General features: G+C 63.7%; 50 protein-coding genes, 4 tRNA genes, 1 other RNA gene and 1 riboswitch. Of the genes, 23 read left to right on the top strand and 32 right to left on the bottom strand.

Annotated features, from left to right (window positions below; genetic code table 11):
- Positions 1–179: 179 nt before the first annotated feature.
- A complete protein-coding gene (gene thiD, locus ABEA18_RS15445; RefSeq protein ID WP_345450450.1) occupies positions 180–1,700 on the bottom strand; it encodes a bifunctional hydroxymethylpyrimidine kinase/phosphomethylpyrimidine kinase in 1,521 nt (506 codons plus the stop codon).
- Positions 1,692–1,788: riboswitch (TPP riboswitch) on the bottom strand. (Overlaps the previous gene by 9 nt.)
- A 148-nt stretch (positions 1,789–1,936) precedes the next feature.
- Positions 1,937–5,089, bottom strand: a complete 3,153-nt coding sequence (locus ABEA18_RS15440) for an Rne/Rng family ribonuclease (protein WP_345450448.1) — start codon at positions 5,087–5,089, stop codon at positions 1,937–1,939.
- A 469-nt stretch (positions 5,090–5,558) separates the two neighbouring features.
- Between ABEA18_RS15440 and ABEA18_RS15435 the strand changes: the two genes are divergently transcribed.
- Positions 5,559–6,239 (top strand): vitamin K epoxide reductase family protein, encoded by a 681-nt coding sequence (locus ABEA18_RS15435; protein WP_345450446.1) that lies wholly within the window; start codon positions 5,559–5,561, stop codon positions 6,237–6,239.
- A gap of 78 nt (positions 6,240–6,317) precedes the next feature.
- On the opposite strand, the gene ndk is transcribed toward ABEA18_RS15435, so the two are convergent.
- From ndk to ABEA18_RS15400, 7 genes are all read right to left on the bottom strand, one after another.
- Positions 6,318–6,737 carry a nucleoside-diphosphate kinase gene (ndk, locus tag ABEA18_RS15430; RefSeq protein ID WP_345450441.1) on the bottom strand — a complete coding sequence of 140 codons (420 nt, stop codon included), beginning with the start codon at positions 6,735–6,737 and terminating at the stop codon, positions 6,318–6,320.
- 53 nt (positions 6,738–6,790) lie between these two features.
- Positions 6,791–7,243 (bottom strand): DUF4233 domain-containing protein, encoded by a 453-nt coding sequence (locus tag ABEA18_RS15425; protein WP_345450439.1) that lies wholly within the window; start codon positions 7,241–7,243, stop codon positions 6,791–6,793.
- 2 nt (positions 7,244–7,245) lie between these two features.
- Positions 7,246–8,607, bottom strand: coding sequence for a bifunctional folylpolyglutamate synthase/dihydrofolate synthase (locus ABEA18_RS15420; protein WP_345450437.1), 1,362 nt, complete (start codon positions 8,605–8,607; stop codon positions 7,246–7,248).
- 3 nt (positions 8,608–8,610) lie between these two features.
- Positions 8,611–11,955, bottom strand: coding sequence for an isoleucine--tRNA ligase (gene ileS, locus ABEA18_RS15415; protein ID WP_345450510.1), 3,345 nt, complete (start codon positions 11,953–11,955; stop codon positions 8,611–8,613).
- A gap of 330 nt (positions 11,956–12,285) precedes the next feature.
- Positions 12,286–13,044 carry an SDR family oxidoreductase gene (locus ABEA18_RS15410; protein ID WP_345450435.1) on the bottom strand — a complete coding sequence of 253 codons (759 nt, stop codon included), beginning with the start codon at positions 13,042–13,044 and terminating at the stop codon, positions 12,286–12,288.
- A gap of 9 nt (positions 13,045–13,053) precedes the next feature.
- Positions 13,054–13,695, bottom strand: coding sequence for a class I SAM-dependent methyltransferase (locus ABEA18_RS15405; RefSeq protein WP_345450433.1), 642 nt, complete (start codon positions 13,693–13,695; stop codon positions 13,054–13,056).
- The gene (locus ABEA18_RS15400; protein WP_345450431.1) at positions 13,692–14,069 is read right to left on the bottom strand and encodes a DUF488 domain-containing protein; all 378 of its coding nucleotides are present in this window, start codon (positions 14,067–14,069) and stop codon (positions 13,692–13,694) included. The genes ABEA18_RS15405 and ABEA18_RS15400 overlap by 4 nt, the downstream gene beginning before the upstream one ends.
- Positions 14,070–14,132: 63 nt before the next feature.
- Here ABEA18_RS15400 and valS point away from each other — a divergent pair, with 63 nt between their 5' ends.
- Complete coding sequence (gene valS, locus ABEA18_RS15395) at positions 14,133–16,811, top strand: valine--tRNA ligase (protein ID WP_345450430.1); 2,679 nt, start codon at positions 14,133–14,135, stop codon at positions 16,809–16,811.
- A 389-nt stretch (positions 16,812–17,200) separates the two neighbouring features.
- Entirely contained in the window at positions 17,201–18,076 is an 876-nt protein-coding gene (locus ABEA18_RS15390; protein WP_345450428.1) for an Fpg/Nei family DNA glycosylase, read from the top strand.
- A 66-nt stretch (positions 18,077–18,142) separates the two neighbouring features.
- On the opposite strand, the gene ABEA18_RS15385 is transcribed toward ABEA18_RS15390, so the two are convergent.
- The 6 genes from ABEA18_RS15385 to ABEA18_RS15360 form a co-directional block, all read right to left on the bottom strand.
- Positions 18,143–18,712 carry a mycothiol-dependent nitroreductase Rv2466c family protein gene (locus tag ABEA18_RS15385; protein ID WP_345450508.1) on the bottom strand — a complete coding sequence of 190 codons (570 nt, stop codon included), beginning with the start codon at positions 18,710–18,712 and terminating at the stop codon, positions 18,143–18,145.
- Between the two features lie 126 nt (positions 18,713–18,838).
- Positions 18,839–20,125: an ATP-dependent Clp protease ATP-binding subunit ClpX gene (gene clpX / locus ABEA18_RS15380; protein WP_059389365.1), complete on the bottom strand. Its 1,287-nt coding sequence runs from the start codon at positions 20,123–20,125 to the stop codon at positions 18,839–18,841.
- Positions 20,126–20,309: 184 nt separating this feature from the next.
- Entirely contained in the window at positions 20,310–20,969 is a 660-nt protein-coding gene (locus ABEA18_RS15375) for an ATP-dependent Clp protease proteolytic subunit (protein WP_345450425.1), read from the bottom strand.
- Between the two features lie 37 nt (positions 20,970–21,006).
- Positions 21,007–21,621, bottom strand: coding sequence for an ATP-dependent Clp protease proteolytic subunit (locus ABEA18_RS15370; protein WP_345450506.1), 615 nt, complete (start codon positions 21,619–21,621; stop codon positions 21,007–21,009).
- 242 nt (positions 21,622–21,863) lie between these two features.
- Positions 21,864–23,231, bottom strand: a complete 1,368-nt coding sequence (tig, locus tag ABEA18_RS15365) for a trigger factor (protein ID WP_345450423.1) — start codon at positions 23,229–23,231, stop codon at positions 21,864–21,866.
- Between the two features lie 68 nt (positions 23,232–23,299).
- Positions 23,300–23,374 (bottom strand) — tRNA-Pro (locus ABEA18_RS15360).
- A 154-nt stretch (positions 23,375–23,528) separates the two neighbouring features.
- Between ABEA18_RS15360 and ABEA18_RS15355 the strand changes: the two genes are divergently transcribed.
- Positions 23,529–23,602 (top strand) — tRNA-Gly (locus tag ABEA18_RS15355).
- A 69-nt stretch (positions 23,603–23,671) separates the two neighbouring features.
- Here the strand turns inward: ABEA18_RS15355 and ABEA18_RS15350 are convergent.
- The 3 genes from ABEA18_RS15350 to ABEA18_RS15340 all read right to left on the bottom strand — a co-directional run bounded on the left by ABEA18_RS15350 (position 23,672) and on the right by ABEA18_RS15340 (position 26,194).
- Positions 23,672–24,574: an Fpg/Nei family DNA glycosylase gene (locus tag ABEA18_RS15350; protein ID WP_345450421.1), complete on the bottom strand. Its 903-nt coding sequence runs from the start codon at positions 24,572–24,574 to the stop codon at positions 23,672–23,674.
- On the bottom strand, positions 24,574–25,056 hold the full coding sequence (locus ABEA18_RS15345; RefSeq protein ID WP_345450419.1) for a ribose-5-phosphate isomerase: 483 nt from the start codon (positions 25,054–25,056) through the stop codon (positions 24,574–24,576). Before ABEA18_RS15345 ends, ABEA18_RS15350 begins: the two co-directional genes overlap by 1 nt.
- A gap of 136 nt (positions 25,057–25,192) precedes the next feature.
- The gene (locus ABEA18_RS15340) at positions 25,193–26,194 is read right to left on the bottom strand and encodes a hypothetical protein (protein WP_345450417.1); all 1,002 of its coding nucleotides are present in this window, start codon (positions 26,192–26,194) and stop codon (positions 25,193–25,195) included.
- Between the two features lie 137 nt (positions 26,195–26,331).
- Between ABEA18_RS15340 and pepN the strand changes: the two genes are divergently transcribed.
- The 4 genes from pepN to ABEA18_RS15320 all read left to right on the top strand — a co-directional run bounded on the left by pepN (position 26,332) and on the right by ABEA18_RS15320 (position 30,823).
- Positions 26,332–28,893 (top strand): aminopeptidase N, encoded by a 2,562-nt coding sequence (gene pepN / locus ABEA18_RS15335; RefSeq protein WP_345450415.1) that lies wholly within the window; start codon positions 26,332–26,334, stop codon positions 28,891–28,893.
- A gap of 99 nt (positions 28,894–28,992) precedes the next feature.
- Positions 28,993–29,472 carry an OsmC family protein gene (locus ABEA18_RS15330; protein ID WP_345450413.1) on the top strand — a complete coding sequence of 160 codons (480 nt, stop codon included), beginning with the start codon at positions 28,993–28,995 and terminating at the stop codon, positions 29,470–29,472.
- A 147-nt stretch (positions 29,473–29,619) separates the two neighbouring features.
- Entirely contained in the window at positions 29,620–30,348 is a 729-nt protein-coding gene (locus tag ABEA18_RS15325; RefSeq protein WP_345450412.1) for a mechanosensitive ion channel family protein, read from the top strand.
- Between the two features lies 1 nt (position 30,349).
- A complete protein-coding gene (locus tag ABEA18_RS15320) occupies positions 30,350–30,823 on the top strand; it encodes a globin (protein ID WP_345450411.1) in 474 nt (157 codons plus the stop codon).
- 75 nt (positions 30,824–30,898) lie between these two features.
- Here the strand turns inward: ABEA18_RS15320 and ABEA18_RS15315 are convergent, their stop codons facing one another.
- On the bottom strand, positions 30,899–31,573 hold the full coding sequence (locus ABEA18_RS15315; RefSeq protein ID WP_345450409.1) for a DUF8185 domain-containing protein: 675 nt from the start codon (positions 31,571–31,573) through the stop codon (positions 30,899–30,901).
- 63 nt (positions 31,574–31,636) lie between these two features.
- Between ABEA18_RS15315 and tesB the strand changes: the two genes are divergently transcribed.
- Complete coding sequence (gene tesB, locus ABEA18_RS15310; RefSeq protein WP_345450407.1) at positions 31,637–32,545, top strand: acyl-CoA thioesterase II; 909 nt, start codon at positions 31,637–31,639, stop codon at positions 32,543–32,545.
- Positions 32,546–32,647: 102 nt separating this feature from the next.
- Here the strand turns inward: tesB and ettA are convergent, their stop codons facing one another.
- Together ettA and ABEA18_RS15300 are read right to left on the bottom strand one after the other, a co-directional pair.
- Positions 32,648–34,330 carry an energy-dependent translational throttle protein EttA gene (ettA, locus tag ABEA18_RS15305; protein ID WP_236811427.1) on the bottom strand — a complete coding sequence of 561 codons (1,683 nt, stop codon included), beginning with the start codon at positions 34,328–34,330 and terminating at the stop codon, positions 32,648–32,650.
- Positions 34,331–34,377: 47 nt separating this feature from the next.
- The gene (locus tag ABEA18_RS15300) at positions 34,378–34,647 is read right to left on the bottom strand and encodes a DUF6993 domain-containing protein (RefSeq protein ID WP_345450404.1); all 270 of its coding nucleotides are present in this window, start codon (positions 34,645–34,647) and stop codon (positions 34,378–34,380) included.
- A 19-nt stretch (positions 34,648–34,666) separates the two neighbouring features.
- Here ABEA18_RS15300 and ABEA18_RS15295 point away from each other — a divergent pair, with 19 nt between their 5' ends.
- A complete protein-coding gene (locus tag ABEA18_RS15295) occupies positions 34,667–35,095 on the top strand; it encodes a hypothetical protein (protein ID WP_345450402.1) in 429 nt (142 codons plus the stop codon).
- On the opposite strand, the gene ABEA18_RS15290 is transcribed toward ABEA18_RS15295, so the two are convergent.
- Positions 35,062–35,628, bottom strand: coding sequence for a single-stranded DNA-binding protein (locus ABEA18_RS15290; protein ID WP_345450401.1), 567 nt, complete (start codon positions 35,626–35,628; stop codon positions 35,062–35,064). The two genes, ABEA18_RS15295 and ABEA18_RS15290, sit on opposite strands and share 34 nt — an antisense overlap.
- 218 nt (positions 35,629–35,846) lie before the next feature.
- On the opposite strand from ABEA18_RS15290, the gene ABEA18_RS15285 reads away from it, so the two are divergent.
- Positions 35,847–35,919 (top strand) — tRNA-Arg (locus ABEA18_RS15285).
- A gap of 132 nt (positions 35,920–36,051) precedes the next feature.
- Positions 36,052–36,645 (top strand): GNAT family N-acetyltransferase, encoded by a 594-nt coding sequence (locus ABEA18_RS15280; RefSeq protein WP_345450400.1) that lies wholly within the window; start codon positions 36,052–36,054, stop codon positions 36,643–36,645.
- Positions 36,646–36,677: 32 nt separating this feature from the next.
- On the opposite strand, the gene map is transcribed toward ABEA18_RS15280, so the two are convergent.
- On the bottom strand, positions 36,678–37,445 hold the full coding sequence (gene map, locus ABEA18_RS15275) for a type I methionyl aminopeptidase (RefSeq protein WP_345450398.1): 768 nt from the start codon (positions 37,443–37,445) through the stop codon (positions 36,678–36,680).
- A 137-nt stretch (positions 37,446–37,582) separates the two neighbouring features.
- Here map and ABEA18_RS15270 point away from each other — a divergent pair, with 137 nt between their 5' ends.
- The gene (locus ABEA18_RS15270; RefSeq protein WP_345450396.1) at positions 37,583–38,260 is read left to right on the top strand and encodes a DNA alkylation repair protein; all 678 of its coding nucleotides are present in this window, start codon (positions 37,583–37,585) and stop codon (positions 38,258–38,260) included.
- Positions 38,261–38,265: 5 nt separating this feature from the next.
- On the opposite strand, the gene mptB (ABEA18_RS15265) is transcribed toward ABEA18_RS15270, so the two are convergent.
- Positions 38,266–39,888, bottom strand: a complete 1,623-nt coding sequence (gene mptB, locus ABEA18_RS15265) for a polyprenol phosphomannose-dependent alpha 1,6 mannosyltransferase MptB (protein WP_345450394.1) — start codon at positions 39,886–39,888, stop codon at positions 38,266–38,268.
- A gap of 295 nt (positions 39,889–40,183) precedes the next feature.
- Between mptB (ABEA18_RS15265) and ABEA18_RS15260 the strand changes: the two genes are divergently transcribed.
- Complete coding sequence (locus tag ABEA18_RS15260) at positions 40,184–41,497, top strand: glycosyltransferase 87 family protein (RefSeq protein ID WP_345450504.1); 1,314 nt, start codon at positions 40,184–40,186, stop codon at positions 41,495–41,497.
- Between the two features lie 34 nt (positions 41,498–41,531).
- Positions 41,532–42,785: a glycosyltransferase 87 family protein gene (locus tag ABEA18_RS15255; RefSeq protein WP_345450392.1), complete on the top strand. Its 1,254-nt coding sequence runs from the start codon at positions 41,532–41,534 to the stop codon at positions 42,783–42,785.
- On the opposite strand, the gene mptB (ABEA18_RS15250) is transcribed toward ABEA18_RS15255, so the two are convergent.
- Positions 42,769–44,394 (bottom strand): polyprenol phosphomannose-dependent alpha 1,6 mannosyltransferase MptB, encoded by a 1,626-nt coding sequence (mptB, locus tag ABEA18_RS15250; RefSeq protein WP_425550542.1) that lies wholly within the window; start codon positions 44,392–44,394, stop codon positions 42,769–42,771. The genes ABEA18_RS15255 and mptB (ABEA18_RS15250) overlap by 17 nt on opposite strands.
- 151 nt (positions 44,395–44,545) lie before the next feature.
- On the opposite strand from mptB (ABEA18_RS15250), the gene orn reads away from it, so the two are divergent.
- The 4 genes from orn (at position 44,546) to ABEA18_RS15230 (ending at position 46,927) form a co-directional block, all read left to right on the top strand.
- Complete coding sequence (orn, locus tag ABEA18_RS15245; RefSeq protein ID WP_345450388.1) at positions 44,546–45,172, top strand: oligoribonuclease; 627 nt, start codon at positions 44,546–44,548, stop codon at positions 45,170–45,172.
- Between the two features lie 130 nt (positions 45,173–45,302).
- Positions 45,303–45,375: transfer RNA gene (locus tag ABEA18_RS15240), tRNA-His, on the top strand.
- A gap of 124 nt (positions 45,376–45,499) precedes the next feature.
- Positions 45,500–46,072 (top strand): peptide deformylase, encoded by a 573-nt coding sequence (gene def / locus ABEA18_RS15235; protein ID WP_345450386.1) that lies wholly within the window; start codon positions 45,500–45,502, stop codon positions 46,070–46,072.
- A gap of 3 nt (positions 46,073–46,075) precedes the next feature.
- Positions 46,076–46,927, top strand: a complete 852-nt coding sequence (locus ABEA18_RS15230; RefSeq protein ID WP_345450384.1) for an acyltransferase domain-containing protein — start codon at positions 46,076–46,078, stop codon at positions 46,925–46,927.
- A gap of 26 nt (positions 46,928–46,953) precedes the next feature.
- On the opposite strand, the gene ABEA18_RS15225 is transcribed toward ABEA18_RS15230, so the two are convergent.
- From ABEA18_RS15225 to rnpB, 4 genes are all read right to left on the bottom strand, one after another.
- Positions 46,954–47,751, bottom strand: coding sequence for an HNH endonuclease family protein (locus tag ABEA18_RS15225; protein ID WP_345450383.1), 798 nt, complete (start codon positions 47,749–47,751; stop codon positions 46,954–46,956).
- 132 nt (positions 47,752–47,883) lie between these two features.
- Positions 47,884–48,093 carry a hypothetical protein gene (locus tag ABEA18_RS15220; protein ID WP_345450382.1) on the bottom strand — a complete coding sequence of 70 codons (210 nt, stop codon included), beginning with the start codon at positions 48,091–48,093 and terminating at the stop codon, positions 47,884–47,886.
- Positions 48,094–48,179: 86 nt separating this feature from the next.
- Positions 48,180–49,676 (bottom strand): glyceraldehyde-3-phosphate dehydrogenase, encoded by a 1,497-nt coding sequence (locus ABEA18_RS15215; RefSeq protein ID WP_345450380.1) that lies wholly within the window; start codon positions 49,674–49,676, stop codon positions 48,180–48,182.
- Between the two features lie 245 nt (positions 49,677–49,921).
- Positions 49,922–50,313, bottom strand: an RNA gene (gene rnpB / locus ABEA18_RS15210) — RNase P RNA component class A.
- 104 nt (positions 50,314–50,417) lie between these two features.
- Here rnpB and ABEA18_RS15205 point away from each other — a divergent pair.
- A complete protein-coding gene (locus ABEA18_RS15205) occupies positions 50,418–51,182 on the top strand; it encodes a YaaA family protein (RefSeq protein WP_345450378.1) in 765 nt (254 codons plus the stop codon).
- A 71-nt stretch (positions 51,183–51,253) separates the two neighbouring features.
- On the opposite strand, the gene ABEA18_RS15200 is transcribed toward ABEA18_RS15205, so the two are convergent.
- Both ABEA18_RS15200 and ABEA18_RS15195 read right to left on the bottom strand, forming a co-directional pair.
- Positions 51,254–51,991, bottom strand: coding sequence for a zinc ribbon domain-containing protein (locus tag ABEA18_RS15200; RefSeq protein ID WP_345450376.1), 738 nt, complete (start codon positions 51,989–51,991; stop codon positions 51,254–51,256).
- Positions 51,992–52,101: 110 nt separating this feature from the next.
- The gene (locus ABEA18_RS15195; RefSeq protein WP_345450374.1) at positions 52,102–53,019 is read right to left on the bottom strand and encodes a Nif3-like dinuclear metal center hexameric protein; all 918 of its coding nucleotides are present in this window, start codon (positions 53,017–53,019) and stop codon (positions 52,102–52,104) included.
- Between the two features lie 146 nt (positions 53,020–53,165).
- Here ABEA18_RS15195 and msrA point away from each other — a divergent pair, with 146 nt between their 5' ends.
- From msrA to epsC, 3 genes are all read left to right on the top strand, one after another.
- Entirely contained in the window at positions 53,166–53,690 is a 525-nt protein-coding gene (gene msrA, locus ABEA18_RS15190; protein WP_059387765.1) for a peptide-methionine (S)-S-oxide reductase MsrA, read from the top strand.
- A 75-nt stretch (positions 53,691–53,765) separates the two neighbouring features.
- Entirely contained in the window at positions 53,766–54,701 is a 936-nt protein-coding gene (cysK, locus tag ABEA18_RS15185; protein WP_234749924.1) for a cysteine synthase A, read from the top strand.
- A 50-nt stretch (positions 54,702–54,751) separates the two neighbouring features.
- Positions 54,752–55,336, top strand: coding sequence for a serine O-acetyltransferase EpsC (gene epsC / locus ABEA18_RS15180; RefSeq protein WP_059387763.1), 585 nt, complete (start codon positions 54,752–54,754; stop codon positions 55,334–55,336).
- Here the strand turns inward: epsC and ABEA18_RS15175 are convergent.
- Positions 55,333–56,166 carry an oxidoreductase gene (locus ABEA18_RS15175; protein ID WP_345450371.1) on the bottom strand — a complete coding sequence of 278 codons (834 nt, stop codon included), beginning with the start codon at positions 56,164–56,166 and terminating at the stop codon, positions 55,333–55,335. The two genes, epsC and ABEA18_RS15175, sit on opposite strands and share 4 nt — an antisense overlap.
- Between the last annotated feature and the right edge of the window lie 296 nt (positions 56,167–56,462).

The raw sequence follows: 56,462 nt of genomic DNA, 5'->3' as shown, positions 1-56,462 counted from the left end.
TGAGGCCAGGTCCGGAGGCTGCCACGTGATGGCTGCCACACACTGGCTATGTCGCCATCCGGTACCGTGCCCGTCCACCTTACCCTGCCGGCCGGGAAAAGCTCGGATCCTCACGCCGACACGCTGCAGCGCCCGCGGAAATAGGCCTGGCTACCGTGCCTCCGCCCCAGAAAACGGGCTCAGGCGTGCAATCTTGGAGCATCGAAGAACGCCGTTTCATAACGGCAGGATTGGGCAAACGCCTCCATCATAGCGGCGCGCTCCGTTGGCGACGCGGCCTGCGCGGCGGCATCCGTGATGTCGATCGCCGTGCGGGTGGCCGCTGCGAACGCCTCGTCTGCGTAAGTGCGCAGCCAGTCCGCGTAAGGGTGCTCGTCCGACGCTCCCGCCTGAACATAGCCAAGGTGGAGCTGCTGTCCCACTTCGGCGTACAACCAGTAGCAGGGAAGCACGGCAGCCAGCAGCACGGCATAGCTGCCCGATACCGAAGCCGCCAGCAAGTGGTCCACGTAGGCCTTGGTGACTGGGCCAAGCTCTCCGCTCACCTGGCGTCCGCTGAGCCAATTCCGGTGCAGCTCGGACTCGACCTCAAGGCACATCTGCGAGCCGCGGGCCCAGAACAGCTGTTCGGTTTCCCTCGGGGCGAGGGCGCTTGCCCGTGCCAGGACCCGGGAATAGCCGTTGAGATAGATGGCATCCTGCGACAGGTAATAGCTGAACTGCGCTTCGCTGAGGCCACCGGTTTGCAAGTGCTGGATGAAGTCCAGGCCATAAATGGCCGCAAGTTCCGCTTGGGCGGTGTCCCACATCCGGACGGCAAAGTCCCCCGGTTGAAGGTCCTGCTGGAGCGCGTGGAAATGATGGATCGGCCCGTTGCCCTTCCCGACTTCCAGCACCTCGGACCGGGTCAGCGCCTCCTGAAGCCAGGGCTTGACTACACGCAGGGCGGACTCCCAATCACCGAGCCGCGCCTTGGCCGTCGCCATCGCCGAGGATAGGGAGCATCCCGTGCCATGGCTGTTGCGGGTCTCCACGCGTTGACCGGCAAATTCCACCACGTCCTGGCTGAGGACTCCTTCGGTGTTGACCAGGGCGTCGGGGCAGGCCTCTCCCTGCAGATGGCCGCCCTTCACCAGGACGGTGTTTCCGCAGGCGGCAGCCAGGCGTTTGCCTTGCTCCAACGCCGATGCCCAGTCAATGGCAACAGGCTCGCCAAGCAGCATGGCCAATTCAGGAAGGTTGGGGGTCACCAAGTCAGCGAGGGGCAGGAGTTCCCGCAGCGCGGTTTCAGCGGACTCCGCCAGGAGCCGGTCGCCACTGGTCGCGATCATCACCGGATCCAGCACGACGACGGCGGGACGCGCCTCGCCGAGCCAGCGACGGACCTCGTGGATGACGGCCGCGTCCCCGAGCATGCCGATTTTGACAGCATCGACGGTGATGTCGTCGCTAATGGCATCCAATTGCTGGCGCAGGAATTCGACGGGAGGCACATGGACGGCAGTGACGCCCTGCGTGTTTTGTACCGTGAGCGCCGTAATCACGGCCATGCCATAGCCTCCGTTGGCCGCAATGCTCTTGAGGTCTGCCTGGATCCCGGCACCACCCGAAGGATCCGAGCCGGCAATGCTGAGGACCCTCGGGATAGCTCGCTGGATGGCCTTAAGCGGGTAGACGGCTGATTGCGCTGAAACAGTCATGCAAGACATCCCTTCGCCGGTGCTAACCGGACAGGTTCAACGGGTCTGGTCTCAGCCGGCTTGGTGCGCGGCACCCCGTGTCAGTCCCCTAGCTTAACCCGGATCACACCCCACCCGCTGAAATCGCCCTTTGCAACCGCGCTGAGCGGTGGTCCGGTGAATTGGCTGGCAACGCCGAAGCCCCGGTGGTTTCCACAAGAGCGGAAACGGCCGGGGCTTCGGACAGGGTACTGCGTCTAAAGTTCGGACTTGGGCACGCCGACCCCGAGGATGATCGGTTCCGCTGCCGCCGTCGACTTGGCTGGAGCAGCGTCCGCCGCCTTGGCCTCGTGCGCGGCCCCACCGGAGGCGGCCACGGCAACCTCGTGGTGCTCCACGTTGGTGGCGTTGGCGGCACCCTGGGCCCGGCTGGCGCTGCGGTTGCGGCGGCCTCGGCGTCCACGCGAACCCGCTTCCGGGGATTCTCCGCTTGCAACGGCGGCGGGGGTCCCTGCGGGCGCTTCCTCGGCCTCAGTTGCCGTCGTCGCGGTGTCCGGAGCTTCTCCGAGGCCTGCGAATGCTTGTGCCAACAGGTCCAGGCTCATGGCAGGTGCACCACTCGCTGGCTCCTCTTCGTGGTGGACGAAGGGCAACGCAACTTCCTCACCGCCGAATCGCAGCACAGGCTTCGAACGTTCCTCGCCACTCGAAGCAGCGGCAGGAGCCTGGACCGGGGCCGCGGGAGGCTGGGCCGGGGCCGCGGGGGCCTGGGCCGGGGTTGCTTCCGCTACGTGCCCGTCGGCGAGCAATTCCGCCGCGTGGTGGAGCTCGTCGTCGTGCAGGTGGGCTGCGTGGGCAGCAGCCGCGATGGTGGCAAGGGCTGCGCGCGTGGCTGCCTGGCGATTCGGATCAGTGGATTCCACGCTGTGGACCGGCACTGGAGGAGTGATCGGGAGCTCGGTGGTCCCCGGACCGGTGCCCCTGCCGCGGCGACGCTTGCGCTGCTCGGGGCGGACGGCCGGCTGTGACTCCGTGCGCGGGTGGTGGTGTTCAGCGGCCACCACGTTGGCCCGACGGTGCTCCACAGGCTCATCGTGCGTGACGATTCCGCGACCGGCGCACGTTTCGCACTGCTCGCCGAAGACCTCCAGCAGTCCGGTGCCCATGCGCTTGCGGGTCATCTGGACCAATCCAAGCGACGTCACCTCGGCTACCTGGTGCTTGGTACGGTCCCGGCCGAGGCACTCGACCAAGCGGCGCAGCACGAGATCGCGGTTGGATTCCAGGACCATGTCGATGAAGTCGATGACGATGATTCCGCCGATGTCGCGCAAGCGCAGCTGGCGGACCACTTCCTCGGCAGCCTCAAGGTTGTTCTTGGTGACGGTTTCCTCGAGGTTGCCACCGCTGCCGGTGAACTTCCCGGTGTTGACGTCAACAACCGTCATGGCCTCGGTGCGGTCGATCACGAGCGAACCACCGGAGGGCAGGAAGACCTTGCGCTCCAATGCCTTGTGGATCTGTTCGTCCACACGCCATGCCGAGAAAATGTCCTGATCCGAGGTCCACTTCTCGAGGCGTCCCACCAGGTCCGGCGCCACGTACGTGACGTAGGCCTCGATGGTGTCCCATGCTTCATCGCCGGAGACGATGAGCTTGGAGAAGTCCTCGTTGAAGACGTCGCGGACTACCTTGATGGTCAGGTCCGGTTCGCCGTACAGCAGTTCCGGCGCCAGGATCTTGGTGGACGTGGACTGGCTTTCGATGCCTTCCCACTGGGCCCGCAGGCGGTTGATGTCGTGTGTCAGCTCTTCCTCGGAAGCACCTTCGGCGGCGGTGCGGACAATGACGCCCGCGTTCTCCGGGAGGCGGTCCTTGAGGATCTTCTTCAGGCGGTTGCGCTCGACGTCGGGCAGCTTGCGGGAGATACCGGTCATTGACCCGCCCGGTACGTACACAAGGTAGCGGCCTGGGAGCGAAATCTGGCTCGTCAGGCGTGCGCCCTTGTGACCCACGGGGTCCTTGGTGACCTGGACCAATACGGAATCGCCTGATTTCAGGGCGTTTTCGATCCGGCGCGGCTTGCCTTCCAAAGTGACGGCATCCCAGTTGACTTCACCGGCGTACAGCACGGCGTTGCGGCCGCGTCCAATGTCGACGAACGCGGCTTCCATCGACGGCAACACGTTCTGGACCTTGCCCAGGTAGACGTTGCCGATCAGGGAATCCTGCTGTGTCTTGGACACGAAGTGCTCTGCGAGCACGCCGTCTTCCAGGACACCGATCTGGATCCTGTCGTCGCGCTGCCGAACGATCATCTGGCGGTCGACGGACTCACGGCGGGCCAGGAATTCGGCCTCGGTGATGACCTGGCGGCGGCGGCCGGTCTCGCGGGACTCGCGGCGGCGCTGCTTCTTGGCTTCAAGGCGAGTGGAGCCCTTGACGCTCGTGACTCGGTCGGAGCTGCTGGTGGACTCAACGTGTGCGCGCGGGGCACGGACACGGGTGACAGTGTTGGGGGGATCGTCGTCTCCGCCACCCGTCAGCTCCAGGTCCTGATCGCCACGACGACGGCGCCGACGACGGCGGGAGGTTACGCCTTCTTCGAGGACTTCCTCGGTACCGGCTTCTGGCTCGTCCTCGGATTCCGCGGACGTTTCTTCTCCCGTGGCTTCATCGCGCTCGTTGCCCCGGCGTCCACGACGCCCACGGCTGCGACGGCGACGGCGGCTGCCGGCTTCATCCAGTTCGTTGTCCTCGGAAACTTCTTCGGCGTCAGCCTGCGGTTCCTCTTCGACGACGGCCGGCCTGGCAACGGCGCTCAAGTCCGGCGCCTGGAAGATCATGGACGTGACGGAGCCAGGTTCCATGAACAACGAAGCGATCGGGCTTGCGGCTTCCGCCTCGACGGCCGGTTCCTCAGTGGTTTCCTCCGGCGCAATCTCCGCGACCACAGCGATTTCTTCGGGCTGCGCAACCTCGGCAGCCGGTGTTTGAACCGGGGCTTCTTCGGCGACGGGTTCGGGACTCTTTGCCCTCGTAGTACGACGGCGGCGGACCGGCTTCTCGGGGGCAGCTTCGGCTTCTGCCGCTAGTTCAGGCTCGACGACGGCGGCAGCCTTCGGAGCCTCGCCACCTTCCGTGGAAGCTTCTTCGGCGAAACCTGGCAGCGGTTCGGAAGTTTCGACCTTCTTTCGAGCCCTTGTGCGCCGGACGGGAGCCTTGGGCGCTTCGGTGTCCGTCGCTTCGGTGAGCGGCGCCGCGGCGGCAGCTCCGGCGTCGGGGGCTTCATCCGCGGTAACCGTCTTCGGTGCAGCCTTGCGGCGGGTGCGGGTGACCTTTTTGGGTGCTTCGGTGGTCTCGGTGGACGCCGCATCTTCGGCGGCGGCTACAACTTGCTCGTTATCCATATGTGGCAACACTCCTGCCCTTGCGCAACCGCCACATCCGGTGCCCAGAGAGGCAATATTGTCAAAACCCGCAGGCGTTGACAGAAGTCAGTAGTAGTCTTTCCGGTTCGCACCAGCATGGGGGTGCGGCATCCACGGAAAGCCGGCTTCGCTCCAAACCCGTTGTTCTAATGCCACAACCAGGTGCCGTCCATTGTCACTGCGGCGCTACCGGGGATCATTGGATCCTGGGCATGCCCTGCATATGACTGGCGGTCTTGGGAACAAGATACCGGACCGGATTCCGCATGTGGATCGGCTTCCGGCCATGTTCATTCTCTCACACGCCCGCACTCCCGGCAGGAAGCACGCCCTGAAAGCTTCCGTGCCGCCGCGTTCGCTGGACGCGTCCTCCAGCCTCCGCGGCTAGAATCCTCCCAAGAGCAGTCCCCGGTCCTGCGCCGGGCCATCCAGAAAAGGACAGCCAACCATGCCGAGCCCCGCCAGCCCGAACCTGGCCAATAACGATGCCCGCTCCCTCCAGCACGAGACAACCGGGAGGAGCCCCGAAGGGGCCATGCCACGCATGGTCCGCGACCGCCCCTTTGCGTGGCTCCTCCTCGCCACCGGCGCCATTGCGTGGCTTGCGTCCGGCGCGCTCGTGCTGGAAAAGCTGCAGGTTCTCCAGGACCCCAACCACATCACGGCCTGCGACCTCAATCCGTGGGTCTCCTGTGGCAGCGTCATGAAGACACCGCAGAGTTCGGTTTTCGGTTTCCCCAACATGTTCATCGGCATTGTCGCCTTCGCCGTGATCATCACCACCGCCATGGCTATCTTTGCCGGGGCCAAGTTCGCCCGCTGGTACTGGATCGGACTGCAGACCGGCGTCACACTCGGCTTCATCTTCATCGTCTGGCTCTGGTCCCAGGCACTGTATGTCATTCACATCCTGTGCCCGTTCTGCATGGTGGTGTGGGCATGCATGATCCCGCTCTTCGTCTTCGTGACCATCAGGAACGTGGCACACGGGGTCATTCCAGCCCCCGCAGGCCTGGCCAAGATCCTGAGCGAATCCGGTTGGATCATTTCCGCGCTGCTCTACGTTGGCGTGATCGCGAGCATTTTCTTTGCCTTCATCAATGTCTTCATCGGGACGTCCGGTTACTGAGTACTTATCCCATTAACAGCGGAAGGGGCCCTTGTTCACTTGAACAAGGGCCCCTTCCATGTTGGTCTTGGCAGGAAGCTACGCGCCGAACCAGATCTTGATCTCGCGCTCGGCGGAATCCACCGAGTCGGAACCGTGGACCAGGTTCTGCTGCACAGCCAGGCCCCAGTCACGGCCGAAGTCGCCGCGGATGGTGCCGGGCGCCGCCGTCGTCGGGTCCGTGGTTCCCGCAAGGCAACGGAAGCCTTCGATCACGCGGTGGCCCTCGAAGATGGCAGCGACAACCGGGCCGCTGAGCATGAACTCAACCAGCGGCTCGTAGAACGGCTTGCCCAGGTGCTCTTCGTAGTGCTGCTCCAGCAGATCGCGGGTGGCGTTGACCTTCTTCAATTCGACCAAGGAGTATCCCTTGGATTCGATGCGGGCGAGGATGCTGCCGCTCAAGTTGCGGGCGACGCCGTCGGGCTTGATCAGTACAAGGGTGCGCTCAATGCTCACGGTTGCTCCAATGTTGAGTGTGTGGGTTTCCCAGCCAGTTTACGGGGTTTCGCTCAGGCGGACTGCCCGGCAGAGTCTTCCCCGTGCGAAGCGTTCCATTCGGCTTGCTCACGATCACGCTGGGCGTTCTCGCGGTCGATCCTCATGCCGGCACGGATGCCGTACCACCAGCAGGCCGCGAACAGGACTCCCACCACGAACATCGTGGGCTCAACGAAGCCGGAAAGAATCAAGACCAGCTGCATTACCCAGCCGACCCCGATGCCCCACGGCTTGCTGAGCACAGCACAGCACAGGATCAGCACGACGCTCAAGGTGATGCCGAATGTCAGAATCAGGGCCGGCTGCACCTCTCCACGCTTCAGTCCGAAGACAGCCAAGGTGGCGAAGAACGCGACGAAGGCCTCCAAAAGCAGCACGGTCGAAGCGAACATCACCTTGGTGGAGCGGCGCTTCTTAGGCATCCCGGGCCGCCATTCGCGCTGGGCTTTGGTGAGTTTGGCCACGCTTAGGAACCAACCTTCCCAAGAAGCATGCGGGCTTCGGCCACCACGGTGATGGAACCCGTGACGAGTACGCCGCCGGCCAGGTCATCGTTGGCTTCGGCACGCTCCACTGCCCACTCGATCGCGTCATCCAGCTTCTCGGCAATGTGGACGTTGTCCGCACCGAAGCCAAGGTCGACGGCGAGATCGGCCAGTTGCGCGGCCGGGATGGCCCGCGGCGAGCTCGACTGCGTGAAACAGAATTCCTCGGCCAGTCCGCCCAGGGATTCCTTGAGCTGCCGCAGGATTTCTTCCGCGTCCTTTTCCTTCAGGACCCCGAGGACCACCACCAGCTTGCTGAAGCTGAAGGCCTCTTCGATTGCCTCGGCCGAGACGCGGATGCCATCAGGGTTGTGGGCGGCGTCCACGATGATCGTGGGAGCAGTACGCACCACCTCAAGACGGCCGGGCGAGGTGACATTACCGAAAGCCTCGCGCAGGAGCTCGCCGTCGAGCTCTTTCTCGCCGCCACCGAAGAACGCCTCCAGGGCCGCGACGGCTACTGCCGCGTTCTCGGCCTGGTGGGCGCCGTGCAAGGGCAGCAGCAGGTCCTCATAGCGGCCAGCGAGCCCCTGGATGGTCAGCACTTGGCCCCCGACGGCCACGCTGCGGGACTCGACGCCGAATTCGACGCCTTCGAAACGGAACGGCACCCCAACCTCGCGAGCCTTCTCCAGGAGCACCTGCGCGGCGTCCACGGGTTGCGCCGCGCTGATCAGGAAGCCGCCTGGCTTGATGATTCCGGCCTTCTCGCGGGCGATATCCTCGGTGGTGTCACCGAGAAGATCCGTGTGGTCAAGCGAAATCGGCGTCACGACGGACACCTGCCCGTCGCCCACATTCGTGGCGTCGGTGATGCCGCCCAGCCCCACTTCAATCACGGCGACATTGACGGGCTGGTCAGCGAAGATCGCGAAGCCCAGGATGGTCAGGCACTCGAAGTACGTGAGCCTGGGCTGGCCATCGGCCTCGAGTTCCTTGTCCACGATCTCGAGGTACGGACGGATCTCGTCCCAGATCCGGACAAAGGTCTCATCCGAAACCGGCTCGCCGTCGATGCTGATGCGCTCGGTGACCTTCGACAAGTGCGGACTCGTGTAGCGGCCCGTGCTCAAGCCGTGGGCGCGAAGCCCCGCCTCGATCATGCGCGCGGTGGATGTCTTGCCATTGGTACCCGTGATGTGGATGATCGGGAACGCCTTGTTGGGCTCCCCCAGCACATCCATGGCCCGGTACAGGGGCGCCAGCCGCGGCTCCATCTTGTTTTCCGGGGCGCGGCCCAGGAGTTCGGCGTAGACGCTTTCTACGGAGAATTCGTCGCTCATGTACTAGGCCTCGATCTTGGTAACGGTGATCTGCGGCTCGGCCGCGTCGCCGGAGACGACGGGATCGAGCTTGAGGGACAGGGTTTCGGTCTTGACCAGCTCTTCATTGGCGCGCAGGGCGTCAACGACGTCGTGGACGGCCAGGACCGTGGTGTGGATGCGGTCGCTCACGTTGAGTCCTGCGTCCTTGCGTGCTTGCTGGATGGCGCGGACCATGTCGCGGGCCAGGCCTTCGGCGGCCAGTTCCGGAGTGACCTCGGTGTTCAGGACCACGAAGCCACCGCCCGGAAGGACAGCGACGGCCGCGGACGAACCGCCAGCCGATTCCGCAACGACAGTCTCGAGCGTGTACTCCTGCGGTTCCAGCTCGAGGCCGCCCGCCGTGACCACTCCTGCATCGGAAACAGACCAGTCGCCGGACTTGGAACCCTTGATGGCCTGCTGGACGTTCTTGCCCAGTCGCGGACCTGCCACGCGGGCATTGACGACGAGCTTCTGCTCGATGCCGAATTCCTCCGGCGACGCCGTGGCGGCGTCGAGGAGCCGGACGGACCGCAGGTTCAGTTCATCCGCGACGACGCCGGCGAAGCCTTCCAGCGCATCCGCGCCGGGTGCCACGACCGTGAGCTCCTGCAGCGGCAGGCGAACGCGAAGGTTGGCGGCTTTGCGAAGGCTGGAACCGGCGGAGCAGATCTGCTGGACCCGGTCCATGGCTTCCACGAGCTCCGGGTTTGCGGGGAACAGTGCGGCCTCGGGCCAATCCGCCAAGTGGACGGAGCGGCCCCCGGTCAAGCCCCGCCAGATCTCCTCGGAAACCAGGGGAAGCAGCGATGCAGAGACGCGGCAGACGGCTTCGAGCGCCGTGTAGAGGGCGTCGAAAGCGTCGGCGTTCTCGTCGAAGAAACGCTGCCGGCTGCGGCGCACGTACCAGTTGGTGAGCATGTCCAAGTAGCTGCGCAGTTCATCGCAGGCTCCGGAAATGTCGTACTCGTCCAAGCTGGCGGTGATGTTGCGGACGAGGTCCCCGGTGTTTGCCAGCAGGTACTGGTCCATTGTGTCTGTGTAACCGTTGTAGCGCAGCTTGGCGTCATAGCCGGCGCCACCATTGGAGGCGTTCGTGTACAGCGTGAAGAAGCTGTAGACGTTCCACAGCGGCAGGATGACTTGGCGCACGCCGTCGCGGATTCCCTGTTCGGTGACCACGAGGTTGCCGCCCCGCAGGATAGGACTGGACATCAGGAACCAGCGCATGGCGTCGGAGCCGTCGCGGTCCAGGACCTCGGAGACGTCCGGGTAGTTGCGCAGGCTCTTGGACATCTTCTGCCCGTCGGAGCCCAGGACAATGCCATGGCTGATCACATTGCGGAAGGCGGGCCGGTCGAAGAGGGCCGTGGACAGGATATGCAGCATGTAGAACCAGCCACGGGTCTGCCCGATGTACTCGACGATGAAGTCCGCAGGGTTATGGGTGTCGAACCATTCCTCGTTCTGGAACGGGTAGTGCACCTGGCCGTAGGGCATGGAGCCCGAGTCGAACCAGACGTCAAGGACGTCCTCGACTCGGCGCATGGTGGACTGGCCCTCTTCAGGGGAGCGAGGGTCGTCCGGGTTGGGCCGGGTGAGTTCATCGATGAACGGGCGGTGCAGGTCAACCTGGCCCTCGTTATTCACCGGAAGGCGGCCGAAATCGGCCTCCATCTCGGCGAGGGAGCCGTAAACGTCCGTGCGCGGGTACTCGGGGTCATCGGACTGCCACACCGGGATGGGTGAGCCCCAGTAGCGGTTGCGGCTGATGGACCAGTCGCGGGCGTTGGCCAGCCACTTGCCGAACTGTCCGTCCTTGACGTTGCCCGGGATCCAGTTGATCTCCTGGTTCAGTTCGGACATCCGGTCCTTGAACTTGGTGACCTCCACATACCAGGAGGACACGGCGCGGTAGATCAAGGGGTTGCGGCAGCGCCAGCAGTGCGGGTAGCTGTGTTCGTAGCTGGCCTGGCGTACCAAGCGGCCGCCGGAACGCAGTGCCTGCGTGATCGGCTTGTTGGCATCGAACACCTGCAGCCCTGAGATTTCAGCGAGGGGCCCGTGTGCAAACAGGTGGAGGAACTTGGCGCCTTCGTCGACCGAAAGGACCACGGGGATTCCCGCGTCCTCGCAGACTTTCTGGTCATCTTCACCGTAAGCCGGGGCCTGGTGGACGATGCCCGTACCGTCAGTGGTGGTGACATAGTCCGCCACGAGGAAACGCCAGCCGTTCTGCGTGCCGTATTTCTCGGTGTCGGAGAAGTAGTCCCACAGGGGCTCGTACTCCAGGCCGGCCAACTCGGTGCCGGTGTAGCTGGCCGTGACAGCGGCGGTGGCGGCAGCTACGCCGTCGGCACCATCACCGTACCCAAGATCCTTCGCGTAGGTGCCGAGCAGATCGGCGGCAAGCAGGAAGCTGCCCGTTACCGGCGCCTCCGGGGAGGCTGCCTTGATGCCGTTGGGACCGGCCGGAACCACCGCATAAGAGATGTCGGGCCCGACGGCGAGCGCCAGGTTGGTGGGCAGCGTCCAGGGGGTCGTGGTCCACGCGAGCGCCTGCACACCTTCAAGGGACTTCGAGAGTTCCGACTCCCCCGCTTTGATGGGGAAGGTCACCGTGACGGTCTGGTCCTGGCGGTTCTTGTAGACATCGTCATCCATGCGCAGCTCATGGTTGGACAGCGGCGTCTCGTCCTTCCAGCAGTACGGCAGGACGCGGTACCCGTTGTAGGTGAGGCCCTTCTCGTGGAGCTGTTTGAAAGCCCAAAGAACAGACTCCATGTACTCGACGTTGAGGGTCTTGTAGTCGTTGTCGAAGTCCACCCAGCGTGCCTGGCGCGTGACGTAGCTCTTCCATTCGTCCGCGTACTTCATAACCGAGGCACGGCAGGCGTCGTTGAACTTGTCGATGCCCATCGCTTCGATCTGGGTCTTGTCCGTCATGCCCAGTTGCTTCATGGCTTCGAGTTCGGCGGGCAGGCCGTGGGTATCCCAGCCGAAGCGCCGTTCGACGCGCTTGCCGCGCTGGGTCTGGTAGCGGCCCACCAGGTCCTTGGCGTAGCCGGTCAGGAGGTGCCCGTAGTGGGGCAGTCCGTTGGCGAAGGGAGGACCGTCGTAGAAGACGAACTCGTTGCTGCCGGGGTGCCCACCTGGCAGATCAGCGCTGCGCTGGTCGATGCTGGCTTGGAAGGTGCCGTCTTCATCCCAGTATTTGAGGATGCGCTCTTCGATCTCAGGGAACTTAACGGAGGCGGACACCCCTGTGGAAGTGCCGGACGGAGCTGTGCCTGAAAATGCCGCGGAGGCCTTGGGGTAATACGTCATCTCTTCATCCTGGGTTGAGCCGGTGAACACAAAGTTTCATTCAGGATGCGAGGACGGCGCCGGCTGCGTTGTTTCCAACAGCGCCAGTACCGCGGTACCACCTCACTTACCGCCGCTGGGGCAGCTCCTTTGAGGGGAGCTGTTCCGGCGTCGGCCGCTCATTGCTGCTATGACGGGCTTACCCGTCCGGTTCTACTGACTCCCGTGGTGGCGGGGGCGTTCTTCCGGAAGCTCGCCGGTGATGTCCGGGTCAAAGCTTGTGCCACAAGTCTAGCGGCAGCGGCGCCGCGAGCTCCACTTGAGGGCATGGGGCACGCGACGCCGGGAAACTCAGCCCTTGCGGATCAACTTGTGGGTAGCAGCCTGCGCCACCGGGCGGACGATGATCTCGTCCAGGTTGATGTGGTGTGGCACAGAGACCGCGTACTTGACGACGTCGGCGACGTCCTCGGGAGTGAGCGGCTTCTCGACGCCGGCGTACACCTTGGCTGCCGCTGTGGCATCGCCGAGGCGGTTGAGCGCGAATTCCTCAGTGTGGACGAGGCCTGGCGCCACCTCGATGACGCGGATGTTGTTCTCGGCTTCCTCCAGGCGCAGGGCGCCGGTCATGGCGTGCTGGGCAAACTTGGCCGCGTTGTACCCGCCGCCGCCCTCGTAGGCCGTGAATCCCGCGGTCGACGTCAGGTTCAAGACTGTGCCCTCGCCGTTGGCCCGCAGCATCGGGAGGAAGGCCCGGGTCAGCTTCAGGGTGCCGAGCACGTTGACTTGGTACATCCAGTCCCAGTCTTCGGTCTGCGCATTGGCCAGGGTGTCCGCACCCCGTGCGCCGCCGGCAATGTTGATGAGCGTGTCCGCTCCCCCTGCCTCGGTGACGGCCGAGAGCAAGGCCGCGACGTCGTCGTCATTGGTGATATCCGCGGCGAACGGCACAGCGCCGCTCTCGGCGCCGAGTGCCTCGAGCCGTTCCGCACGGCGGGCGACGGCGAATACCTTCCATCCATCTGCGGTGAGGGCCCGCACTGTGGCTTCGCCGATTCCCGTGCTGGCGCCGGTCACTACTGCGGTCTTCGTCTGTACTTCCTCAGTCATGGCACCACCCTAACGTGGTTCACCGGGAGAAACCGCACGGCCAAGAATGTGGGCGATCGGCGGGGACAGCGGTCCGGCAGAGAAGCCGAAACGCTCGCTCTGCAGCACCTGGAAGCCGGCGTCGCCGATCGCCTGAAGGGTATTGCGGTTGGGATGGCAGCCTCCGGCCATGTGTTGCCAGACCGGAGTGAGCAGATCCTCGACGGCTGCGGGAAGCCTCTTGTCCGAGCGGACATGCTCGTAGAACGCCAAGGTTCCGCCGGGCCGAAGCACGCGGCGGATTTCCGCCAACGCGGCCGCTTGGTCCGCGACGCTGCAGAGGACAAGACTGACCACGACGGCGTCCGCCTCACCGTCGGCCGCCGGAATGTTCTCGGCGGTTCCTGGAACAACCGTGACCGGTACAGCCGCGAGCCGGGCCTTAGCTCGAGCAAGCCCCCTGAGGTAGTCATCGGGCTCAACCGCGAGGACGCTTTCCACGGTGGCCGGGTACAGGCCGAACGACGAGCCCTCGCCGGCGCCGACCTCGACGACGCGGCCCCGGAGGTCGGACAGCAAGCTGCGCCGGTGCTCGTTGCCGCCGCGGAGGTTTATCGCAGGAACGGCCCGGGCGTAGGCCCGCGCAAAGCGCGGATGCTGCGGCGTAGTCATTCGCCTGCCGCCCCGGCTGCCAGCAGGAACTCCAGCAACACGCGGGCGTGATTTACTTCAGGATCCCTGGCGCCGTAGAGCAGCGTCACACGATTCTTCCCGGCGGCCAGCTCCAGCATCTGCTCCACCGCGGGATTCTGTTCCAGTTCGGCTTCGTAAGAGCGGCGGAAGTCCTCGAATCGCTCCTTCATATGGGCAAACTCCGTGCGCAGCGGCGGCGAGGGCGCGATCTCCTTGAGCCAGAGATCCAATCGGGCGCGTTCTTTGGATACCCCCCGCGGCCAGAGCCGGTCCACCAGAACCCGGTAGCCGTCGTCGTCGGCAGCTTCGTCATAGATGCGCTTGATAGCCAAAACATCCTTGAGTTCGGTCATGGCCCGCATGCTACTGCACGTCCGCGTGCCACGGAACAAAGGGCGCCATGAAACAATTGGCCCATGGCTGAATCAACGCAGGGTACAGACACGCCCGCCACCGCCCCCATCAACGTTCCCGACAAGCCGGCCCTTGAAGGCCTTGAGGCTGCCTTGACGCAGCGCTGGCTGGACGAAGGAACCTACAAGTTCAACCCGGACACCACCCGGGAGCAGGTCTACTCGATCGACACTCCCCCGCCCACCGCATCCGGTTCGCTCCACGTGGGCCACATGTTCTCGTTCACGCAGACGGATGTCCAGGCCCGCTACATGCGCATGATCGGCAAGAACGTCTTCTACCCGATGGGCTGGGACGACAACGGGCTGCCCACCGAGCGCCGCGTCCAGAACTACTACGGTGTCCGCTGCGATCCCGCCATTCCCTACAACGCGGAGTACCGCCCACCGGCGCAGCCGGCGAAGAACCAGCGCGACTTCGACGTCGTCTCGCGCCAGAACTTCATCGAACTCTGTGAGGAACTCGCCGTAGAGGACGAGAAGGTCTTCGAGAACCTGTTCCAGACACTCGGACTGTCCGTTGACTGGGACCTGACGTACCGCACCATCGACGACACCTCCCGTGCGGTGTCCCAGCGTGCCTTCCTCGCCAACCTGAACGCCGGTGACGCCTACATGGCCGAGGCCCCCACCCTGTGGGACGTGACGTTCCGTACCGCCGTCGCGCAAGCCGAGCTGGAGGACCGCGAAGTTGCCGGCGCGTACTACCGCTACCCCTTCTTCACCGCCGACGGCGAGAAGATCTACATCGAGACAACGCGTCCGGAACTGCTCGCCGCCTGCGCCGCATTGGTGGCAAACCCCGACGACGAGCGCTACCAGCCGCTGTTCGGCAAGACCGTCAGGTCGCCCCTGTTCGACGTCGAGCTCGAGGTCAAAGCCCACCCGCTCGCCAAGGCGGACAAGGGGTCCGGCATCGCCATGGTCTGTACCTTCGGCGACCTCACTGACGTCACCTGGTGGCGCGAGCTGCAGCTGCCCACCCGCGCCATCATGGGCCGCGACGGCCGCATCATCGCCGAGACACCTGAGTGGATCACCACCGACGCCGGCAAGGAAGCCTACGCTGCAATCGCCGGCAAGACGGCGTTCTCTGCCAAGGAGACGGTGGTTGAGCTTCTCATTGCCGCCGAGCTGCTCGATGGCGAGCCCAAGAAGATCACCCACCCCGTGAACTTCTTCGAGAAGGGCGACAAGCCCCTTGAAGTTGTCACGTCGCGCCAGTGGTACATCCGCAATGGCGGGCGGGACGAGGACCGCCGCGAACGGCTGATCGCGCGCGGACACGAGATCGACTTCCACCCGTCCTTCATGCGCTCCCGCTACGAGAACTGGATCTCCGGGCTGAACGGTGATTGGCTCGTTTCGCGCCAGCGCTTCTTCGGCGTGCCGATCCCCGTCTGGTACCCGTTGGACGGCCAGGGCAACCCGGACTACGAAAACCCCATCCTGCCGTCCGACGAGTCCCTTCCCGTAGACCCTGCGGCGGACGCGGCCCCCGGCTTCGACGAGTCCCAGCGCGAGCAGCCCAACGGCTTCATCGGTGACGCGGATGTCCTGGATACCTGGGCCACGTCTTCGCTGACTCCGCAGATCGTGGGCGGCTGGAGCCGTGACGAGGATCTGTTCGGCAAGGTCTACCCCTTCGACCTCCGCCCGCAGGGCCACGACATCATCCGCACGTGGCTATTCTCCTCGGCTGTCCGGGCAGATGCCCTGCAGAACAGCGCGCCGTGGAAGCACGCCGCCATCTCGGGCTGGATCCTGGACCCGGACCGCAAGAAGATGTCCAAGTCCAAGGGCAACGTGGTTGTTCCCACCGACGTCCTGAACGAATTCGGTTCCGACGCCGTCCGGTACTGGGCCGCCTCGGCAAAGCTGGGCGCGGACACCGCCTACGAGATCGCCCAGATGAAGATCGGCCGCCGCCTGGCCATCAAGCTGCTCAACGCCTCCAAGTTCGTCTTGAACTTGGGCGCCACGGAGAACTCGGTTGTCGGCGCGGACCTGTCCGTCCTGACCACCCCCGGGGTTGGTCTCCCCCACGCGGAAAAAACGCCCGCGTGGGGACCCCTGACCAACCCCTTGGACCGGGCACTGTTGGCGCAACTGGCCGACGTCGTTGCCCAGTCCACCAAGGCGTTCGACAACTACGACTACGCCCGCGCCCTGCAGATCACCGAATCGTTCTTCTGGCAGTTCACGGACGACTACGTGGAGCTCATCAAGGACCGCGCCTACGGTGCTGCCGGCGAGACTGAGCAGGCATCCGTCCTTGCTGCCCTTGCCACCACGCTGGATTCGCTGTTGCGCCTGTTCGCGCCGTTCCTGCCTTTCGCCACCGAAGAGGTCTGGAGCTGGTGGCGCACGGGTTCAGTCCACCGCGCGGCGTGGCCGGCAGCCGTGGAAATCGTCGACGGCGACACCACCATGCTGGGCACCGTCGGCATCGCGCTCAGCGGCATCCGCAAGGCCAAGTCCGAGGCCAAAGTCAAGCAGCGCACCGAAGTCCTCTCGGCCACCATCACCGCTACCGAGTCGTTTGTCGCACAGCTGGAAGCCGGACTGGGAGACCTGAAGGCCGCGGCCAACGCACAGGAGATCTCACTGGTGGCCAGCGACGGCGAACTCACGGTGAGCGACGTGGTCCTGGCACCTGCCGAGGAGCCCGCTCAAGCGTAGTTCCGGGATTAGGAGAGCCGGGGAGTTTCCGGCGCCGCCCGGGAGTTTCCGGGCAAAGGGGAAGCCCCATCAGCGTTTAGCCGTTGGTGGGGCTTCGACTTTTCGGCTGCCTGATGACGTCTTGGCAGTCTGGCGGAATCCTCGGACTTTCAGGTCTTCCTACCTCGTCACTGGTAGCTTGCATCCAACTTTGCCGAAGGCTGCGTCAGATACATATCACTGAATCTCTGGTTTCCGTGTCCCTCTTCTTTCGAAGTGGGTAAGTTCTATTCTTGACCCGCTCCCTGGCCAGCACAAGCCCTCTTCACGAACTACTGGTATGTAATTCGAGCGCCACGTGGCGGGCCTCCGGGGTTCTGGGGCTGGGCGCTTTGTGGCACAGTGTTGCTATGCCAGAACTTCCCGAAGTGGCCGGGCTGACTGCCTTCCTGGGCAGGAATCTTCTCGGTGCCGAACTGACGAAGATCCAGATCACCTCCTTTGCCGTACTAAAGACAGCCGATCCCCCTTACTCGGCCCTCGAGGGTCGCAAGATCGTCGGAGTGGAACGCTTCGGAAAGTTCGTCAGCCTCGACGCCGAGGGCATCCATTTCATCTTCCACCTCGCCAAAGCCGGGTGGCTCCGCTACACGGAGCAGCCATCGCAGACCCAGCTACGGATGGGCGGGAGCAACATTGCCGCGAGGCTCGGCTTCACCAAGAGCGACGGCTCAACCCACGTCGGCGTGGACCTCACGGAGGCCGGAACCAGGAAGAGCCTGGCCGTCTACGTGGTCCACAACCCCTTGGACGTTCCCGGGATCGCGACACTCGGTCCAGACCCTCTGAGCCCTGCGTTCACGGAAGAAACCCTGGCCGGAATCCTTTCCACGAGCGCGCACCAAATCAAGGGACTCCTTCGGAGCCAAAGTGTCATCGCGGGCATCGGCAACGCTTACAGCGACGAGATCCTTCACGCAGCCCGGATTTCACCGTTCGCGATCGCCAAATCGCTAGACAAAAACACAACGCGGGTCCTCTATGAGTCCATCGAAAGTGTCCTGGGTGCGGCAGTGGCCGCCGCCGTCGGGAAAGCCTCAAACGAACTCAAGGACACGAAGCGGAACACCATGCGGGTCCACGGCAGGGCGGGTCAGCCTTGCCCCGTGTGCGGGACCACCATCCGCGAAGTGTCCTTTGCCGACACCGCGTTGCAGTATTGCCCTGGCTGCCAGACAAACGGAAAGATCCTGGCGGACCGTAGAACGTCGCGTTTCCTGAAATAGCCGCGCCTGCGGCTCAAACGACCGCCGCGGCCCGGGCTAATTGGATTCAGGCCGGCTGAATTCAGGCTAGTTGAATTCCGGGCTTTCCGTGCGGCTGCGCTTGAGCTCGAAGAAGTGCGGGTAGCCGGCCAAGGTGACGGTGGCGTCCCAGATCCGGCCGGCTTCTTCGCCACGGGGAATGCGGGTCAGGACAGGGCCGAAGAAGGCCGTGCCGTTGACGGCGACCACGGGGGTGCCGACGTCCTGGCCCACCAGGGAGATCCCCGATTCGTGGCTGGCACGCAACTGGACGTCGTATTCCTCGGAATCGGCGAAGCGGGCCAATTCGGCCGGCAGGCCGGTTTCAGCCAGTGCCTTGGAGATGACCTCGGCGAAATCCTTGATGCCTTCGTGATGGATGAGGGAACCCATCGCGTCGTACAGTGGCTTGATGTACTCGTCTCCGTGCAGCTCGCGGGCGGCAATGATGACGCGGACAGGTCCCCAGCCCAGCTTCATCTTCTCGGTGTATTCGGCAGGCAGCTCGCGGCCTTCGTTGAGGACAGAGAGACTCATGACGTTCCAGTTGGTCTCGATCCCCCGCACGTCTTCCACTTCACCGATCCAGCGGGATGTCACCCAGGCAAATGGGCACATGGGATCGAACCAGAAATCAACCTTGTTGGCGGTCTGCTCGGGCACAGGGAACTCCTTCGATAGGCGTAAGGGGGCGCGGCTCGCCGGACGAAAACGGTGTCCGGCACCAATGATGCCAACCTCAGGCTAGGCGGACTTATTCCGACGCTTCGCAATGACCTCGTGCGCGATCATGGTGGGCTGGCCCTTTTTGTTCACGGCGTCGGCAGTGATGACGACGCTGGCGATGTCGTCCCTACTGGGCAGGTCGAACATGACCGGCAGCAGCACTTCCTCCATGATGGCGCGCAGGCCGCGGGCTCCCGTGCCACGTTCAAGGGCTTGGTCGGCAATCGAGTCAAGGGCGTCGTCGTCGAACAAAAGCTCCACGCCGTCCAGCTGGAACATCTTCTGGTACTGCTTGATCAGGGCGTTCTTGGGCTTGGAAAGGATCTGGATGAGCGCGGAGCGGTCAAGGTTGGACACGGTGGTGATCACAGGCAGGCGTCCGATGAATTCGGGAATGAGCCCGAACTTGAGCAAATCCTCCGGCATCACCTCGCCGTAGCTGTCCGCGTTGTCCTTGACTTCGTTGAGCGGGGCCCCGAAGCCGATGCCCTTCCGGCCGGACCGCGATCCGATGATGTCCTCGAGCCCGGCGAAAGCACCGGCCACAATGAACAGGACGTTGGTGGTGTCGATCTGGATGAATTCCTGGTGCGGGTGTTTACGTCCGCCCTGCGGCGGAACCGAGGCCACGGTGCCTTCGAGGATCTTCAGGAGCGCCTGCTGCACGCCTTCGCCGGACACGTCCCGCGTGATGGACGGGTTCTCGCTCTTGCGTGAAATCTTGTCGATCTCGTCGATGTAAATGATGCCCTGTTCGGCCTTCTTGACGTCGTAGTCCGCGGCCTGGATGAGCTTGAGCAGGATGTTTTCGACGTCTTCGCCGACGTATCCGGCTTCGGTCAGGGCCGTGGCGTCGGCGACGGCGAAGGGTACGTTCAGGCGACGGGCCAGGGTCTGTGCCAAGTAGGTCTTGCCGCAGCCAGTGGGGCCGATCAGCAGGATGTTGGACTTGGCGATCTCCACGTCTTCATGGTGTCCGCCTTCACCGAGGCCGGTCTTCGGCGCGTGGCCGGCCTGGATGCGCTTGTAGTGGTTGTAGACCGCGACGGCGAGGGAGCGTTTCGCGGGCTCCTGGCCAATGACGTATTCCTGGAGGAAGTCGAAGATCTCCCGCGGCTTGGGCAACTCGAAACTGCCAAGATCCGATACTTCCGCGAGTTCCTCTTCGATGATCTCGTTGCAGAGTTCGATGCACTCGTCGCAGATGTACACGCCGGGGCCGGCAATCAGCTTCCGAACCTGCTTCTGGCTCTTTCCGCAGAAAGAACACTTCAGCAGATCCGTGCTCTCGCCAATCCGAGCCATGTGGGATTCCCTTCGTTTCATGCGGGTGGTGCAGCCCCGTACCTATCCGCGATTTCGCGCCGATCGCAGCGGGGGCGCCACCATGACAACTTCCACTGTAGGACACAATGGGCTGCTTGGGTTGAAACAGAACGCCGATGCGGTCCATATTTCCTGAACCGCACCGGCGTCGAGTTTTGGCCAGTTACCTGGCGATCGCCTGGGGCTTGATCTTGCGGGAATCGAGCACCTGGTCGATCAATCCGTAGTCCATTGCCTCGGCGGCGGTGAGGATCTTGTCGCGCTCGATATCGTTGTTGACCTGTTCCGGCGTCCGCCCGGAGTGCTTGGCCAGCGTGTCCTCAAGCCATGAGCGCATGCGCATGACTTCTGCGGCCTGGATCTCGAGGTCGGAGGCCTGGCCCCCCTGGCCGCCGGACAGCGACGGCTGGTGGATCAGGACCCGGGCGTTGGGCAGGGCGAGGCGCTTGCCCGCCGTACCCGCCGCGAGCAGCACGGCCGCGGCGCTGGCCGCCTGGCCCAGGCAAACGGTCTGGATCTCCGGACGAATGTACGTCATCGTGTCGTAGATCGCCGTCATGGCCGTGAACGAGCCGCCCGGGGAGTTGATGTACAACGTGATGTCGCGGTCCGGGTCCGTGGACTCGAGCACCAGCAGCTGGGCCATGATGTCGTCGGCGGAAGCGTCGTCAACCTGCACACCGAGGAAGATGATGCGGTCCTCGAAGAGCTTCGTGTACGGGTCCTGGCGCTTGAAGCCGTAGGGCGTGCGCTCCTCGAATTGCGGGAGGACGTAGCGGCTGGACGGGAGATTACCGGCAGACCATCCAAAGTTGTAGTTCATTTTTATTGCTCCTGATCTGAATGTTTCTTGCTGCCGGTTACTTCTCGGAATTCGACGACGAGTTGGCCGTACCGCCGCCACCGGCCACAGAGCCTGCGTGGGCGGAGATCTTGTCGAAGAAGCCGTACTCGAGCGCTTCGGGGGCGGTGAACCACTTGTCGCGGTCGTTGTCCTTGAGGATGGTCTCCACGGTCTGTCCGGTCTGTTCGGCCGTCAGCTCGGCCATGACCTTCTTCATGTGAAGGATCAGCTCCGCCTGGATCTTGATGTCCGACGCCGTGCCACCGATGCCGCCGGAAGGCTGGTGCATCAGGATGCGGGCGTTGGGCGTGGCGTAGCGCTTGCCCTTGGTGCCCGAGGACAGGAGGAACTGGCCCATGGAGGCCGCGAGCCCGGTGGCAACCGTCACGACGTCGTTCGGGATGAACTGCATGGTGTCGTAAATGGCCATGCCGGCGGTCACGGAGCCGCCAGGAGAGTTGATGTACAGGTAGATGTCCTTCTCCGGGTCTTCAGCCGAGAGGAGGAGGAGCTGGGAGCAGATCGCGTTGGCGTTTTCGTCACGGACTTCGGATCCGAGCCAGATGATGCGCTCTTTCAGCAGGCGGTTGTAGATGTAGTTGTCCTGGGCCGCTGGATCGACGGTTGCCATCCTGGGGGCCTCTGCGTGCTGTGACATAAGTACTTACCTCTCGCTGGTGACAGGGCCATTGCTGAACTTGCCATCCCTGATCTTCACTACTTGGACACTAACCGTTTTCCACGGCGATTTGTTCTCCCAAATCGCGCTGTTCGCTGACGGCGCACGATTGCGGAAGGGCGCACTTTCCACGCTCCAGGGGCTTAAACCAAGCCGCCCCCGGATCAAGGATCCGGGGGCGGCTTGAGGTGAAACTAGAACTTCACTGCAGCGGGGTCGTCGCTCGGAACAACAGCTGCTTCTTCGGCTTCCTCGACGGCGGCCTCTTCGCCGGCGGGGCGCACGAAGTCGCTGAGGTCCACCTTGTTGCCTTCGGAGTCGACAACCTCGGCCTGGCCGAGGACAACTGCGAGGGCCTTGCGGCGACGGACCTCGGAAACCATCATGGGAACCTGGCCGCTCTGATCGATGATCTGGGCGAACTGGTTCGGGTCCATGCCGTACTGGCTTGCCGTGCTGACGATGTAGTCGATCAGCTCGTTCTGGCTGACGCTCACTTCTTCCTTGTCGGCGATGGCGTCAAGGATGATCTCGTTCTGGAAGGCGCGCGCGGTGTTGGCCTTGACCTCCGCGCGGTGTTCCTCGGTGTCGTGCTCGCCTTCACCGTGGGCGTTCTCCGCGTTGAAGTGTGCTTCGAGCTGCTCTTCGACCACGGAGTCCGGAACCGGAACCTCGATGAGCTCGACGAGCTTGTCCAGGACCTTGTCGCGTGCTTCGACGCCCTGGCCGACGACCTTGGACTCGGCGGCCTGCTTGGCAAGGTCTTCACGCAGTTCGGCGAGGGTGTCGAACTCGGATGCCAACTGGGCGAAGTCGTCGTTGGCCTCAGGAAGCTCGCGCTCCTTGACGGTCTTGACAACAACCTTGACCTGGGCTGCTTCGCCGGCGTGCTCGCCGCCAACCAGGGTGGTGTCGAAGATTGCTTCTTCTTCGGCAGAAAGGCCGGTGACGGCCTCATCGAGGCCTTCAAGCATGGTGCCTGCGCCAACCTGGTAGGACAGGCCGGTGGCGGAGTCGATTTCGGCGCCGTCGATCGTGGCGGTGATGTCGATGGTCAGGAAGTCACCATCGACGGCCGGGCGGTCAACGGACTTCAGCGTGCCGAAGCGGCCGCGGAGCTCGTCGAGGGCCTTGTCGACGTCGGCGTCTGAGGAATCGGCTGCGGCAACCTCTACCTTGATGCCGGCGTAGTCGGGGAGCTCAACCTCGGGACGGACGTCGATCTCAACCTGGAACTTCAGTTCGCCGTCGGTCGAGGACGGGTCCGGAACCTCGGTGATCTCAACCTCGGGACGGCTTAGCGGGCGGAGGCCGGCTTCCTGGACGGCAGCCTGGTACCAGCCGTTGAGGCCATCGTTGATGGCGGTCTCCAGGACGTAGCCGCGGCCAACGCGCTGGTCAACCAGCTTGGAGGGAACCTTGCCCTTGCGGAACCCGGGAACCTGGATCTGCGAAGCAACGGTCTTGTAAGCGGCATCGATGCTCGGCTTCAGTTCCTCAAAGGGAACCTCAACGTTGAGCTTGACCCGCGTGGCGGTGAGGTTCTCGACAGCGCTCTTCACAGTCTAAGTACTCCTGGTTTTGTGGGATGGGGTTCTGCCGCGTTCCGGATCGGAACAGGCACACAGAGTCGGGGTGACAGGATTTGAACCTGCGACTTCCTGCTCCCAAAGCAGGCGCTCTAGCCAAGCTGAGCTACACCCCGTGAATGCACAGGACAGTCTACGGGCATCTCGCCGGAGAATGCACATTTGACACTTGGCCCCTGAATTAGGTTTAGTTATATCCGGCTTCAACAGCCGCCGGAAAGATGCACGGAACCCTCTGACAGATTCGTAGAGATCCATGCAGCCTTGCCCGGGGACGTAGCTTAATGGTAAAGCCTCAGTCTTCCAAACTGATTACGCGGGTTCGATTCCCGTCGTCCCCTCCATAGAACGAAGGGCCCCTCATCGAGGGGCCCTTCGTGTTTCCGCCGATTTTCACCTGCTAGCGCCGGACTTTAGTTCTGGCAGCCGGGGCACCAATAGAGCTTGCGCGCACCGATCTCGGCCATTCCCACTACGTCGCCGCATCGCCGGCACGGCTGTCCCTGCCGCTTGTAGACAAAATGCGCCTCGCCGTCGAGCGCTCCGGCGTTCCCACCGCTCCACAAAGCCGATGGGGTCGTAACAATCCGCCCGTCACGGACGCCGTCGGACATCGCAGCCACGGTGTCATCCCACAGGCGCCCGGCGGTTTCAATGTTCAGCGAGCTGCCCGGTGTCCACGGGTCAACGCGCTGGCGGAACAGCACCTCCGCGCGATAGATGTTGCCGATCCCGGCCACGACCGACTGGTCCATGAGGAGGAGGCCGACGGCGGTCTTGCGCCGCAGCAAGCGGCGGATGAACTCCTCGCGGTCGCCGGGGCGGTTGTGGAGGGGATCGGGACCCAGGCGCGCCAGGACAGCCGCGGCCTCCGCCTCGGTGATCGCCGCGCAGGTGGTGGCGCCCCTCAGGTCCGCCCAGCCGTTCGCTGAAACGAGGCGCACGCGCACGGCGCCCACGGGCTCGGGCGGACCCGCGTAGCTGCTTCCGGGGCTCTCTGCGCTGCCGTCTTGTGAGAAGGTCTCGCGTTCGCCGATCCGGCGCGGCGCCCCGATGCTCGAGGCACCCGTGAAGGACTCATCGCCACCGAAACTCCACGCACCGTAGAGACCCAGATGGACGTGCAGGAGCACCCCATGGTCAAAACGGAGGAAAAGCTGTTTGCCGTGCGCGGTCGCTTCGAGCAGTTCATGGCAGTCCAAAAGCGCTGCGCCCGCAGTGAAACGGCCTTGAGGGCTGGAGACCTCCAGCACGTGGCCGGCGAAAACATCCTGGAACTGACGTGCCAGGCGATGGATGGAATGCCCTTCAGGCACTATGCAACGATTTCGCCGGTGTTCTCATAGGTAGCGATTTTTCCGATGCGGCGCACGTGGCGTTCGTCATTGCTGAACGGTTCTTCCAGGAAAGCCTCGATCAGTTGGGTCGCTTCCTCGACGGTGTGCTGGCGGCCGCCCACGGCAACCACGTTGGCGTCGTTGTGCTCGCGGGCCAGTTTCGCCGTGGAGAGGTTCCAGGCGAGTGCGGCGCGGACACCCTTGACCTTGTTCGCGGCAATCTGTTCACCGTTGCCGGATCCGCCCAGGACGATGCCCAATGCGTGAACTCCGGCCCCTTGGTCAGCGACGACGGCAGCGGCCGCGTTGATGCAGAACGAGGGGTAGTCATCGAGGGCGTCGTACACCTTGGGGCCGTGGTCAACGACGTCGTAGCCCTTGGCCGTCAGGTGGCTCACGAGGTGGGCGCTGAGCTCCATGCCGGCATGGTCCGTGGCAATGTGGACGCGGGGTGTGGTCACAGGAAGTCCATTCAGTCTGGCGCGCGAACCCGGCAAAGCCGGGCGCGGCGGTGAGGGATGCGGTTCCTAGGTTACTAGGATCGGGGCCCGGCTCACCTCTTAAGACGAAGCCAACAGGCCGGGCGCGTTCCGGCGGTCAAGTGGCCGGAGGCTGCTCGCCGCGCTGGGCACGCGCCGCGACGCGGTTCAGGATTCCTGCGAGCCGGTCCGCCGTGGCCGATGTCCCTGCGCTGAACGCCACCCTGCGGCCGCTGACCTGGCGGACGACGACGGCGGGACCGCTGCTGACGAGCATGGCCGTGGCTCCTCCGTGGTGCCGGAGTCCCCAGCCGCCGAAATCGGCGGCCCTGACTTCCTGCGCGGCCGCGCCTGCGATATCGACAGCGGGAACTGTGAGGACCCTCAGGATGCCGGCGACAAAGACCTGCACTCCTCCCCGGTCGGCCCGGACCCTGACGAAGAGGAAACAGGCTCCGATGACGGCGACCACTGCCAGCAATGCGCCCAACCACGGAAGCGCGATCGCGATCAACATGGCGGGGAACAAGGTGGCCACGCAGATCATCACGAACACCGAACTCCGCGCGTGGACCCACAGCAACATGGAATCCTCCGCCAGTCCGGGGTCTTCCGTCCTGATCCTTTCGGCCTCGAGGGCGGCGTCGTCTTCCGGAGTCCAATGGGGGTCGGGCTTGAAGGCCATCATCATGACCACGCCCAGGGGAAGTGCCGCTCCCGCGCCGAGGGCGAGGACGGTGGCATCAACGTGCGAGCTGCGGGCGTCGGCAAGGCCTGTTTGCCCCACGAGCCCGGCGGCCAGCACGGAGGTGATGAAGAGGGTCACCATGAGGCCCATGCCCATCATGACCCTGCGCATGATCACGGGCCTGGCAAGGGGAACAGCCTGGATGAACACCAGCCAACCCGCGACGACCAGGAATCCTCCCCCGCCCAAAACGTAGGCGAGGAACGGCGCGAAGCTAATGCCGCCGTCGGCGTTCCACGCGATGGCGACGGGATCCGGAAGGTTGTTGCGCAACATGAGTGCGCACACGGCAAATGCGCCGGCCAGCAGCAGCGGAAATGCCACCGCAAAGCGGAGCGCCCGGAGGTCCAACGAGTCGCGCATCTTTCCCATATTCCAACGCTACCCCGCGCCGGCGACACTGTGATCGAGCTTCCTTGCCAAGGCGGAATCAAGTGAAAGAATGACTTCACAGCGCCGGCGCTGGCTGAAACCAACCGGCTTCTCGAAACCATTCTTGGAGGCAACCCTTGCCAGGCCTGAACCTGACGCGCGCCGAAGCCGGACACCGCGCAGAATCGCTCACCGTGACCTCGTACGACGTCACCCTCGACTTGACGAAGGGCGCCACGGTCTTCGGCTCCACCACGGTGGTGAAGTTCTCCGCCGTCGAGGGCTCCTCGAGCTTTATCGACGCGATCACGGAGACCGTGCACAGCGTGACGTTGAACGGCACCGAACTCGATCCGGCAGTGGTGTCCGACGGCGTGCGCATCCAGTTGCCCGGGCTCGCCGCGGAGAACGAACTGAGGGTAGTCGCCGATGCCCCCTACATGAACACCGGTGAGGGCCTGCACCGTTTCGTGGACCCGGTGGACAACGAGGCCTACCTGTACACGCAATTCGAGGTGCCCGATTCCCGCCGCATGTTCGCTGTGTTCGAGCAGCCGGACCTGAAGGCGGCATTCACGTTCACGGTCACCGCACCCTCGCATTGGGACCTCATTTCCAACTCGCCCACTCCCGTACCGGTGGAAACCACCCCCGGAGACGACGGCGCGGCGCGCTCGGTCTGGCAATTCGCCCCCACCCCCCGCATCTCTTCCTACGTCACCGCCTTGATCGCGGGACCGTACCAATCGGTCCGCAGCAAGGTCACCAGCTCCGACGGCCGCGTCATCGCGCTCGGCGTGTTCGCCCGCAAGTCCCTCATGCAGTACCTGGACGCCGACAACATCTTCGAACTGACCCGCCAGGGTTTTGAGTTCTTCGAGGCCCAGTTCGGCTTCCCGTATCCCTTCGAGAAATACGACCAGCTCTTCGTTCCGGAGTTCAATGCCGGAGCCATGGAAAACGCCGGCGCGGTGACCATCCTCGAGGGCTACGTCTTCCGCGGCAAAGTCACCGACGCGCAGATCGAACGCCGCGCCATCACCGTGCTGCATGAACTGGCCCACATGTGGTTCGGGGACCTCGTCACGATGCGCTGGTGGAACGACCTGTGGCTCAACGAGTCCTTCGCCGAGTACATGTCACACCTGGCCGCGGTCGAAAACACCGAATTCGACCGGGCCTGGACCACCTTTGCCTCGGTGGAGAAGTCCTGGGCGTACCGGCAGGACCAGTTGCCCACGACGCACCCGATTTTCGCCGAGATCAACGATCTCCAGGACGTCGAGGTCAACTTCGATGGCATCACCTATGCCAAGGGAGCTTCCGTGCTCCGGCAGTTGGTTGCCTGGGTGGGGCCGGAACAATTTATGTCCGGCGTCCGCGAATACTTCCAGAAGCACGCCTGGCAGAACACCGAACTGGCGGACCTCATGAAGGAACTCGAAGCGGCCAGCGGCCGCGACCTGGACCAGTGGGGCAAGCTCTGGCTCGAGACTGCCGGCGTCAACACGCTCTCCCCCGAGCTCGAGGTCGACGCGGACGGCACCATCACGTCCTTTGCAATCGTGCAGACCGCTATCGACGAGCAGCCCACGCTGCGCCCACACCGTCTCGCCGTCGGGTTCTATGACCTCTCAGCCGAGGGCAAACTTGAGCGGACCCACAGGGAGGAGCTCGACGTCGACGGTGCCCGGACCGATGTTCCCGCCCTTGCCGGAATGGCGCGTCCGGACCTGGTCCTGCTCAACGACGACGACCTCGCCTACGCGAAGGTCCGCCTCGACCCCGCATCCTTGGCCACTGCGAAGGCCCACCTGAAGGACTTCGCCGGCAGCCTGCCGCGCACCCTCGTATGGGGCTCGGCCTGGGATGCAGCCCGCGACGGCGAAACCCCGGCCCGCGGCTACGTCGAGCTGATCCTGGCGAACATCGCGTCCGAGACCGATTCCTCCGTGATCCTGACCCAGCTCCGCCAGCTGGCCACCACCCTGACGTACTACGTCGCAGCGGACCACAAGGATGCGGCCACGGAGGCCGCCGCTGACACACTGTGGGAGCTCTCGAAGACGGCGGCTGCTGGATCGGACGCCCAGCTCCAATTCGTGAAGTCCTTCGCGCTGCTTGCCGCGAGCAGTTCCCAACTGGACACAGTCCAGGCGGTCCTGGACGGCAGCACCGTCCTGGACGGCCTGACGGTTGACCAGGATTTACGCTGGGAACTCCTCACCGCGCTGGTGGTGGGCGGGCGCGAAGGCCAGGACCGGATCGACGCCGAACTTGGGCGCGACAACACGGCCAATGGCCAGAACGCCGCCGCCTTGGCGACGGCGGCCCTTCCCACTCCCGAGGCCAAGGCCGCCGCCTGGAAGAAGATCGTGGTCACGGGCGAGCTCTCCAACGCCATTCAAAGCTCGGCCGTCACCGGCTTCATGCGGGTTCCGGACACCTCCCTGTTGGAGCCGTACGCCGAGGAGTACTTTGAGGCAGTACCTGGAATTGTCGCCAACCGCACCTTTGCGCTGGCCCAGCAAATCGTCGTCGGGCTCTACCCCGCGCAACTGACCACGCAGGCCACGGTTGACCGCACGGACAAGTTCCTCGCTGAGCTGCCGGCGGACAGCAACGCCCTGCGGCGGATGATGCTCGAAAACCGCGACGGCGTCGCCCGTGCCCTGAAGGCCCGCGCGGCAGACGCCTAAAGGCCACGGATAAATCACCGTCCGGCCCCGTTTCCGCTTCAATGGAACCGGGGCCGTTCAGTGTCCCGCCCGCGAAAGCACCGCCGCTAGACTTTCCGCATGAGCCTTGACGAACACCGCTACTCCCTGACCGTGCGCTGGACCGGAAATCTGGGCACCGGGACTTCCACCTACCGCGGCTACACGAGGGACCACGACGTCGAGATCCCCGGCCTGCCCGTCCTGAAGGGATCTTCGGACCCCGCCTTCCATGGCGACCGGAGCCGGTACAACCCCGAACAACTGCTCCTCACCGCCCTCTCCCAGTGCCACATGCTTTCTTTCCTGCATGTCGCGGTCAAACACGGGGTGGTGGTCACCGATTACGTGGACCACGCCGAGGGCTTGATGAGGCTCAATCGCGATGGCAGCGGCCAGTTCGAGAACGTCACTTTGAAGCCGCAGGTCACGGTTGCCGACCCGGCGCATATTTCCCTCGTGGACGAGTTGCACCATGAGGCCAACCAAGTGTGCTTCATCGCCCGCAGCGTCAATTTTCCCGTACAGCATGAGCCGAGCACGACGGTGGCCACGGTCTAGCCAGATGACAAGAAAGCAGTTCCGCCGAGAATCACGATGCGGATCCGGCCACGCTACGGCGATAGGGTTGACCGTGGACAAAGTGTTCAGCGCCCGGCAATCAAGGGCCCGGCGAACAATTGGATCCCGTGAGGAGCATTCCCGCATATGAACGTCGCCTCGTCGACCGACAACATCGTGGCCGATGCAGCCAAGATCGATTACGCGTCCATCTTCGTGACGCTGGGCATCGGGTTGGTGGTCTGGGTCGTGGCCAGGTTCATCATCCTGCGCATTACCCGCCGCGTGGCAGAGGGCACGAGCTTCTTCAAGAAACCCCATTTCAGGTGGGTCCAGCCGGCCTTCCGGGCGCTCGACCATGAACGCCGCGCCCAACGCGCCCACACCATCGGCTCGCTGCTGACAAGCGTGCTGAGCGTGGTGGTGGTGGTCATCGTCATCATCTACGTCCTCAAATACCTGAATGTGGATATTGCGCCGCTGCTCACGAGCGTCGGTATTTTGGGTGTGGCCATCGGCTTCGGCGCCCAACAGCTCATCCGCGATTTCCTGTCCGGCATCTTCATCACCATCGAGGACCAGTTCGGGATCGGCGATGTGATCGTGACGACTGAAGTGATTGGCACCGTTGAATCGGTAGGCCTCCGGATCACCCGGCTCAAGGCTGAAGACGGCGCCATCTGGTATCTGCGCAACGGAGAAATCCTGCGGGTGGGCAACCGCTCGCAAGGCGACTACGTGCCGGAGGAAGCCGCCGTCCCGGACGACGTTCCGCCGGCACCCCCGGGTACTGCGCCTGCCGAAACCGCTGCATCCAGTGCGCCCCCGACTTCAAAGGAAGCCCTCAAGATCCAAGAGCAGAAAGCAGGTGAGTGACATGGGCAGCCAACCGGAATCAGCAACACCGCAGCCGGCCGAACGGCGGCAGTTGATGCAAAACGATCCGTTCAGCCAGCCCGCCTACACCGACAGCTTCTATGAGGCCATCGGTGGCCACGAGACTTTCGTGAAACTGATCGACGTCTTCTACGACGGCGTCGCCGGAGATCCTTTGCTCCGGCCCATGTACCCGGAACAAGACCTCGCCCCTGCCAAGCGGCGGTTCCTCATGTTCCTCGAGCAGTATTGGGGTGGCCCGGGAACCTACAGCGAGGAACGCGGGCACCCCAGGCTGCGGATGCGGCACATGCCGTTCCAGGTGACTCCCGAAGCCAAGGACCGCTGGCTCTTCCACATGCGCGCGGCAGTGGATTCGCTCGATTTGTCGCCGCTTCACGAAGGTACGCTGTGGGACTACATGGAGCGGGCAGCGCTCACGATGGTCAACAGCCCGTCGGTCCAGCAGCCCTGAGCTTGTAGGACGGTGCTGTGTAGCCATGGGATTGGCTCGGGATTGACCTTGGATTGGCCCGGGCCTGGCTCGGGTTCAGCGGGCTTGGAAGCCCAGGCCTGATCCGGATCGAGCGAGGATGTGGCCCCGGCTGCCGCTGAGCCGGAACCAACGGCCGTTACGGAAGAGCCGGTGTTCGCCGTCGCCAAGGAAACCGAGCGCCAAGGCGGCGAACGCAGCGCCGGCGGGCACGCCGTCGAGTCCCGGAATCTCCCGGCCCCACACCGCGGCCCTGGCGTTGTTGACGATCAACGCGCCGGGCTGATCGGGAACAATCCCGGCCACCTCGGCAATTCCGGCATTCGCGACTGACCTGAGTTCGGCGTCGGGCACTGAACCCAGCGGCTCCCAGCCGCTGCGGGGTGCCCCGACTCCCGCCCATGATTCGGAAACGGTCGACGGCGGGATCGGAAGCTCGACGTCGTCGGCACCGGAACGCGCCAAGCGGTCCAGGACCGAAGACAGGGTGACGGTGACGTCCGCATGCGCGTCATCGGCGAGGGCGATGGTCCGGAGCCCGAGAATGGTCGGCGTCGACTCGCCCAGGAGGCGCGGCCTCAGGACGCACACATATGCAGCCAGGACGCGTCCGGAGGCCTGCAGCCGGATGGCGCCATCGTCGATGCTCTTGGCACGCGTGACATAAGTGCGGAGATCCGCCAGATCACGGGGATCGACGAAATGGAAGGATTGGGTCAGTACATCGGACACATCATTGACTCTACCGGCATGTCCGCGGTTGAGAGGGGTCAGGGGGGCGTCTAGAGTCGAACCATGACTGACGCGCACGCCGGCCTCGAACACCAGGTTGCCCTGGAGGACCCCACATCCACCCTCATCGAACTGTTGTCCCTGGCCGACTTCGACGGCGCGAGGACAGCCGAGGACATCTTCCTTGGGCCCTCCCAGAAGCAGCCGCGCCACCGGGTGTTCGGGGGGCAGGTGCTCGCCCAGTCGCTCGTCGCCGGTATGCGAACGGTGGAAGAGGACCGAACCGTCCATTCCATGCATGGCTATTTTCTTCGTCCCGGGGATGCCAACCAGCCCATCACTTTCAGCGTTGAACGGCTTCGCGACGGACGCTCGTTCTCCGCTCGTCGGGTGCACGCCTACCAGGAAGGTCAACCGATCCTGTCGATGATCGCTTCCTTCCAGACGGAAGCGGAGGGCGTGGAACACCAGTCCTCCATGCCGGTCGGAATCCCGGATCCCGAAACCCTGCCGAGCACCGCGGAACTCCTGCAGAAGTACGACCATCCTCTCGCCCGCCACATGTCATTCGAGCGCCCCTTCGACGTCCGCCACGTCGACCCCGCAATCTATGTGGAAGCGCCGAAGGACCGGGTCGCCGGCAATGCCGTCTGGATGAAGACCTTTGGCCCGATGCCGGACGATCCCAACCTTCATCTGGCCGCCCTGGCCTACGCAAGTGACTACACCATCCTGGAATCAGTGCTGCGCAAGAACGGATTGAGTTGGATGACGCCCGGCATGAGCGTCGCGAGCCTTGACCACGCCATGTGGTGGCATCGCCCCGTGCGCGTGGACGAGTGGCTTCTCTACGTGCAGGAGTCCCCCAGCGCCCAAGGCGCCCGCGGACTTGCCACCGGCAAGATCTTCAGCCGCGACGGCGAGCATGTCGCCACAGTGGCGCAAGAGGGGATGCTCAGGATCCCCTCGTAGCTGCCCTCGTCGCTGCCACCACGCCGCCGGATCGTCGAAGCAAAGAAGGCCGGCGCCCCGGGAGAAATATCCAGGGTGCCGGCCTTCTGTGCTGCAATTCGCTTAGTCGCGGGTCAGCTTGCGGTGCGTGACACGGTGCGGCTTGGCAGCGTCCGCACCGAGGCGCTCCACCTTGTTCTCCTCGTAGGACTCGAAGTTACCCTCGAACCAGTACCACTTCGACGGGTTCTCCTCGTCGCCTTCGTACGCGAGGATGTGGGTGGCAACCCGGTCGAGGAACCACCGGTCGTGCGAGACCACCACGGCGCAGCCGGGGAACTCAAGCAAGGCGTTCTCGAGGCTGCTGAGGGTTTCGACGTCGAGGTCGTTGGTGGGCTCGTCAAGAAGGAGAAGGTTTCCGCCCTGCTTGAGGGTCAGCGCCAGGTTCAGGCGGTTACGCTCACCACCGGAGAGCACCCCGGCCTTCTTCTGCTGGTCCGGTCCCTTGAAGCCGAAGGCGGCGACGTAGGCGCGGGACGGCATTTCGACATGGCCGACCTGGATGAAGTCCAGGCCGTCTGAGACGACCTCCCACAGGGTCTTGTTGGGGTCGATGCCGCCACGGCTCTGGTCGGCGTAGGAAATCTTGACCGAGTCGCCGATCTTGAGGTCGCCGCCGTCGAGCGGTTCAAGCCCGACGATGGTCTTGAACAGTGTGGTCTTGCCGACACCGTTAGGACCGATGACGCCGACGATGCCGTTACGGGGCAGCGTGAACGAAAGCCCGTCGATCAGGGTCCGGTCCTCGAAGCCCTTCTGCAGGTTCTTGGCTTCCAGGACCAGGCCACCCAGACGCGGTCCCGGCGGAATCTGGATTTCCTCGAAGTCCAGCTTCCTGGTGCGGTCAGCCTCCGCCGCCATTTCCTCGTACCGGGCCAGACGGGCCTTCGACTTGGTCTGGCGACCCTTGGCGTTGGAGCGGACCCATTCAAGTTCCTCGGTGAGTCGCTTGGCCTGCTTGGCGTCCTTCTTGCCTTGGATTTCGAGGCGGGCGCGCTTCTTCTCCAAGTACGTGGAGTAGTTGCCTTCATAGGGGTAGAGACGGCCACGGTCCACTTCACAGATCCACTCGGCGACGTGGTCCAGGAAGTAACGGTCGTGAGTGATGGCGAGGACGGCACCGGGGTAGGAAGAGAGGTGCTGCTCCAGCCACAGGACGCTTTCGGCGTCCAGGTGGTTGGTGGGCTCGTCAAGGAGCAGGAGGTCGGGCTTCTGCAGCAGGAGCTTGCAGAGCGCTACACGGCGGCGCTCACCACCGGACAGGACCGTCACGTCGGAGTCGCCCGGCGGGCAGCGGAGTGCGTCCATGGCCTGCTCGAGCTGGGAATCGATGTCCCAGGCATCAGCAGCATCGATGGCTTCCTGAAGGTGGCCCATTTCCTCCAGCAGGGTGTCGTAGTCGGCGTCCGGGTTGGCCATTTCCTCGGAGATCGCGTTAAAGCGCTGGATCTTCGAGTAGATCTCGCCCACGCCTTCCTGGACGTTGCCCAGGACGGTCTTTTCCTCGTTCAGGGGCGGCTCCTGCAGGAGGATGCCCACGGAGTAGCCGGGGCTGAGGCGGGCTTCGCCGTTCGACGGGGTGTCGATACCAGCCATGATCTTCAGGATCGTGGATTTGCCAGCTCCGTTCGGGCCAACGACGCCGATCTTCGCGCCAGGGAAGAACGACATGCTGACATCGTCCAGGATTAGTTTTTCGCCAACGGCCTTGCGAGCCTTGGTCATCGTATAAATGAATTCCGCCATGCCGTTAAATCTAATGGGTGGCACGGCATAACTCACATTCGGCCCTGCTAGCGGGAATTCCCGACGAAGCATTTGCCGCTGGCCAACACGGGCAGGACCGACACCGAAACCTGGCCGTCCCTGATCTCGCCCATGACGCAGTCCTTGTCCAGCCTGGCGGCGGCCTCGATAGCGTCGACATCCAGTCCCGTCGGTGTCTTGCTCGCGGATACCTCCACAGCAGCCGCGGGGATGCCGGCCGAAACGAGCTGTGATCGCAATGCATCTTGTGCCGGTTTGGGGGTTGCGGCGGCAATGGTTTTGAGTACGGACTCCATGGTCTGCTTCAGGGAAGCAGTGCCAGGGCTGAGCGAAGCCGATGTCGATGCCGATGCCGACGGGCTTCCCGCGCCGGGTGCGACAGCGGGAGTGGCACTGGCCGTACTCGATGGGGCCGGCGACGAGGCAGGCGATGAAACCGCCGTGCTTCCTGACACCACGGGCGCAGGCGCCGTGCAGCCGGTCACCAGCCCGGCCACGAGTAACGGCACGGCAAGCAGCAAACCCGGGCTTCCGGCCGCGTGGTGGCGTCCTGATGGTTTTTGCGGCATTCCCCTGCTCATCACCCGGCTATTCTGCCATGCGGCGTACTACCCGCCGCGCCGCATGGTATCTGCGGGTGTCCGCGGCATCCACTGTTTCAGGGGCCGGCATGATTTCGGGCCGCGCGGGCATTCAGGCGCCGAGTCATTTCAAGCCCGGGCGTCGACAAGTTCTCCCGTGTGAGTATCAACGAGAACCGACTCGTCGCCCTCTCCGGCCGAAAAGATAACTTCCCGCTCGGCTGCGGCGCTGCCGTCCTCGTCGTCATGCGGGCTGTCTTCACCATCTTCTTCGGCCGAGGGCCACGGGTTCTCCGGCTCCGCCTCAGCGGCCGCGGGCGTGCTTTGCGGGCCGGTGCCACCGGTGGTCCGGATGAAGTTCGCCGAGCCCCACATGAGGTCATGCCCCACCGTTTCGGCGACGATTTCGGCAACGTGGTAGATCTTGCCGTCGTGCTCCCATTGCCTCAACTTGAGTTTTCCGACCACGATGACCCGCTGGCCCTTCTTGACGCTGCATCCGATGTTTCCCGCGAGATGCCTGAACGCTTGGACGCTGAACCAATTGGTGTTGCCATCCACCCAGACATCGTTCGCGCGGTCGAACCTGCGTGCCGTGGAGCCCAGCCGGAACGAGGCCGTCCCCGTCCCGCCGGGTGTCGTCGAACTCTTGGGTTCCGTGGCAACGAATCCCCGGACGGTGATGATGTCATTCATGGTCTTGTCCTAACGTGAGTTGAGCTGCCTGCCTGGCTCTTTCAGCTTCACGTGCCGCGGACTTCCGCGGCAGTACCTAGTTCACGTATGTGGATAGCCCGACGCCGTCGCCGCCTGTGGGGGAAGAGTCAAGTTCGAAACCGAGCCGACTTCACAGGCAGCCGCCGCAAGGTAAACTCTTGATGGCGTCTCAGCCACGTGCTGTGCGTGCGTCGCCTGCCTCGGTAGCTCAGAGGATAGAGCAGGAGCCTTCTAATCTCTTGGTCGGGGGTTCGATTCCCTCCCGGGGCACCCAAAGAGCGGCTCTGAGCTGCGGAAACGTAGTTCAGAGCCGCTCTTGCTCTTCGTCAGGCCGTAAAGACCCGCAGCCAGAGGCCAAGACAGCACGTGCCGTCCAGCATCACCGGGTTCTACGCTGTTCCTATGGTCCTGAACCCCGCCGGCTCCGCAGCCATCACGACTGGCCCTGCAAGCTGGCCCGATGTTGAAAGGCTATTCGGCGTCCGGGGCGAGCCTTCGCGCTGTTGGTGCCGTTGGTTCGCCCTCACCGGGCAGGATTGGAAGACCACTCCACCTGAGGCTCGGAAGGAACAGCTCAAAGCAAAATTCGACGACGGCCCCGAACCCGGCGTCCTGGCGTTCCGGGGCGGCGAAGCAGTGGGCTGGTGCGCCGTGGAACCGCGCCAGTGCTATCCGCGCATCGAGCGATCCCAGATCCTCAAGGCCGCAGGAGCAAGTACCGCGGAAGGCCCGGGAGTTTGGTCGGTCAGTTGTTTCGTGGTTTCTCCCGGCCACCGCCGGAGCGGGGTGGCGGCCGCATTGCTGGACGCCGCCGTCGGGCATGCCTTCGCGCATGGCGCCGAAATCATCGAAGGATACCCCGTGGATTCCTTGCTACGGCCCAAGGCCGGTCCGGCCGATCTCTACCAGGGAACTGTGAAGTTGTTCGGTGCGGCTGGCTTCTCTACAGTTTCCACGGCGGTCCCCGGTAGGGCGGTCATGCGCCTGCGGCGCTGATTTCCGGGGTTCCACATTCAGAAGCAACCGCGCTAAGGCAGCGTCAAGACAAGCGGTCCGTCCGCGGTGATCGCCACGGTGTGTTCGCTATGCGCCGCACGGCGGCCGTTGGCGGAGCGCAGGGTCCACTGGTCGTCGTCGTGGTAGTAGTCGTCGCTGCCACCGAGGATCAACATCGGCTCGATGGCGATCACCAAGCCCTCCACGAGCTTCACCCCGCGGCCCGGCCGTCCGATGTTCGGCACACTCGGCTCGGCGTGCATGGTCCGGCCAATGCCGTGCCCACCGTGATCGGCAAGGATCCCGTAACCGCTGCGCTTGGCTTCTCCGCCAATGGCGTACGCAAGGTCGCCCATCTTGTTTCCAATCCGGGCAGCGTCGATTCCGCGGGCGAGGGCGGCGTCCGTGGCATCGATCAACTCCTGGTCCACCGGATCCGGGGTGCCCACGATGAAACTGACTGCCGCGTCCCCGCACCAACCCTCCACGAATGCCCCACAATCGACGCTCAACAGATCCCCGTCCTGCAACACATATCCGTCCGGGATGCCGTGCACCACGGCGTCGTTGACGCTCGTGCAGATGACCCCTGAAAAGGGCGTGGACGCCCACCGCGGGCGGTAATTCAGGAACGCAGGCTTGGCTCCGGCGGCCTCCATGTAAGCGGCCGCAACCTCGTCCAGCTCCTTGAGCGACATACCGACCCGGGCGTGCGAACGAACCGCCGAAAGCGTATTGGCAACCACCCTTCCGGCTTCGCGCATGAGCGCAATCTCTTCTGGCGTCTTCACCATGGACATCAGGGGCCTCCAAGCATCAAGAACAAGGGGCCGGACCGGCCGCCGGACGAACTCTTCAACCCACTCTAGGGGCCTCTTCACCGCAGTCAACCGGGAGGCGTGTCCGAACCCGCCCACGAGTGTCCTAAAGTCGCGGTATGGAACACCGAAGACTCGCGATCATTCGTGGACGCCTGCAGGCAGAGGCAGATCCGGACCGTGCGAAAGCGGCACAGGCGTACATGAAATCATCCATGCCTTCGCTCGGGGTCAAGGTCCCCGCAGTCCGCCGCATCGTCCTCGCGACCGCGAAAGAACTCCCCTTCGAGTCCCCCGCCGAACTTCGTGACGATGTCCGGCTGCTGTGGCGGGAAGCTACATGGCGGGAAGAACGCTATGCGGCCATCGATCTGACCTCGCTCAAGTCCGTCGCCAAGGATCTGGAGATGTTGCCCCTATATGAAGAAATCATCCGGACCGGCGCATGGTGGGACTTCGTTGACGGCGTTTCCGACCGTATTTGCGCCCTTCTGCAACACCACCGGGGCACGCTGACTCCGCTCTTGAAGACATGGGCAAGCGACCCGGACTTCTGGATCCGCCGCGCAGCCATCACCTCCCAGCTCAAGGCAAAGACTTCCACGGACCAAGAACTTCTTGCCACGGCGCTTGACGCCAATCTGGCTGACAAGGAGTTCTTCATCAGGAAAGCAATCGGCTGGACCCTGCGGGAGTACGCCAAGACCGATCCTGAGTGGGTACTGAGCTACGTGGAAACCCGACGGCCCCTGCTGAGCCCGTTATCCCTGCGTGAAGCGATGAAACACCTTGGGTGAAAGGCTCAGGATTTCGGTTTGAGCTTGAGCTTCAAAGTCCCGCGACGCGGGCGGAACAGCACGTGGGTCTTCTTGTCAAAGAACACCAAGTAGGCGATGAAGGAGACCGCGATGGCGATGGCCACTCCGCGCACCACCTCGATGGGGATCCACTGGAAGACGCTCAATTGGTCTGTCAGGGCGATAAGGGTGAAGAACGCCGTCAAATAGAAGACCGTGCGGAGCTGGGCGCCGTCCGCGATCCCCGTCACGGTGAAGAACACGAGCAGCCACACCATGTACCAAGGCTGGATCACGGGCGCCAAGACGACGACGGCGGCGAAAGCACAGGCCATCCGGCGAAGCACGGTTTTGTTGAACTCGGGTTCGTCGTCGATCGGCGCAGGCATGCCGATCCCGCGGCCGGGCGTCCGTACGGCGAGCCAGACGATAGCAAGCGCCGAGACCGCCGTTCCGGCAGTTTGGATAATATCCGTCACGGGAACGCCCGGACCCCCGAACAGTCCGACGACGAATCCCGCCGTATGTGCCAGCAACCCCACCGGCGCGTACCAGATCCAGACGGCGCCGGGAGTCTGGAGGGCGCCAAGCCAGCCAAATCCCAGGCCGTTCACCAGTCCTGCGCCGGCCAGCAAGCCTAAGGACAAGCCCAACGTCGCCGTCCAGCAGAGCATTCTGCGGCCCCAGCCGGCACGGGCACCCGCCCAGAGCAGCCCGGCAAAAGGCAACGCAATCAAAGTAATCGGCTTGATGGCGATCGAGGCCGTGATCAGCACGATTCCAAGCACGGGTCGTTTGACCGATGCGAAGTACAATCCGGCAACGACCAGTCCCAACATCAAGGAGTCGTTGTGTGCGCTGGCGATGAAGTTGATCAGGAGAACCGGGTTGAGGACCCCAAGCCATAGTGCCCGGTCCGGGTTCACTCCGTGGAGCGCAGCCAAACGGGGAACGTACACGGCGAGCAGCACCACCCCGGCAAGGGCAGCGAGGCGGAAGGGAATCAGCGCAAGCTCGGGGACGCCGGCGCTCACCCACACGGCACCCTGTTCGATCCAGAGCCATAGCGGGCCGTAAGGCGTAGGCGCTTCCGTCCACAATTTGTCGGGTCCGAGTGAAAAGTAGTTGCTCAGGGCCGAGATGCCGTTGGTATATGGGTTCAGTCCCTGCTCCATGAGCCGGCCCTGGCCGATGTAGGCATATGCGTCCCTGCTGAACAACGGCAAACTGAACATCATCGGAACTGCCCACATCCACAATGCGCGCCGGAGCACAGGACGCGAGGACGGGCTCCATCCGCCGATCCGCTGGGCAATGCGCAGCCAAGAACGCAGGAGCAGGAGCGCGCCGAGGCAGAGCATCACGGTGCAGACGATCACGCCAACCGGAGATGTCCTGGCCATGATGAAGAGGGGCGTACGGATAAGGGAGCCGCTGGTTGTCGCCATCCAGCCGACACCGATCGAGCCTGCCACCATGAGCAACGACCCGACGAACCCTTGGAGGATCGCCGTCCTCGCCGCTTTGGCTATCTCCGTGCCGTGTACCGGGGCGTTGGAATCGCCAAGCGCCTCTGGATGAGCCAACGAACTCCCCACCTCACGCTCACGAAACTTCGACGTCACCATCAAACAAAATCCTGTCTGGTTCCCTGCCGCATCCGGGCCAAAGTGGCGCTGCCGGTTGCCATGGATTAGTGCAACTGTAGCATCGCCGCCCTTGGCTTCCCGGGGCCAACCAGACCGTGGGTCTGCCCGCGAAAGTGGCCTGAGATAGGATGGACAGGGCTCTGGTTTGATGCCGAAGACCCACAGCCACGCTGGTTCCGCGTGAAATTCCATGGAACCGATGTTGTTTGGAGCGGCTCTGGCCGCTGCGGCTTACGGCACCCTGTGACGATAACTACCTGACAAGGATCCTCCCATTTCCACGGACTCATTCTTCAGCGCGCTCACACGGTTCCGCCATCGTGTTCTTCCCGTTTCGGTGGAGGCAAGGCTCAATTCTCCCAAGGGCCTCCTTGTAGGCTTCTGCGTCGTGCACTTGGTCTTCCTCGTGTTCGCGCTGGTCCTTTCCTTGCGCGGTGAGGCCTTCAGCGACACTTTCATTTATCGGGACTGGACCTCGGCAGGGTTCCGGGATGAGAACCTCAGCAGCGGCCCAAGTCCTTGGGTCTACCCCGTCCTCGCCTTGGTCCCAATGGCCATCGCGGGCTTGGCCGGACCCGGTCCGTTCTTTTTTCTCTGGGTACTCATGATCACCGTGCTCAACGGCGTCGCTCTCGCCAAGCTCACGGGGCGGGGTCGCCTTCGCGAGGCCATCCCGGCGGGATGGTGGTGGCTGGTCTTCGTCCTCATCATGGGTTGGCTGGGATTCGCCCGGGTGGACGGCTTGACTGCCCCCATCGTGTTGATCGCCTTGGCTTACGGGGTGTCGCACCCTTTCGTTGCCTCGACCCTCCTGAGTGTTGCCACCTGGATGAAGGTCTGGCCGGCCGCCGTCATGTTGTCGTTGTTCACTGTGGTCAAGCAGAGAACCAAAGTGGTGGCTGCCGGAATTCTCACGAGCGTTCTGGTCCTTGCCCTCACGGCGGCCGTAGGCCAACTGCCGAAGCTCCTTAACTTCCTGACCCAGCAAGGCGATCGTGGCATGCAGTTGGAAGCCACCTTCACCACTCCTTGGTTGTGGCTCTCGGTCCTTCATGTTGGCGACTCGAGAATGTACATGAACACCGACATCAACTCGATGCAGGTCGATGGGCCGGGCACGGCCTTCATGTCATTCCTTATGCAGCCCCTTCTCGCCCTGGCCGCGATCCTGGTGGCTGCCCTGACCTTCTGGGCCCTGCACAACGGCAAGCGAACCGGCGGGGCGGACCGCACCGAACTGTTGTTGGCTGGCTCGCTGACCATGGCCACGGCTTTCGTCGTGTTCAACAAGGTCGGTTCACCCCAGTTCATGGTGTGGCTCGCGCCTGCCGTCGCCGTCGGGCTTGCCCACAGCTGGAAGGAATGGCGGGTGCCCGCGGCGATGCTCATCGCCATTGGGGTGGCCACATACTTCATCTACCCCCTCTTCTATGACGCACTGAGCCACAACAACCCTTGGATGGCACTGGTGTTGACGGTGCGCAATGTCCTGCTGGTGGTCCTGTTCTGCTGGTCCGTACGCCGCCTGTACCTTTTGGGCAAGAAGATCCCGGCCAACCAACCGGCCGCCGTTGCCAAGGAGTCCTGAGATTTCCGTTCGATTCTTTGACGGGCTCGCCCGCGTGCGCGACGCCGCCCTGCCGCCTGCCGCTGTCGCCTGGTTCGGCCGTCCGTCCAGCGTTTGGTGGGGTTTCGCCGCCGTACATGTGTACTTCCTCGGCTGGATGGCAAGTTTCTTCCTGTCCGGAAACACGTTCAGCGACACTGAGCAGTACCGCCAGTGGGCGATGGCCGGATACAACCCTGCGGATCTCCATGGAGCCATCAGCCCGTGGGTCTACCCGGTGCTTGCCCAGATTCCGATCTTCCTGGCCAACATCGCGGGCCCGGGTCCTTACCTGCTGGTTTGGACGTTGATCATCACTGCACTCAATGCCGCCGGCTTGTTCATCTTGACCCGCGGCCCGCGCAGGGCAACAGGGATTGCCCCTGCCTGGTGGTGGCTGTTTTTCACGGCTTTCATGGGCTACCTCAGCTTTGCCCGTGTGGAAGGCATCACGGCACCCATCGTGTTGGTCGCGTTGCTGTATGCCGCCACGCGGCCCGTGGCGGCGGGCATCCTCCTCAGCATCGCCACGTGGATCAAAGTCTGGCCGGCCGCCGTTTTGGTTCCGATCATCATCGCGAGCCACCGCAGGCTGCGGATCATCACATGCGGCGCCGCTGTAACTGCCGCCGTCGCATTGGGCACCTATCTTTCGGGCGGCCTCCCGCATATCCTCGACTTCCTGACAAACCAGGGTGAGCGCGGCATGCAACTCGAAGCCACGTTCTCAACCCCTTGGGTCTGGTTGAGCGTGCTCAACGTCGGCGGTTCCAAAATCGCCGACAACGTCGCCATCAATTCCACCGAGGTGTACGGACCGGGTGCCAATGTGGCGGCGTTCATGATGCAGCCGCTCTTGGTGCTTGCCGCCGTCGCCGGCTCTGCCCTTTTGCTTTGGGCGCTTCGGCGGGGTGCCGAAGCGGAAGAGTTGTTTCTCGAGGGCGCCCTCATGATGACCACCGCGTTCATCGTGTTCAACAAGGTGGGTTCGCCGCAGTTCATCATTTGGCTTGCGCCGGTGGTTGTCGCCGGGCTGACCCACGATTGGAATCGTTGGCGGGTTCCTGCCGCCCTCCTGATGGGTATCGCCGTGACGACTTTTGTGATCTACCCGTTGTTCTACACGCCGCTGATCCATGCCAACCCCGTGATGGCAACAGTGCTGACCACGCGGAACGTGCTTCTAGTTGTACTGCTCTGGTGGTCCGTGCAGCGGACCTTGGAACTGGGCCGCAAGTCCGGCGCAAGAACCGCTATCCGGAGCGCCTGAGCCGCTGCTCAAGCCGGCGGAGCAGTTGCGCAGGGCTGGAGCGGATCAGCAGCCTGCGCGTGTGAACGTCCAACACCATCAAGTAGACGGTGAATCCCACGGCCACCAGGAAGGCCAGGGAGGAAACTTTGACGTTCAGTTCCACGAAAGACAGGACCGAAATCTGGTCCTGCGCGCCGAAGGCCACGAAGAACGTGACGGCGACATAGAGGGACTTGATCTGCCAGTCGTCCCTGATGCCCGTGACCGCAAGCAGCGGGATGAACCACAAGATGTACCACGGCTGGATAATCGGAGAAAGCATGACGACGGCGGCAAACGCCAGGGCCGCGCGTCGCACCAGCCGTGAGTAGTCGCCGCGGAACATCAGTACCACTACCAGCCCGATTCCGGCCCACTTCATGAGGGTGCGTAGTCCCGTAGCCACGGTGGAACCGGGCAGGCCCAGGAGGTTGGCGATGACCTCGACCTGCTGGCCCAGGAAGCCCGAAGGCGAATATCCGGTGTAGCCGGGCGTCGGATCAAGGATGGCCCAAACCCATCCAAAGCCAAGGTTGTAAGGAATTCCGCTCACCGCCAGGACGGCAAAGCTGATACCCGCTGTCGCGCCCCAGAACAGGAACTTGCGGGCCCAACTCGCTGCCGGACCCGCCCACATGAGGCCTATGAATGGCAAGAGAAGTACTGTGATCGGCTTGATGCCGATGGAAGCCGTGACCAGCAGAAGGCCGGTGATGTGGCGCCCGGTGGCTGCAAAGTACATTCCCGCCACTGCCAGGCCCACCATGAGGGCATCGTTGTGGGCGCTGGCGACGAAGCTGATGAGAAAGAGGGGGTTGGCGACGGCGATCCACAGTGCGCGGCCGGGATTGATCCCGTGCAGTTCGGCGAGCCTGGGAACATACACCACGCAGAGCAGCACTCCCACTGTCGCAAGCACCCGGAAGAGCAACACGGAAAAATCGGGCTGGGCGTCGGTGATGCCCACAACCCACCTGGCAAGCCACAGGAAATAGGGCCCGTACGGCGTCTTGGCTTCAGCCCAGGCAGGATCGGCGCCCAGGGAAAACCAGTTACTGAGCGAGGAAATGCCTGCGGTGTAGGGGTTCTGGCCTTCCAGCACCAGCCTGCCCTGGCCGGTGTAGGCGTACACGTCGCGCGAATAGATGGGAACGGCAAACATCAGGGGCGCCGCCCACGCCGCGACAGCGACAACCACGGATCTGAGCGATCCGGGCCCCCAGTCCTTGAGCCTTTGTCCGAGCCTCAACCATGACCTGACCAAAAGCATGGCCCCCGCCGTCAGCAAGATGGTGGAGGTCGTCACGCCCCAGCCCTCCGTGCGCAGGGCGATGACAAGAGGGTGCCTGAACATGGGCGATCCGTTGGCAATCCAGCCGGCACCGATCGACCCGACGAAGATCATCAGGGATCCAAAAAACCCTTGCCAGATTGCCACATAGGCCTTGATCTGGCCGGGGGTGCCGGCGCCGATGTGCGCGGCATCCGGGGAATAGAGACTCGCGGCGGCCTTCTCCGACGGCGCCGCGGGTTCCTTTGCCTCATCCCGGCTATTTGAGGTGCCCACGCCCGTTCCGCCTGCCGTCATGATATTCCAGTCCCTACGTACATTGGTCCAGCTCATCGATGCAGGCAACAACCGCTCGACAACGGCCCAGTTTACCAGCCACGGTAAGCCCTAGGAGCGGAATGAAGCGCCCCGCCACCCTTCCCACGCGACCGAACGGTAGGCTGGACGGGTGCCTATTACTAATGAACGCATCGTCTGGATCGACTGTGAGATGACCGGCCTCGACCTGGTAAACGACGCCCTGATCGAGGTCGCGGCCTTGGTCACCGATTCGGAGTTGAACATCCTGGGCGATGGCGTCGACGTCGTTATCAAACCCGAAGACGCCGCGCTTGAACAGATGAACGACTTCGTCCGCGACATGCATACGCGCTCGAAACTCCTGGACGAACTCCCGCACGGCAAGACCATGGACGAAGCCGAAGCGATCGTCCTGGAGTACATCGAGAAGTGGGTACCCGATCCGAAAAAGGCACCGCTGGGCGGCAACTCAGTCGGAACCGACCGGATGTTCCTCGCCCGGGACATGCCCAACATCGTTGAACACCTCCACTACCGGGTCATCGACGTGAGCACCATCAAGGAGCTCTCGCGCCGATGGTTCCCCCGCGCGTATTTCCAGTCGCCCGCCAAACATGGCGGCCACCGAGCGCTCGGAGACATCAAGGACTCCATCGACGAACTGCGCTACTACCGCGAGGCCGTGTTCGTTCCGGCTCCCGGTCCCGATACAGCCACTGCGCAGAAGATTTCCAAGCAGATCGCCGCCGGACCGGAGACCCCGGCAAGCACGTGATCTGGGGCACCTTTTCGGGAAATTTCAGCCAAACGGTCAAAAGTGGCAAAACCACCCCCTAAGACGGGGTATAGTTTTTGTCGTTGCCTTCGCAGCTAACGGGTCATTCCGAAAGCACAAAAGGCGCATGGTGGGCGTAGCTCAGTTGGCAGAGCGCCTGGTTGTGGTCCAGGAGGTCGCGGGTTCAACCCCCGTCGCTCACCCTCACGGGATCGGTAGTTGTTTATCGATCGCAGCCAAAGGCCGTACTGGTTATCCAGTGCGGCCTTTGCTTTGTCCCGGCCGATTTCGGCCATTCCAGGCCCGAGAACCAGAGGAACACCTGACATGACCGTCCTGCCAGTCACCATCTGGGGCGAGCCCGTGCTTCATCGCCGGGCGCGCGAGGTGGAAAAGTTCGACGACGAGCTGCGCACCTTGATTGCCGACATGTTCGAGACCAACGAAGCCGCCAACGGCGTCGGGCTGGCCGCACCCCAGGTGGGGGTCGGCAAACGGATTTTCATCTTCAAATACGCGAACGACGACGACGCCCCGGACGAAGGCGTCCTGGTGAACCCGGTCCTCACCCTCTCCAAGATCCCCGGCGCCCTTCCCGATCCCGAGGAGGACGTCGAAGGCTGCCTGTCATTCCCCGGGGAGCACTACCCCCTTCAGAGGGCCGAATGGGCCCGCGTCCAGGGCTTCGACGGCTACGGCAACCCGGTGGATTTCGTGGCGACGGGCTGGTTCGCGAGGGTCATGCAGCACGAATTCGACCACCTCGACGGCAAGCTCTATGTGGACCGGCTGGCTGACCGCTACGCCAAGAAGGCCAAGAAGCAGGCCAAAAAGAACGGCTGGGGAGTTCCCGGTCTGAGTTGGATGCCGGGTGTTGACCCGGACCCCTTCGGACATTGACCGATGGCCGGCATAGCGCAGGATGAATTATTCAAGCTTCTCGACATCCAGGGCGAGGACGCTTTTGGGTGTGCCTCGCTGCTGGAGTCACCTCCTGGAGACGGCGCTCGACGGGCCCTTGCCAGCCTTGACGCCCGCCTGGGCGTCTTTCCAAGTAAATCTGCAACCATGGACGACTGCACGGAAACGGACTGGATCGAGGCGCTCCTGCGTTTCGCGCCGGTAGTCCACCGCTATCATCTTTCCCTTGGCATCCCGCCGGAATCCTCCGCCGCGATCCTGGCCGATGTAGGACTGAACCTTCGAATCAACCGACGGGTCCACGGTCGCTTCGGCCTGGACACGTGGGCATGGCTGACCCTCCACATGGCCGGAAACATCTTCCGGATCGGTCGCCTGCAATTTCACCTTGTCCGCGGTGACGCGGGAGGCCCCTCCGCCGCGGGCGCCTCCTGGGTGCTGGGCGTGCACATCCCCGAGGATGGCGGCCTCTCCCCCGCCCTCGTGGACACGAGCTTCAGCCAGGCCAGCAAGTTCTTCGACCGATACTTCCCGGACAAGGCGGTCTCCGTGGCAAGCTGCGACTCCTGGATGCTGGATCCCTACCTGGCCCGGAAGCTGCCGCACAGCAACATCGCCGCTTTTGCCCGCCGGTTCACCCTGGACCGCTGCTCAGACGCTCCGGGCGACGCTGTCTACTTCACCTTCCGGCAGCGGGGAATGGACAACCTTGATCGGCTCCCCCGCGAGACGTCGCTTCAGCGGGTGGTGCTGGAAAGGATCGACGACGGCGGGACCTGGCAACTCGGACACGGCCACCTGATGCTTCCCCCAGCGCAGGCCAACCACGCCTGACGCGGCCGCCCCGCGCCCTCAAGCGGCTACATCGCCCTGATGGTCCGTTGACCGGGGCACGAGTCCAGGACGCGCCTCATGGCGTCTTTCTCCGCCTGGGTGACCCAGAGCCCGTACGCGGCTTTGACGGAAACCTGCCGGGCTACGTAATGGCAGCGAAAACCCTTGTTGGCAGGGAGCCAACTCGCGGCGTCGCCCGCGCCTTTCTTCACGTTGGCCGGGCCGTCAACTGCAATGAGGTTGAGGGGGTCATTGGCGAGGCTTTGCCGTTGTTTGGCAGTGAGCTGCTGGGCACCCTTCTGCCAGGCATCCCCGAGAGCCACCACATGATCGATTTGTATGGCCGAGCTGCTTTCGGAGCCCCTGCGGAAATGGATGTCCTGGCCGGTGTACGGCTCGCGGAGCTTCCCGGACGCGATCCTGCATTTGGAGCCTGCCGTGAACTCCGCTGCCGTAAGATCCCGCCTCAGGATGTCGTTCCTGGTATCGCAGCCGTTCCGGTCGACGTCGAGCCAGGCCTGGCCGAACTCGTTGCGGTCGTAGGTGTCCTTGGCTGCGCGCCCTTTCACGGGAAGCGCTTCCAAGGCATCGACGGCGGAACCGGCCGGTACCGGCTGAACGGCTTCCACCGGCTTCATCCAGTCCGGGTCGAAGACAGGAGCTTCCGTTGGTCCATTGATCGGGTCCTGGCCAACTGCGAACTGGCCGTTGGTGAAGAACCATCCGATGCCCGTTAGTCCACCGGCGAGGATGAGAATCAGCAGCACCCAGGCCTGCCGGGACTGGCGGCGGGCGCGTCGATAAGCGGCCCAGGTGGTGCTCAAGGGATTGCGTCCTTTCGGGCAGGAACACGTCCCTTGAGACTAGTTGATGCGCTGTTCGCCGACGCTGATATCCACAGTGTGGAGGACAGGTCAGAATGTCGGAACAATCACAGCGCAAGCTGCAGGGGCGGCCTACTGCTCCTTGGTGACGCGTTTCAGGTCTTCGGCCGCCAGCTCGAGAAGGGACCCCAATTGGATGACCCTGTCCTCGGAGATATCCCCCGCCGCGTGTCCGGCCTTGGCTTCGTCGAGCAGCCGCTGGGCTTCCTTGAGGTTGGCGCGCGCCACGTCCAGTGCGTGTTCAAGGGTTGTTTCGTGATCCAGAATCTTTTCGCTTTCCATGCGTCCATTCTGGTCAGGTTTCCCGGCTGATACCAGCGCATCAGCCGGGAATACCCTGTGTCTTTCCTCGCGTTGTCCGGAGCCGGCTAGACGCCGGCTGGCTCCAAGGTTGCCTTAGGTTCAAGGTTCACAGCGACGCCGCGTGCCGGGAACGACGGCGGGTTCACGCCGGCCATTTCTTCCATGACGCGCACTACCTGGCAGGAGTAACCGAATTCGTTGTCGTACCAGACGTAGACCACGAGGTGCTTGTCTGTGGCGATGGTGGCCAGGCCGTCCACGATGCCGGCACGGCGGGAGCCCACGAAGTCCGTGGAGACGACCTCGGGCGAGTCGATGAAGTCGATCTGCTTCCGCAGCTCCGAGTGCAGGGACATTTCACGAAGGTAGTTGTTGACTTCCTCCTTCGTGGTTCCCTTTTCAAGGTTCAGGTTCAGGATGGCCATCGACACGTCCGGGGTGGGAACGCGGATCGCGTTGCCGGTCAGCTTGCCCTGCAGTTCCGGAAGGGCCTTCGCCACCGCCTTGGCCGCACCAGTTTCGGTGATGACCATGTTCAGGGCAGCCGAGCGGCCGCGGCGGTCACCCTTGTGGAAGTTGTCGATCAGGTTCTGGTCGTTCGTGAACGAGTGCACGGTTTCCACGTGCCCGTGGATGACGCCGAACTTGTCGTTGAGTGCCTTGAGCACCGGGGTGATGGCGTTCGTTGTGCACGAAGCCGCAGTGACGATCTTGTCCGTGTCCTCGATGGAGGAGTGGTTGATGCCGTGGACGATGTTCTTCAGATCACCCTTGCCCGGAGCCGTGAGCAGCACCCGCGCGACACCCTTGCTCTGCAGGTGCTGGGACAGGCCCTCGGCGTCGCGCCAACGGCCCGTGTTGTCCACCACCAGGGCATCCTTGATCCCGTAGGCCGTGTAGTCCACGGTGGAGGGGTTGTCCGAGTAGATGACCTGGACCTGGACACCGTTGGCCGTGATCGTGTTGGCGGCCTCGTCCACGCGGATGGTGCCCTCGAAGGAACCATGCACCGAGTCACGCCGCAGCAGGCTTGCGCGCTTGACGAGGTCGTTCTCGGCACCCTTGCGGACCACGATCGCGCGCAGCCGCAGGCCGTGGCCCCCGCCGGCCTTTTCGATCAGGAGGCGCGCCAGCAAGCGGCCGATGCGCCCGAAACCGTAAAGCACGACGTCGGTGCTGGTCCGGTCGTCCGCGCCGCGGCGCCCGACAACCTCGGCAAGCTCGGCGCGAAGGAAGTCCTCCAGGGGCGTTCCCGCGGCCTCGGCCTTGTACTTCTCGTTCAGGCGGGCGATATCGATCGCAGCGGCCCCGAGGTCAAGTTCAGCCAGGATGTTCAGCAGCGGCGCGGTCTCTTCGAGACGGAGTTCGTCCTTGCTCATCCGGCGCGCAAAACGGTGGGCTTTCAGGATGTTCATCGACGACTTGTTGATGAGGCTGCGCCCGTGGATGCTGGTCACCACGTTGTTCTCACGGTACAGCCGGCCGATCACCGGAATCATGGCCTCGGCCAGCGCTTCGCGGCCCATCCACGTATCAAGACAAGAATCTGATGACTGGCTCACAGAACTACCTTCCTAGGGTCAGCTACATACGTCCTCGTACGTAGATGGTGGCCGCCCGGAGTAATCCTGCGGCACTGGCATCGGCGGGACTTCGGTCTGCCCGGACACCTCGAACGTTGCAAAGAAAAACCGCCAGCTGCGAACGCAGAACCGGCGGTGGAACTTCTACGTTCACTGTCCATTCTAAGGTCTGGCACCGGGCGCCTTGGCCCCCGGAATGCGTGAAATCACTCACACAAGGCTGTGGGATGGGTTGACCGATACGCCGGGTTCTGTCCTCCCCCGCCGTTGCCGGCGAAGGAGTGGCGACCATCCATCTACGAACGCCGTTGCCGACGCCCTCCAGCGGCCTACCCGGACACTCGGGCGAGCAGCCCTCGATCGTGCCCTGTCTGGCCTTGCTCCGGGTGGGGTTTACCTAGCCTCCCTGGTCACCCAAGGAGCTGGTGGTCTCTTACACCACCGTTTCACCCTTACCTGCTGCCTGCCTGTGCTGGCACAAGCAGACGCAGGCGGTCTGTTCTCTGTGGCACTGGCCTGCGGGTTACCCCGAGTGGGCGTTACCCACCACCCTGCCCTGTGGAGCCCGGACGTTCCTCGAGCCACTCACGTGGCGCGCGGCCGCCTAGTCAACCCATCCGCCCTATAGTCTACCGGCGTCGGGCCCCCGCATTTTCAGACAGCACTGCCGAATCGTTCTGCCTGGACAATCCGCGACAGCAATACCGCTAATATCGACTGGTGCTGATTCTGCTGCCACCTTCCGAAGGCAAGACCCCCGCTGCCAAGGGCTCCGCCGTCGAATGGGAGTCCCTGAGCTTTCCGGAACTCAACAGCTACCGGGCCAAAGTGCTCGACGCGCTCGGCCTGGTCAGCGCGCACGAGGACGCCCTCGCACTCCTGGGGGTTGGCGCATCCTTGAAGGACGACGTCGAACGCAATACCCGGCTCCACGCAGAACCCGCAGCCCCGGCCCACCAGGTGTATTCCGGTGTTCTCTACGACGCGCTTGGCTACAAGACCCTCACACCGGCGCAGCGCCGCAAGGCGGTGGAGTCGGTCCTCGTGGTGTCCGCCCTGTGGGGCGCCATCGGCTTCGGCGACCGCGTGCCCGCCTACCGCTTGTCCATGGGAACAGCACTGCCCGACGTCGGGCGCCTCGCGTCGTTCTGGAAGCCGCAGCTTACGCAGGCCCTCGCCGCGCGGGTGGAGGGCGAGCTGCTGGTGGACTGCCGCTCCAGCACCTACGCCGCGGCTTGGGCTCCTCCCGCGGCGCAGACTGTCGCCGTGAACGTCTTTTCCGAGTCCAACGGCAAACGCACCGTGGTCAGCCACTTCGCCAAGCACACCCGCGGCGAACTGGCCCGGCACTTGCTGAGCCGTCGAGGCAAGGCACCAGGGACGCCCGAACAGCTGCTCAAGGCAGCGTCGGAACTGTGGACTGCGGAGTTGACGGAAGGAACGGCGCGCAAGCCCCACACCCTCAGCATCATCCTCCCCGACTAGCTCGCAGTAGTTGTCGTTTTGAGCGCTGAAAACGACATTAACTGCGAGCTAGTTGGGTGGGGAACAGATGGTTAGTTCCACTCGGCGGAGCGCACCAGGATGCAGCCGGAATCGGGGCAGAACACGATCTCGTCTTCGGCAGCGGCCTTGACCTCGGCAAGGTCGCCGGGGCTCAGCGTCATTCCCGAGCCTTCGGACTTCCCGTGGAACAGCCTGGCGGCCCCCACCCCGCGCTTGGCGAGGGTCTTTTCGTAGATAGCCAGCATCCCGGCGTCGAGCCCTTCGGCGAAGCCGGTCCGCTGGGCGCGTACTTGGGTCTCTTCGGCAACAATTTCGGCGATCGCGGTGTCCAGCTCGGTACGGATCCCGGAGAAGGAACCCTGGATATCATCGACGATCTGCTGTTGCGCGGCTTGACGCTCCCTGAGTCCGTCCAGGCGTTCCAGGATTTCCAGCTCGACATCTTCAAGGTCCGAACGTCGCTTGCTAAGCGAAGCGATATCGCTCTGCAGCGCAACGAGATCCTTGGAAAGTCCGGTGCCGCTGTTCAACCTGGCTTCGTCCCGCTCAATGCGGCTAGCCACTTGCTCGACGTCTGCCTCGGACCTGCGTAGCTCTGTTTCGGCGTCGTGGACAGCAAGTTTCGCGGTTCCGAGCGCACCGTTGGCCACGCTGAGGGCGTCCTGGAGATCGGTGATGCGGGGGTCGGTCTCCAATGTGCGCCGGCGGTTCGCCAAGGATTTGAGCTTCGCATCCAACCCCTGCAGTTCGAGCAATTTCAACTGTTCCGCCGGTGCTGCCTTGGCCACGCTTACCTCCGCTTGATCGTGCCGGGGATGATATTCAGCCCCAGCCAGGCCTTGGGCCTGTTTGTCTCGACTCTATCGCCTAGGGCGCTCCCCTGCCTCGCACGCAGGGCTTAGCCGGGAGTCAGAATGAAGTCCCACGGGTCGCTGTTGGTGGAAGCCACCCGGATCTCGACGTCGTGACCCTGGTCCGCGAGCACGTTGCCGAGCGCTTCGGCCGCGGCGGGCAGCCACAGCCACTCGCTCGCGAAGTGCGATACGTCAACGAGGTACGGCCTGCCGTCAACGGCAGCTTCGCGGGCCTCGGATGCAGGGTGGTGCCGCATATCGGCGGTGACGTAGATGTCCGCCTGGCTGGCGCGGACGGCGTCGAAGAGACTGTCTCCCGCTCCGCCGCAAACGGCCACACGCCGCACGAGTCCATCCTTGTCCCCGGCGACCCGCACGCCGCCGGCCACTGAGGGCAGGATCTCAAACACCCGCGCGGCGAAATCTCCCAGGGTCATGAGTTCGGGCAGGTCGCCGACCCGGCCGATTCCCTCTTCCGGCAAGCCGTGTGCCGCAGGAGCCAGCGGGACAACGTTGTCCAGCCCGAACGCGTCGGCCAGGACATCGGAAACGCCTCCGACGGCGGAGTCCCCGTTCGTGTGTACGGTCAGCAGCCCGGTACCTGACTCAATGAGCCGATGGACGGCGAGGCCCTTGGCGGTGGTGGCAGCAACGGAGGTGACGCCCTTGAGCAGCAAAGGGTGGTGCGTAACGAGGAGCTCGGCGCCCCATTCGATGGCTTCTTCAATGGCGGCGAGGGTCGGATCCACAGCGAACATGACCTTGGTGACGGTGGCGGTGGGCCGTCCGACCACAAGCCCTACCTCGTCCCATTCCTCGGCGAGCGATTCCGGCCAGAGCTCCTCCACTGCCAAGAGGACCTGCCCTAGCGTAGGGGTGCCGGCTCTTGGAGTTCCGGCTGCACCATTCTCCGGTTCTTCGCCGGATCCTGTATCTGCAACCGCGGTGTTCACAGCTTCCATGCATTACATTCTTGCGCATCCGGCGGCCAAGTCGCGCCTGCCGGCACCGGGCCGTTCGAGTTTGTTGCCACTGGCCGGGTCTGCGCCGTCACAGTCCCGTAAGGTTGTGCGGGAATCATCCGGGACTCCCAGCCATTGAAGAGATCATGAAAACTTTTGTACTTGGTGGAGGCTGCTTCTGGTGCCTCGACGCCGTCTACCAGAAGACCAAGGGCGTCAGTTCCGTGGTTTCCGGCTACACGGGCGGGCACATCCGCAACCCCGACTATTACGATGTCTGCTCCGGAATGACGGGCCACGCAGAGGTGGTCGCAGTGACTTTCGACGAGGACATCATTCCGGCGGACATCATCCTTGACATGTTCTTCGCCCTGCACGATCCCACCACGCTCAACCGGCAGGGCTACGACGTCGGAACCCAGTACCGTTCCTCGATGTTCTACACCACCACGGAAGAAAAAATCCTCTTCGAGGAAGCCATCCTCCGGAACCAGGAACTGTGGTCGAAGCCGATTGTGACCGAGGTCAGCAGGCTGCCGGAATTCTACGAAGCGGAGTCCATCCACCAGGACTACTACGCCAAGTTCCCCGAACAAGGCTATTGCCAGGTGATCATCAACCCCAAGCTCGCCAAGGCCCGGAAATATTACTCTTCGTGGCTCCGCGCGTAGCAGCGTGTAGCACCGCTCGTTAGGCTGACCTCAGCAGTAGCTATTTCAGCGAATTCAGAGAATAGGCATGATTACATGGCACGGATCTACGACGACGTCACCCAGCTGATCGGCGGAACCCCCCTGGTCCGCTTGAACAGGCTCACCGAAGGCTTGGACGCCACGGTCGCCGTGAAGCTGGAGTTCTACAACCCCGCCAATAGCGTCAAGGACCGTATCGGCGTCGCCATCGTCGACGCCGCCGAGAAGTCCGGTGCGCTGAAGCCGGGCGGCACCATCGTCGAGGGAACCTCCGGCAACACCGGCATTGCTCTGGCGCTCGTCGGCGCGGCGCGTGGTTACAAGGTCATCCTGACCATGCCGGAAACCATGTCCACCGAGCGCCGCGTCATGCTGCGCGCCTACGGTGCTGAAATTGTCCTGACCCCCGGTTCGGAAGGCATGCGCGGTGCCGTCGAGAAGGCTCAGGAAATCGTGGCCAACACCGAGAACTCCGTCTGGGCCCAGCAGTTCGCCAACGAGGCAAACCCGGAGATCCACCGCACCACCACGGCCGAGGAAATCTGGGCAGACACCGACGGTGGCGTGGACATCTTCGTCGGCGGCGTCGGCACCGGAGGCACCATCACCGGCGTCGGGCAAGTCCTGAAGGAGCGCAAGCCCGAAATCCAGATCGTGGCCGTCGAGCCCAAGGACTCCCCCATCCTGAACGGCGGCGCCCCCGGCCCGCACAAGATCCAGGGCCTTGGCGCGAACTTCATTCCGGAAATCCTGGACACCAACGTCTACGACGAGGTTCTCGACGCAACCCTCGAGGACTCCGTTGCCACCGCACGCGCCCTCGGCACCAAGGAAGGCATCTTGGGCGGCATCTCGGCCGGCGCGGCCGTCTGGGGCGCGCTGGAGCTCGCGAAGCGTCCGGAGAACAAGGACAAGCTCATCGTGGCAATCGTTCCCGACTTCGGCGAACGTTACATCTCCACGGTGCTTTTTGACGACATTCGCGGCTGATTGCGGACCCCGCGCAACCGCTTTCTTTCATTTCCTGTAGAAAGGTCTTTGTGAGCTTCTTCGCAAGACTTATGGAGGACCTCGAGGCCGCCCGGTCACATGACCCGGCGGCCCGGGGCTCCTTTGAGAACTTTTTTGCCTACTCCGGCCTGCATGCCATCTGGGCGCATCGCCTGACGCACAAATTGTGGCAAAACCCCGAACTGCGGTTCCCTGCGCGACTCATTTCGCAGCTTGCCCGCTTCCTGACCGGCATCGAGATCCACCCCGGCGCGACCATCGGCCGCAGGTTCTTCATTGACCACGGCATGGGTGTGGTCATCGGTGAGACCGCCGAGATCGGCGAAGATGTCATGATCTACCACGGCGTGACGTTGGGTGGCCGTTCCTTGGCCAAGGTCAAGCGCCACCCCACCATCGGAGATCGGGTCACCATCGGAGCCGGGGCCAAGGTGCTTGGTCCCATCACCATCGGCGCGGACAGTGCCATCGGCGCCAACGCCGTCGTGGTCAAGGACGCACCGCCTGAGTCGATCATCACCGGTGTTCCGGCAACGTGGCGGCACCGTGATGCCAAGAGCGAAACGAAACCCGCCGTCGATCCCGCCGAGTACTACATCGAGTACCGGATCTAGCCGGAAAAGCGTTTGTAGGCGTTCCAGAAAACTGTGTCGAAGGCCCGGTCGGGAAGCACCCTCCGCATGGCCAGAATGGTCCAGGCTCCCCTGCCCACCGGGTACCGGGTCCTGGGCCTTCGCGAGGTCGCCGCATGGACTATGGCGCCCGCCACGGTACGCGGGTGCGTCGAAAGAGCGGTTCCCGACGTCGATGCCAGGGCGGCTGCCACGATCCCGGCCTGCTCGCGATACGGTCCATGTCCCGAGACCGTCAGCAGGCTCTCCCCCGCGATGGTTCCCCATTCCGTGTCCGTGCCCGCGGGCTCGATGATTGCCACATCGATGCCATGGGGCTTCAGCTCCAGGCGGAGGGAGTCACTGAGGCCCTCGACGGCGAATTTTGTCGCGTGGTACCAAGCGCCCAAGGGCTCATACATCTTGCCGCCGATCGAGGAAACGTTGATGATCCTGCCGGAAGCCGCAGCACGCATCACGGGAATCACCAGCTGGGACATCCGGGCGAGACCGAAGACGTTGACCTCGAACTGGCGCCGCCCTTCGTCCAGGGGCACCTCTTCCAAGGAACCGTAGGACCCGTATCCGGCGTTGTTGACCAGTACGTCGATCCGTCCCTGCTCGGCCAGGACAAGGTCCACGGCGGCCTTCATCGAGTCGTCCTCGGTGACGTCCAGGGACAACACCTTGATTCCGTGGGCTTTGAGCGGCTCCATCTTCTCGACCCTCCGTGCCCCGGCGTGCACGACTAATCCTGCCTTGCTGAGCTTGATAGCGGCTTCGAAACCGATTCCGGTTGACGCACCTGTGACAAATGCGATGCGTTGCGGCATGGACTGCTCCTCGTGTGACGGGTGGTGTTTTCCTTCAGGACGTACCTACGGCAAAGGCCGGCGCCTCCACAGTACGCGGAAGTGCCGGCCTTTGATTTGAACCGAATCGAGCCTGCCCCCAGGGGGGGACAGCGTGGTCCCTACGTGGCGACGGAGTCGACACGAAAGGGGCCTGCCCCTAGAGTGGGGCAGCAGGGTCCCTACGTGGCGACGGAGTCGACACGAAAGGGGCCTGCCCCTAGAGTGGGGCAGCAGGGTCCCTACGTGGCGACGGAGTCGACACGAAAGGGCCTGCC

The sequence above is a fragment of the Arthrobacter gyeryongensis genome (genome assembly GCF_039543785.1).
In the GTDB taxonomy this organism is placed as follows: Bacteria; Actinomycetota; Actinomycetes; order Actinomycetales; family Micrococcaceae; genus Arthrobacter; species Arthrobacter gyeryongensis.
Note: the sequence above shows the minus strand (reverse complement) of the source record. Positions and strands in the feature narration are given on the sequence as shown.

What these genes read in the sequence shown, in the direction of transcription:
- ABEA18_RS15325 (WP_345450412.1), top strand. Translation starts at nt 29,620, where the DNA reads ATGAACGTCGCCTCGTCGACCGACAACATCGTGGCCGATGCAGCCAAG.
- ABEA18_RS15300 (WP_345450404.1), bottom strand. Translation starts at nt 34,647, where the DNA reads ATGGAGTCCGTACTCAAAACCATTGCCGCCGCAACCCCCAAACCGGCA.
- ABEA18_RS15420 (WP_345450437.1), bottom strand. Translation starts at nt 8,607, where the DNA reads ATGAGCGACGAATTCTCCGTAGAAAGCGTCTACGCCGAACTCCTGGGC.
- mptB (WP_425550542.1), bottom strand. Translation starts at nt 44,394, where the DNA reads ATGACGGCAGGCGGAACGGGCGTGGGCACCTCAAATAGCCGGGATGAG.
- map (WP_345450398.1), bottom strand. Translation starts at nt 37,445, where the DNA reads ATGTCCATGGTGAAGACGCCAGAAGAGATTGCGCTCATGCGCGAAGCC.
- clpX (WP_059389365.1), bottom strand. Translation starts at nt 20,125, where the DNA reads ATGGCTCGGATTGGCGAGAGCACGGATCTGCTGAAGTGTTCTTTCTGC.
- ABEA18_RS15340 (WP_345450417.1), bottom strand. Translation starts at nt 26,194, where the DNA reads ATGGGAAAGATGCGCGACTCGTTGGACCTCCGGGCGCTCCGCTTTGCG.
- valS (WP_345450430.1), top strand. Translation starts at nt 14,133, where the DNA reads ATGGCTGAATCAACGCAGGGTACAGACACGCCCGCCACCGCCCCCATC.
- ABEA18_RS15290 (WP_345450401.1), bottom strand. Translation starts at nt 35,628, where the DNA reads ATGAATGACATCATCACCGTCCGGGGATTCGTTGCCACGGAACCCAAG.
- ABEA18_RS15330 (WP_345450413.1), top strand. Translation starts at nt 28,993, where the DNA reads ATGAGCCTTGACGAACACCGCTACTCCCTGACCGTGCGCTGGACCGGA.
- ABEA18_RS15280 (WP_345450400.1), top strand. Translation starts at nt 36,052, where the DNA reads ATGGTCCTGAACCCCGCCGGCTCCGCAGCCATCACGACTGGCCCTGCA.
- mptB (WP_345450394.1), bottom strand. Translation starts at nt 39,888, where the DNA reads ATGGTGACGTCGAAGTTTCGTGAGCGTGAGGTGGGGAGTTCGTTGGCT.
- ABEA18_RS15220 (WP_345450382.1), bottom strand. Translation starts at nt 48,093, where the DNA reads ATGGAAAGCGAAAAGATTCTGGATCACGAAACAACCCTTGAACACGCA.
- ABEA18_RS15175 (WP_345450371.1), bottom strand. Translation starts at nt 56,166, where the DNA reads ATGCCGCAACGCATCGCATTTGTCACAGGTGCGTCAACCGGAATCGGT.
- ABEA18_RS15405 (WP_345450433.1), bottom strand. Translation starts at nt 13,695, where the DNA reads ATGACTACGCCGCAGCATCCGCGCTTTGCGCGGGCCTACGCCCGGGCC.
- ABEA18_RS15390 (WP_345450428.1), top strand. Translation starts at nt 17,201, where the DNA reads ATGCCAGAACTTCCCGAAGTGGCCGGGCTGACTGCCTTCCTGGGCAGG.
- thiD (WP_345450450.1), bottom strand. Translation starts at nt 1,700, where the DNA reads ATGACTGTTTCAGCGCAATCAGCCGTCTACCCGCTTAAGGCCATCCAG.
- ABEA18_RS15375 (WP_345450425.1), bottom strand. Translation starts at nt 20,969, where the DNA reads ATGAACTACAACTTTGGATGGTCTGCCGGTAATCTCCCGTCCAGCCGC.
- ileS (WP_345450510.1), bottom strand. Translation starts at nt 11,955, where the DNA reads ATGACGTATTACCCCAAGGCCTCCGCGGCATTTTCAGGCACAGCTCCG.
- ABEA18_RS15370 (WP_345450506.1), bottom strand. Translation starts at nt 21,621, where the DNA reads ATGGCAACCGTCGATCCAGCGGCCCAGGACAACTACATCTACAACCGC.
- ABEA18_RS15195 (WP_345450374.1), bottom strand. Translation starts at nt 53,019, where the DNA reads ATGGAAGCTGTGAACACCGCGGTTGCAGATACAGGATCCGGCGAAGAA.
- ABEA18_RS15410 (WP_345450435.1), bottom strand. Translation starts at nt 13,044, where the DNA reads ATGACTGAGGAAGTACAGACGAAGACCGCAGTAGTGACCGGCGCCAGC.
- ABEA18_RS15230 (WP_345450384.1), top strand. Translation starts at nt 46,076, where the DNA reads ATGGCCGGCATAGCGCAGGATGAATTATTCAAGCTTCTCGACATCCAG.
- cysK (WP_234749924.1), top strand. Translation starts at nt 53,766, where the DNA reads ATGGCACGGATCTACGACGACGTCACCCAGCTGATCGGCGGAACCCCC.
- ABEA18_RS15400 (WP_345450431.1), bottom strand. Translation starts at nt 14,069, where the DNA reads ATGACCGAACTCAAGGATGTTTTGGCTATCAAGCGCATCTATGACGAA.
- ABEA18_RS15435 (WP_345450446.1), top strand. Translation starts at nt 5,559, where the DNA reads ATGCCGAGCCCCGCCAGCCCGAACCTGGCCAATAACGATGCCCGCTCC.
- ABEA18_RS15440 (WP_345450448.1), bottom strand. Translation starts at nt 5,089, where the DNA reads ATGGATAACGAGCAAGTTGTAGCCGCCGCCGAAGATGCGGCGTCCACC.
- ABEA18_RS15320 (WP_345450411.1), top strand. Translation starts at nt 30,350, where the DNA reads ATGGGCAGCCAACCGGAATCAGCAACACCGCAGCCGGCCGAACGGCGG.
- ABEA18_RS15385 (WP_345450508.1), bottom strand. Translation starts at nt 18,712, where the DNA reads ATGTGCCCATTTGCCTGGGTGACATCCCGCTGGATCGGTGAAGTGGAA.
- ettA (WP_236811427.1), bottom strand. Translation starts at nt 34,330, where the DNA reads ATGGCGGAATTCATTTATACGATGACCAAGGCTCGCAAGGCCGTTGGC.
- ABEA18_RS15270 (WP_345450396.1), top strand. Translation starts at nt 37,583, where the DNA reads ATGGAACACCGAAGACTCGCGATCATTCGTGGACGCCTGCAGGCAGAG.
- msrA (WP_059387765.1), top strand. Translation starts at nt 53,166, where the DNA reads ATGAAAACTTTTGTACTTGGTGGAGGCTGCTTCTGGTGCCTCGACGCC.
- def (WP_345450386.1), top strand. Translation starts at nt 45,500, where the DNA reads ATGACCGTCCTGCCAGTCACCATCTGGGGCGAGCCCGTGCTTCATCGC.
- tesB (WP_345450407.1), top strand. Translation starts at nt 31,637, where the DNA reads ATGACTGACGCGCACGCCGGCCTCGAACACCAGGTTGCCCTGGAGGAC.